The sequence below is a fragment of the Pseudomonas sp. F(2018) genome (genome assembly GCF_005508865.1).
Taxonomy (GTDB): Bacteria; Pseudomonadota; Gammaproteobacteria; order Pseudomonadales; family Pseudomonadaceae; genus Aquipseudomonas.
Genome location: NZ_SCOM01000007.1, coordinates 54890 through 111040, shown reverse-complemented (window position 1 = coordinate 111040; position 56151 = coordinate 54890). Strand labels below are relative to the sequence as shown.

The window sequence follows — 56151 nt, the reverse complement described above, 5'->3', positions numbered from 1 at the left end:
GCAAGTCCCTGGCCGGCCAGTACGACCAGGCGATCCTGCTGCCCAACTCGCTCAAGTCCGCCCTGGTACCCTTCTTCGCCGATATCCCGCTGCGCACCGGCTGGAAGGGCGAGATGCGCTACGGCCTGCTCAACGACATCCGCAAGCTGAATAAAGAACGCCTGCCGCTGATGATCGAGCGTTTCATGGCGCTGGCCTATGAGGACGGTGCGGAGCTGCCCAAGCCCTACCCGCAGCCGCGCCTGGCGATCGACGAAGCCAGTCGCGCCGCTGCCCTGGCCAAGTTCGGCCTGGGCCTGGACCGCCCGGTGCTGGCGCTGTGCCCCGGCGCCGAGTTCGGCGAGGCCAAGCGCTGGCCGGTGGAGCACTACGCCAAGGTCGCCGAGATCAAGATTCGCGCCGGCTGGCAGGTGTGGCTGTTCGGCTCGAAGAACGATCATCCCGGCTGCGAGGACATCCGCAATCGCCTGATTCCCGGCCTGCGCGAGGAGGCGGTCAATCTGGCCGGCGAGACCTCGCTGGCCGAGGCCATCGACCTGATGTCGGCCGCCGGCGCCGTGGTGTCCAACGACTCCGGCCTGATGCACGTGGCCGCCGCGCTCAACCGCCCGCTGGTGGCGGTGTACGGCTCCACCTCGCCGCAGTTCACCCCGCCGCTGGCGGATCAGGTGGAGATCGTGCGCCTGGGCCTGGACTGCAGTCCGTGTTTCGAGCGCACCTGCCGCTTCGGCCACTACAACTGCCTGCGCGAGCTCAAGCCGCGCCCGGTGCTCGAGGCGTTGGATCGCCTGGTCGCCGATCCGGTCGAGGTGCAATAGCTTGCGGGTACTGCTGATCAAGACGTCCTCGCTCGGCGATGTGATTCACACCCTGCCGGCGCTGACCGACGCGGCGCGGGCGATTCCCGGCATCCAGTTCGACTGGGTGGTGGAGGAGGGCTTCGCCGAGATCCCGGCCTGGCACCCGGCCGTGGCCCAGGTGATCCCGGTGGCCATCCGCCGCTGGCGCAAGCACCTGCTGCAGACCTGGAAGAGCGGCGAATGGAAACGCTTCAAGCAGCGCCTGGGCGAGGTCGACTACGACCTGGTGATCGATGCCCAGGGCCTGTTCAAGAGCGCCTTCCTGACCCGCTACGCCAAGGCCCCGGTGGCCGGCCTGGATCGTGACTCGGCGCGCGAGCCGATCGCCTGTCGCTTCTATGACCGCCTGTACGCGGTGGCCAAGGAGCAGCACGCGCTGGAACGCACCCGCCAGCTGTTCGCCCAGGCCCTGGGCTACGAGCTGCCGCAGCAGATCGGCGACTACGGCCTGGATCGCGCCGCCATGGCCGATGCCTCGGCGCAGCCCTACCTGCTGTTCCTGCATGGCACCACCTGGGCCAGCAAGCACTGGCCGGAGGCCGACTGGCGCGCCCTCGCCGAGCGCATGGCCGCGCAGGGTTGGGCGATTCGCCTGCCCTGGGGCAACGAGGTGGAGCGCGAGCGGGCCCAGCGCATCGTCGCCGGCATCGACAACGCCGCCGTGCTGCCCAAGCTGAACCTGGCGGGCGTGGCCAAGGTGATCGCCGGCGCTACCGCCTGCGTCGCCGTGGACACCGGCCTCGGCCACCTGGCCGCGGCGCTGGATGTGCCGAGCATCTCCCTGTACGGCCCTACCCTGCCGGGCAAGGTCGGCGCCTATGGCCGCGGCCAAGTGCACCTGTGCGCCACCGGCCCGGATGCGGGCCTGGGCGACCGGCGCAAGCCATGCTTCGACGGGCTCGACGCCCAGCGCGTGGGCGATGCGCTGAACGCCATGCTGCTGGCGCAGCAGGAGGCGGTGTGATGCAGCTGGCCTTCGTGCTCTACAAGTACTTCCCATTTGGGGGATTACAACGCGACTTTATGCGCATCGCCCTGGAGTGCCAGGCGCGTGGTCACGCCATCCGCGTCTATACGCCGATCTGGGAGGGTGAGGTACCCGCCGGTTTCGATGTGCGGGTGGCGCCGATCAAGGCGCTGTTCAATCACCATCGCAACGAGAAGTTCAGCGCCTGGCTGGCCGCCGACCTGGCGCGCGCGCCGGTGGACCGGGTGGTGGGCTTCAACAAGATGCCCGGCCTCGACGTGTACTACGCCGCCGACGGTTGCTACGAAGACAAGGCGCAGACCCTGCGCGCGCCGATCTACAAGCGCTGGGGTCGCTACAAGCACTTCGCCGACTACGAGCGGGCGGTGTTCGCCCCCGAGTCGAAGACCGAGATCCTGATGATCTCCGAGGTGCAGCAGCCGCTGTTCATCAAGCACTACCGAACCCCGGAGGCGCGCTTCCATCTGCTGCCACCGGGCATCGCCCAGGACCGCCGCGCGCCGGCCAATGCCGCCGAGATTCGCGCCGAGTTTCGCCGCGAGTTCAAGCTGGCCGACGACGACCTGCTGCTGGTGCAGATCGGTTCCGGCTTCAAGACTAAGGGCCTGGACCGCAGCCTCAAGGCGTTGGCCGCCTTGCCGCGCGAGCTGAAGCAGCGCACGCGGCTGATCGCCATCGGCCAGGACGACCCCAAGCCCTTCCTGCTGCAGGTCAAGGCGCTGGGCCTCTCCGACCAGGTGCAGATCCTCAAGGGGCGCAGCGACATTCCGCGCTTCCTGCTCGGTGCCGACCTGCTGGTCCACCCGGCCTACAACGAGAACACCGGCACCGTGCTGCTGGAGGCAGTGGTCTCCGGTTTGCCGGTGCTGGTCAGCGAGGTCTGCGGCTACGCCCATTACATCGCCGAGGCCGATGCCGGGCTCGTGGTGCCTGCGCCTTTCCAACAGGACACCTTCAACCGCCTGCTGGCCGAGATGCTCGGTGATGACGCGGCGCGCGCCAAGTGGGGCGCCAACGGCCTGGCCTTCGCCGCCAGCGCCGACCTGTATTCCATGCCGCAGCGCGCGGCCGATGTGATTCTGGCGGAGCGCGCATGAAGCTGATCCTTGCCGAACCCTTCCAGTCGCTGTGGGCCGGACGCGATGCCTTCGCCGCCGTGGAGGCCTTGCAGGGCAAGGTCTACCGCGAGCTGGAAGGACGCCGCACCCTGCGTACCGAGGTCGACGGGCGCGGCTATTTCGTCAAGATCCACCGCGGCATCGGCTGGGGCGAGATCGTCAAGAACCTGCTCACCGCCAAGCTGCCGGTGCTCGGCGCCGGCCAGGAGTGGGCGGCGATCCAGCGCCTCACCGAGGTCGGCGTGCCGACCATGACCGCCGTGGCCTACGGCGAGCGCGGCAGCAACCCGGCGGCGCAGCATTCCTTCATCGTCACCGAGGAACTGGCGCCGACCACCGATCTGGAGCAGCTGACCCTGAACTGGGTGCAGCAGCCGCCCGAGCCGCGCCTCAAGCGCGCGCTGATCGCCGAGGTGGCGAAGATGACCGGCAGCATGCACCGCGCCGGGGTCAACCACCGCGACTGCTACATCTGCCACTTCCTGCTGCACACCGACAAGCCGGTGAGCGCGGACGACTTCCGCCTGTCGCTGATCGACCTGCATCGCGCCCAGGTGCGCAGCGCCACGCCGACCCGCTGGCGCAACAAGGACCTGGCCGGCCTGTATTTCTCCGCCCTGAATATCGGCCTGACCCGCCGCGACAAGTTGCGTTTCCTCAAGGCCTACTTCCAGCGCCCACTGCGCGACATCCTGCGCGACGAGGCGGCGCTGCTGGCCTGGCTGGAGCGCAAGGCGGACCGTCTGCTGGCGCGCTACGCCCGCAAATACGCGCCGGGGGCCCAGGGATGAGCGAATGGCGGCTGAATGCCGAACTGCCCGCGCCACTGGCGGCCGAGCTGGCCAGCCTGGAGCGAGTGTTTGCCCTGGAGGGCAAGCGCCTGACCCGCGATCCGCTGTCGGAAGTGATCCTGATCGAGCGCGACGGCGTGCGTTACTACGTCAAGCGCTACTGGGGCGCCGGCAAGGGCCTGCGCCGCTACCTAGGCCGGCCGCGGGTCAAGGCCGAGTGGCAGAACCTCAAGCACTTCGCCAGGTGGGGCATTCCCACCGCGCCCATCGTTGCCTACGGCCTAGAGCGCAAGGGCGGCGCCTTCCTGCGCGGCGCGCTGATCACCCGCGAGCTGGAAAATACTCAGGACATGGCGCTGCTGGCCAAGCGCCGCGACGAGCGTCTGCGCGATCCGCAGTGGGTGGACGGCGTCAGCCGCCAGCTGGCGATGGCGACCCGGGCGCTGCATGACCACCACTTCGCCCACAACGACCTGAAGTGGCGCAACCTGCTGGTCAACGACCGAGCCGAGCTGTTCTTCATCGATTGCCCGACCGGCACCTTCTGGTGGGGGCCGTTCCTGCGCTACCGCATCGTCAAGGACCTGGCCTGCCTGGACAAGGTCGCCAGCCAGGTGCTGTCGCGCAGCCAGCGCCTGCGGTTCTTCCTGCAGTACCGCGGCCGCGAGCGCCTGAGCGCAGGGGACAAGCGGCGGGTGAGAGAGATAGTGAAATTCTTCGAGGGCAGGGAATGAGCGACTTTATCGCCGCCGAGGATCGCGCGATCCTCGAACGCCACGGACTGGCCGATTTTGATGCGCTGTGGGCGCTCAAGCTGGAGGCGGTGGACGAACCCAACACCGAGCGCGGTGGCTGGAGCAGCGTCTATCGCCTGGACCTGGGCGAGGCGGCCTACTACCTCAAACGGCAGAGCAATCACCTGACCCGCAGCCTGGCCCGCCCCTTCGGCGAGCCGACCTTCGCCCGCGAGTTTCGCAATATCCAGCGCTACAGCGACCTGGGCATTCCCGCCCTGCAGGCGGCCTTCTTTGGCGAGCGCCGCTTGCCCGGCGAGCGCCGCGCGATCCTGCTGACCCGAGCCCTGGATGGCTGGCAGGATCTCGAGCACTGGCTGCAGCGCTGGCAGCAGCTGTCCGCGGCCCAGCGCGGCGCCATCCTGCAGGCCTGTGGCGAGCTGGCCGGGCGCCTGCATGATGCCGGGCAGGTGCACGGCTGCTTCTATCCCAAGCACATTTTCCTGCGCGAGCAGGGCGCCGGCTTCGCCGCACAGTTGATCGACCTGGAGAAGACCAGCCCGCTGTTGTTCGGCCGTCGCGACCGGATCAAGGACCTGGAGCCGCTGCTGCGCCGCGCCAGCGCCTGGAGCGAGGCCGAGGTGCGTCAGCTGCTGACGGCCTACCTAGGCAGCGAGGCTGAGGTCGAGCGCTGGAGCCAGCACCTCGGCGCGCGCCGGCGGCACAAGGAAACGCGCTGATGCACCTGGCCGAGCTGGCGTCGTCCGGGCGCGCCCCGGTTCTGCCGCTGGCGCTGCAGCTGGCCGGCGAGGAACTGGTCGTCGAGCGCCTGTTGCGGGTGTTGCCGGGGCAGCGCTATGTCGGTCTGGCCCGCTGGCGCGGTCGCGCCGTGCTGGCCAAGTTGCTGGTGGGTGGCAAGGCCGAGCGTCACTTCCAGCGTGAACTGGCCGGCGCGCGCCTGCTCGCCGAGCAGGGCCTGACCACGCCGCAGCTGCTGGCGGAAGGCTTTGCTGCGGAGCAGGGCGGCTGGCTGCTGTTCGACTACCTGGACGGCGCCGAGAGCCTTTGGGATGCCTGGCGCGCGGTGGAGCGCGAGCCGCTGCTGTCCGACGCTCAGCAAAGCGTGCTCGGCGAGGCGCTGACCGCGATCGGACAACTGCATGCCAAGGGGCTATGGCAGTCGGATCTGCACCTGGACAACCTGTTGCGCCAGCAGGGGCGGCTGTATCTGATCGATGGCGGCGGTGTGCAGGCCGGAGCGGCCGGCCAGCCGCTGTCGCGCGCTCGCGTGCTGGCCAACCTCGGGGTGTTCTTCGCCCAGCTGCCGGCGGAGCTGGAGCCCTTCACCGAAGAACTGCTAGTGCACTACCTGCTGGTCAATGCCGAGCACGCCCTGCCGCTGGAGGCATTGCTTGGCGAGGTGGCCAAGGTGCGCCAGTGGCGCCTGCGCGACTACCTGAAGAAGGTCGCCCGCGACTGCAGCCTGTTCGCCGCGCAGATCGGTGCCTTCGGCTTGCGCGTGGTCCGGCGTGAGCGGGCCGAGCAGTTGCAGGGCCTGCTGGCTGACCCGGATGCGGCAATCGCCCGAGGGCAGGCGTTGAAGAACGGCGGTAGCGCCACGGTGGCGCTGGTGCAAAGCGAGAGCGGGCCGCTGGTGATCAAGCGCTACAACATCAAGAACTGGCGGCACTGGCTCAAGCGCTTCTGGCGGCCCAGCCGCGCCTGGCACAGCTGGGTCGAGGGCAATCGTCTGGAGCTGCTGGGCATCGCCACGCCGCGTCCGCTGGCGGTGCTCGAGCGGCGCTGGTGCTGGTTGCGTGCCCAGGCGTTCCTGGTGACCGAGCATTGCGCGGGCGAAGACCTGCTCACGCGCTTCGCCGCTCATGTCGACGGCGTGCCGCCGGAGGCCGAGCTGCAGGCCCTCGACCGGCTGTTCGCCGCGCTGCTGCGCGAGCGCATCAGTCATGGCGACCTCAAGGGCACCAACCTGTTCTGGGACGACGGGTGCTGGAGCCTGATCGACCTGGATGCCATGCAGCAGCACCACGGCCAGGCCGGTTTCGCCCGTGCCTATGCCCGCGACCGTGCGCGTTTCCTGCGCAATTGGCCGCAGGATTCGGCCCTGTACCGCCTGCTCGACCAGCGCCTGCCGCGGCTCTAGAGGCCTCGGCGGGTGGACCGCGTGGTCAGCTTCCCGGCGGAATACCCTAGGCCGGGTGCAGCGGCTATAATCCCCGGCTTTGTTTGGGCGAGCGCATGCTCGCCTTCCACCCTTCCGTGGCGGCTCGTCCGCCCGCAGCTGCAAGAGGCTTTCCCGTGGCATTGACCATTCTCGGCCTGTCCGGCGCGCTCAGCCATGACCCGTCCGCCGCTCTGTACATCGACGGCAAGTTGATCGCGGCGGTCGAGGAAGAGCGCTTCGTGCGCGACAAGCATGCGAAGAATCGCATGCCCTACGAGTCCGCCAAGTTCTGCCTGGAACAGGCCGGGATCAAGCCTGCCGACGTCGACGTGGTGGCCATTCCCTTCGCCCCCATCAGTTTGTTCGGCAAGGCCCGCTGGCACTACGCCAAGCGCTACTGGTACGCGCCGGACCGCTCGCTCGACGCGATCCTGATGGGCAACCGCCGCTACAAGCGCTACCACAAGAAGATTCAGTGGTGCCTGGAGCAGCTGGGCTTCGACCTGAAGAAGGTCAAGATCGAGCCGGTCGAGCATCACCTGGCCCACGCCGCCAGCGCCTACCATTGCTCGGGCTTCAAGGAAAAGACCGCGATCCTCGGCATCGACGGCAAGGGTGAGTACGCCACCACCTTCTTCGGCTACGGCGAGAACGGCAAGATCCACAAGATCAAGGAATTCTACGATCCTGATTCGCTCGGCGGCCTGTACGGCGCAATCACCGAATTCCTCGGCTTCGAGATGCTCGACGGCGAGTTCAAGGTGATGGGCATGGCGCCCTACGGCGACGCGGCCAAGTACGACTTCTCGCGCCTGGCCAAGTTCGAGAATGGCGAGCTGACCATCAACACCGATTACGCCAACGTCATCGGCTTCCGTCGCTACAAGGAAAACGGCAAGGGCTACTACTTCTCGCCCAAGCTGATCGAGTGGCTGGGGCCGAAGCGTCAGGGCGACATCGCCGACGATCCGTACATCCACTACGCCGCCAGCATGCAGGCGCTGTTCGAGAAGCTGGCGCTGGAGATGATGGAGTACTACCTCGGCGACATCCTCAAGGAAACCGGCAAGATCGCCTTCGCCGGTGGCTGCGCGCTGAACGTCAAGCTGAACCAGAAAATCATCGCCCGCGACGACGTGAAGGAGCTGTTCGTGCAGCCGGCCTCCGGCGACGCCGGCACCTCGGTGGGCGCCGCCGCCTACGTCTCGCACCAGCGCGGCGTGCCGGTGGAGAAGATGGAGCACGTCTACCTCGGCCCGTCCTACTCCAACGAGGACGTGATCGCCGCCTGCGCCCGCCATCCGAACAAGCCGGTGTTCAAGCAGATCGACAACGTCGAACAGCGCATCGCCAAGATCATGGTCGACGCCAACCCGGTGGCCTGGTTCCAGGGCCGCATGGAATTCGGTCCGCGCGCCCTCGGCGGCCGTTCGATCATCGGCTGCCCGAGCGTGCCGGGCGTGGCCGACCGGATCAACGAACAGATCAAGTTCCGCGAGCGCTGGAGACCCTTCTGCCCGTCGATGCTCGACACCGTTGCCGCGCAGATGCTCAAGGTCGACCATCCGAGCCCGTTCATGACCTTCACCTTCGAGGTCAACGACGAGTGGAAGAACCGCGTCGGCGAGGTGGTGCACGAGGACGGTACCTCGCGCGCCCAGGTGCTGGAGCGCCAGTACAACCCGCGCTGGTACGACCTGATGCTGGAACTGGAGAAGCTCACGGGCAACGGCGTGTCGCTGAATACCTCGCTCAACCGTCGTGGCGAGCCGATGATCTGCTCGCCGACCGACGCGCTGAACATGTTCTACGGATCCGACCTGCAGTACCTGATCATGCAGGACATCCTGGTGGTCAAGGATGGCAAGGACTGGTATGACAGCATCTGAGGTCGCTGGCCTTCGCGTGGCTGAGCGAGTTAGCGCTGGGCTAGGCGAGGGACGCCGAGGAAGCGGAGTTTACTGTGGTAAATGAGCATGGCTCGCAGAGCTCGCCCCTTCGGGGCCGCACTGAAGTGCGTCAGCAGCAAGCTGCTTCCGAGGCGGCGCTCAACGACGCCCAGCCGACGCGCAGCCAGCCAGAGCAGTGGGTTCTGCAGTTCTGCCATGGTTATGACGGCCCCTTCCTCGATTGCGCGCGGCAGTACGCCGCGCTGTTTGCCGGTACGCCGTACAAGGTCTGCACCGTCTACCTGACCGGTGCGCCGAGCCGCGAGGTGGAGCAGGGCTCCGCCTCCGACGAGGTGATCTTTCTCGACTTCTCCAGTCGTCAGGTGCGCGGCCTCAAGCTCGCGGCCATTCGCGAGTTGCGGCGCATCGCGGCCTCGCGTGACTTCAAGCTGTGCATCGCCCATCGCTTCAAGCCCATCTACGTGGCGCTGCTGGCCACCGCGCTGCCGGTGATCGGCGTGCACCACGCCTTTGGCGTCTATGGCCGGCTCAGTCGCCGACTGTTCGTCAATCGCTTCCGCCACCGCCTGCTCCTGCTCGGCGTGTCCAACGCGGTACGCGACCAGATGCGCGCGCACCTGGGCAACTGGCCGGCCGAGCGCATCGAGACGCTGTACAACCGCATTGACGTCGACGCCACCCGTGCCGGGCTGGTGTCCCGCGAGGCCGCCCGCGAGCATCTTGGCCTGTCGGCGGATGCCTGGGTGGTCGGCAATGTGGGGCGCCTGCATCCGGACAAGGACCAGTCCACCCTGATCCGCGGCTTCGCCCAGGCCCTGCCGCGGCTGCCGCGCGGCAGCCTGCTGGCGATCATGGGCAGCGGCAGGCTGGAGGCATCGTTGAAGGCGCTCGCCGCGGAGCTGGGCGTTGCCGAGTCCGTGCGCTTCCTCGGCCAGGTGGCCAATGGGCGCCGCTATTTCCGGGCCTTCGATGTCTTCGCCCTGAGCTCCGACCACGAGCCGTTCGGCATGGTCCTGCTGGAAGCCATGGCCGCCGGGGTGCCGGTGATCGGCACCGACTGCGGCGGTGGTCGCGAGGTCATCGAGGGGGTGGGTGGACTGTTCCCGCTCGGTGCGCCGGCCGATCTGGCGGAGGCACTGGTGCGCCAGGCCCAAGTCCAGGATCTGCAGACCCTGCGCCAGGAAATGCTGGTGCGGCTGCAGCAGTGCTTCTCCGACCAGGCGGTGCGCCAGCGCTTCTGGGCATTGCCGCTACTTGCCGAGCTGAACTGAGGACGCCATGACGCAGGATGCCGTCGCCAACCCCTGGGCCGCCAAGGCCAGAGCCCTGGATCGCTATCGCTGGCTGCTGCTGCGCGAGCGTCATGGTCTGGCTGGCAGCGCCCTGCGCTTCGCCCGCGAGGCGCTGAGCGACTGGTGGTTCGGCGTGCGGGCGAAGTCGCGGCTGGCCGAGGCGGGGCCCGTAGAACCCTGCGATCTTCTGTTGCTGCAGTCGTCGCCCAAGGTGATCAAGCTGCAGCGCAAGAAGCTGCTGATCGAGGCGTTGCGCGCGCGCGGCCATCGCCTGATCGAGACCGCGCTGCAGGAGCCCAAGGTTCTCCTGCGCGAACGTCAGCTCAAGCGCCCGCCATTCCCGGTACCGACCCGCTACTTCGGTATCGCCGCGCATGCCCAGTGGCTGGTGGAGCACTATCAGCCACGGGTGTTGCTCAACGATCGCAACGGCAGCCTGTATTCCCCCTTCCTGCGTCTGGCCCTGAACGCCAGGCAGAGCGTGCTCGTGCACCTGGCCCACGCCACCACCGGTGAAGGCTCGCGGCGCCTGGGGATGAACGACTACGACTACTACCTGTTGTTTGGTAAGAGTTCTGAACAAGCTCTGCGTAGCAGAGACCTGATCTTCGGCAGTTCCACACTAGTCCTCGGTGGATCGCACATGATCAGCAGTGCGTTCGATATTCCCCAAGCGTTGCCCGCTTGGAAGACTGCACTGGTGTTAGGCGTAGGTCCTGATAAAGAGAAGGAGCGGGCGTATCAGGAGGCATACCGTACAGTGGGTGCGTGGGCTGCCAGCACGCCTGACTACAGGGTGTTGGTGAAGAGTCATCCGCGTAGCAAGGCGGCTCTCTGGCGTGAGATCGCGCTCAGCGCGCCAAACCTATCAGTGATGCCCCTGAATACCCCGCTGGAGCAGGCGCTCGCGGAATCGTCGCTGGTCATCAACTTCATGTCGAACGCGATAGTCGAGGCAGGTCTGGCGCGGCGACCTGTTGTCTGTGTCGGCGCACCGCCGGAAGCGGATATTTTCGATCAGACAAAGTTCTTTGGGGAATCATCAGCAGATGTCGAGGTGTTAAGGCAGCGCGTGTACGCCATCGAGCAGGATTATCAATTACATACTCAGATCGCTGAGAGCTTCGCCGCTTTTCACTTGGCCGGTGGTTTTCAGGGGTTGGATAGAACAGCCAGCGTCATTGAGGCGTTGGCGCACGACGCAGAATTTCCGGGCGACATAGAGCGCTCGATACTACAAGCGACAATCAGTGAGCACTGAGGCTCACGGTGTTTTTTTGAGGGGTATGGGGTTCATGGAGTCTTTGCGGCGGCGCGCATCGATAGTTCTGGCGGCGGTGCATGCCTGGATACCTTTTGGCTTTCTGGCTTACTTAGGCAGCATGTTCTTCCTTGATGGAAGCAAACAAAAAACGATTTTTTACCTCTTGGCCGCACTGCCCTCGCTGGCTCTGCTGGTGAGAATCAAGGACTTGTCTCGCGCCGAGCCATGGACCATGGCATCGTTGCTAATGTTTTTTACATTCTTCTCAGTCAGTGCTTTGTGGTCGGGCGGCGATGGTTCGATGTCCGACGGCCTGCGATTCACCCTCTACATAATTTGCCTGGGGTTGGCCGCAGAGGCTTCCGTTAGGCGCTTCTCTGTCGATTTCATAGCGAGCTTCATTGTTGTCGTCGGCGGTTTTGCGGCTGTGGTCTACTGGATTGCAATCGCACTAGGTGATGTCTCGATAGCCCGTTTGCTGACGGAGCGCTTCACGCTTCGGGCGATGGTTGGCTGGGGTGGAAGCAATCCTATTACCACTGCGGTAATTTTCGGGCTACCAGTTCTTGCGGCGTGGTGGCTGATTGCGCGGCAGCGCTGGCAGCTACAGCTGGTGCTAATAACGTTGATGGTGCTGTGTCTTGGACTGATGTTCTTCACCAAGAGTCGCGGGCCCATCGCTGCACTGTGCTTGACCCTTCTGCTGCTGTCCCTGATCCGGCGTAGCCGCACAGATATCGTGCTGGTCAGTGTGGGAGGATTTTTGGCAGCCTCAACGCTGCTGTTTTCATCCCTCGGAAGTGTTGTGGCAGAGCGGGCAGCTGCGCCCAACTACCGACTCGACATCTGGCTGCAGGCGATGGCGCAATTCCGCGAAAGCTGGTTGTTGGGGGCTGGGTTCGATCACGAGGCGCGCATCTTGATTGATAACGGCCAGTTATTGACCCACTCTCATTCCTTCTTGTTCGAAGTATTTCGACAGGGTGGCCTCGTAGGCGGCGGTCTATTTCTGCTTATGCTAGGCCTGTTGCTGCGGCGCGCGTTTAGCCAGCCGTCGGGGCTCTTCTTCCTGCTGTGGCTAATTTATGGTGCGATCTGCTTGTTGACCAACGGCCGGATGGTGCTGAGCCGCCCCGGGGTGGAATGGTTTGCCTTCTGGGTGCCGCTACTTCTGCTGTATTTCTCGACGTTGGTTGCCACTGAGCGCAAGTTCGCAAGCGAACCGCGCTCCTAGCTCAGCCGATCATACTGGTCTGTCAGCTCGCTCCAGGGGAAATTCTGGATCTTCCGACGTTGCAGGTAGTTTTGTAGATGCCGGAAATTGCGCTTGATAAGCATCCGGCTGAGTGGTCGTTTTTTGAAGCGAATGTCGAGGAAGTCGATCAGTCCGAAGTCGTCATCTGGCGTTAGCAGGATGTTTCCTAGGTGCAGCGAGCGGAAGTAGATACCACTCTGGTGGAGCTGGTGGATATAGGCTGCCAGTCGAGGAAGGAGCGCAGTGAACATCTCGGGTTGCTTAAAGAACAGGTGATCCAGAGAGGTGCCTGGCAGTGGCGCATAAAGGCAAGCGCTGACTGCCTGACGGCGATCCAGCCAGAAGCAGTCGTTGATCAGTGGGGTGCGAATGCCAAGTTTCTGCAAGCGCTCTGCATGATCGGCGAAACGCCGTGCCTCGGGACGCAGTTGCGCCAGCAAAGGACGCCGACTGCGGAATATCTTGAGCAGCGTTCCATTGGGCAGGCTGACCACCTTAGGTCCACGGCTATCCTTTTCCAGGACGTCTCCCTGCGCTAGCCAGTCCTGAAGCAAGTTCGCTGTTACAATCCGCATCTTTATCTCTAGTCAGTCGTATGGGGCCCGCCGAATGGCCAATTCTACCCAGCAATCCAGTCTGAAGGTTTATCTGCGACTGCTGAAATACGTAATGCCCTACTCAGGTTTGTTCGCTATCAGCATCCTGGGCTTTGTGATTTTTGCACTCACTCAACCGATGCAGGTCTACGTTCTCAAATATTTCGTTGATGGCTTGTCCAATCCTGATGCCAGTCTCTTCGCCAGTGTTCCCTACCTCTCCGACTGGCGCTTTCTCGTAGAGCTGAATTTGTTGCATGCCGTGCCACTGTTGATCGTGGTCATCGCACTGATTCAGGGGATCGGTTCGTTTCTCGGCAACTATTTCATCGCGAGGGTATCCCTAGGCCTGGTGCATGACCTGCGTGTGGCGTTATTTGACAACCTGCTTACCCTGCCCAATCGGTATTTCGATAACCACAATTCGGGCCACCTGATTTCGCGCATCACCTACAACGTGACCATGGTCACCGGTGCCGCCACCGACGCTATCAAGGTGGTGATTCGAGAGGGCATGACGGTGGTATTTGTTTTTGCCAGCATGCTCCTGATGAATTGGAAGCTGACGCTAGTCATGCTGGCCATCCTGCCAGTTATTGGTGTGATGGTGACCAGTGCCAGCCGCAAGTTCCGCAAGCAAAGCAAGAAGATCCAGGTGGCCATGGGCGATGTCACTCACGTCGCCTCTGAAACGATCCAGGGTTACCGCGTCGTACGTAGCTTCGGCGGGGAGGCATACGAGCAGGCTCGTTTCTTCGAGGCCAGCCGGAACAACGCTCGCAAGCAGCTAGGTATGACCAGGACCTCTGCGGTTTATACGCCGACGCTGCAGTTGGTGATCTACAGTGCCATGGCTGTTCTGATGTTCTTCGTTCTGTATCTCCGTGGAGATGCCTCAGCAGGTGATCTTGTGGCTTATGTCGGTCTGGCGGCTTTGCTACCCAAGCCAATTCGCCAGTTATCGGAAGTCAGCTCCACCATTCAGAAGGGTGTGGCAGGCGCCGAGAGCATCTTCGAGCAGCTCGACGAGGAGCCCGAGGTCGATCACGGCACTCAGGAGCGCGAGCGGGTCAGCGGCCGCCTGGAAGTACGCAATCTGAGCTTCCAGTATCCGGGTGCGGAAAAGCCGGTGCTGCGCGACATCTCCTTCGTCGCCGAGCCGGGCCAGATGATTGCCCTGGTCGGTCGCTCCGGCAGCGGCAAGTCGACCCTTGCCAGCCTGATCCCGCGCTTCTATCACCATGAGCAGGGGCAGATTCTGATCGATGGTCTGGATGTCGAGGAATATCGCCTGCGCAACCTGCGCCAGCACATCGCCCTGGTCACCCAGCACGTCACCCTGTTCAACGACAGTGTGACCAACAACATCGCCTATGGCGACCTGGCAGGTGCGCCGCTCGAGCAGGTGCGCCAGGCATCCGAAGCGGCCTACGCAGCCGAGTTCATCGACAAACTGCCACAGGGCTTCGATACCCTGGTCGGCGAGAACGGCGTGCTGCTCTCCGGCGGCCAGCGTCAGCGCCTGGCCATCGCCCGCGCGCTGTTGAAGAACGCTCCGCTGCTGATTCTCGACGAGGCCACCTCGGCGCTGGATACCGAGTCCGAGCGCCATATCCAGGCTGCCCTGGATCAGGTGATGAAGGGCCGTACCACGCTGGTGATCGCCCATCGCCTGACCACCATCGAGAAGGCCGACCTGATCCTGGTGATGGACCAGGGCGAGATCGTCGAGCGCGGCAGTCACGCCGAGTTGCTGGCGCAAAACGGCTACTACGCCCGCCTGCATGCCAAGCAGTTCGAAGATGGCGGCGAGCAGCCGCTGGAGCAGGAGCCCGTATAACCCGTGCCGTCCCGCTTGTGGACGGCACCGATGATCGGTATTGCCGTTTCGGCTAGCTGCTGTCCGGGCGGGCGGCGGCCAGCCGGCGGGCCCCGCATGCTATGATCCGCGGCGATTTTGTCGCTCCCCGTCGAGAGTTCTGTGTCCATGAAGCTGTCCATGCCCCGTTACGATCAAGCCCCCGTTCTGGTGGTGGGCGATGTCATGCTCGACCGTTACTGGCATGGCGGTACGTCGCGCATCTCGCCGGAAGCGCCGGTGCCGGTGGTCAAAGTCGAGCAGATCGAGGATCGTCCGGGCGGCGCGGCAAACGTCGCGCTGAACATCGCCGCCCTCGGTGCGCCCGCGCTGCTGGTCGGCGTGACCGGTGAGGATGAGGCCGCCAACAGCCTTGCCGATAGCCTCAACGCCGCCGGCGTACGGGCGCACTTCCAACGTATCGACGACCAGCCGACCATCGTCAAGCTGCGTGTCATGAGCCGTCACCAGCAACTGCTGCGCATGGACTTCGAGGAACCCTTCCGCACCGATGCCGCCGCCCTGGCCAAGGATGTCGACGGGCTGCTCGTCGGGGTCAAGGTGCTGGTGCTGTCCGATTACGGCAAGGGTGCGTTGCAGAACCATCAGGCGCTGATCCAGCTGGCCCGCGCCCGCGGCATCGCCGTGCTGGCCGACCCCAAGGGCAAGGATTTCTCCATCTACCGCGGCGCCAGCCTGATCACACCCAACCTCAACGAGTTCGAGACCATCGTCGGCCACTGCGCCGACGAGGCCGAGCTGGTGGCCAAGGGCGCCAAGCTGATGCGCGAGCTGGAGCTGGGGGCGCTGCTGGTGACCCGTGGCGAGCATGGCATGACCCTGCTGCGCCCGGACCACGCGCCGCTGCACCTGCCGGCCCGTGCCCGCGAGGTGTTCGACGTGACCGGCGCCGGCGACACGGTGATCTCCACCCTGGCGGCCTCCATCGCCGCCGGTGAGGACCTGCCGCAGGCCGTGGCCCTGGCCAACCTGGCTGCGGGTATCGTGGTCGGCAAATTGGGCACCGCCGCCATCAGCGCCCCGGAACTGCGTCGCGCGGTGCAGCGCGAGCAGGGCTCCGAGCGCGGCGTGCTGGGCCTGGAGCAACTGCTGGTGGCCATCGAGGATGCCCGCGCCCATGGCGAGAGGATCGTCTTCACCAACGGCTGCTTCGACATCCTGCACGCCGGTCACGTGACCTACCTGGAGCAGGCCCGCGCCCAGGGCGATCGCCTGGTGCTGGCGGTCAACGACGACGCCTCGGTATCGCGCCTGAAGGGCCCCGGCCGGCCGATCAACTCGGTGGACCGGCGCATGGCGGTGCTCGCCGGCCTCGGTGCGGTGGACTGGGTGGTGAGCTTCAGCGAAGACACCCCGGAGAACCTGCTGCGCGCGGTACAGCCGGATGTGCTGGTGAAGGGCGGCGACTACGGCATCGACCAAGTGGTCGGCGCCGATATCGTGCGCGCCTATGGCGGCGAGGTGCGGGTGCTGGGGCTGGTGGAGAACAGCTCGACCACCGCCATCGTCGAGAAGATCCGCAGCAAGTGACAGTCGCGGCCACCGTCGGTGGCCGCATTCTCTTTACCCGGCCAGGCGGCCGGGTTCCTTCTCCGCCTGGCTCAGGCGCGCCTGCCAGTCCTTCCAGCGGATGCGCTCCTCGCGCACCAGCCAGCCGTCCTGGGCGGCGAAGCTCTCCGAAAGCCAGATGCCGCGCGTGCTGGTCGGCAGCAGTGTGCCCTTGCGCAGAGTGAACAGCTCGGCGCCGGGTTTGCCCTGTTGCAGCGGCAGCAGGTAGATATCCGGACGGCGGCGCTCCAGGCGCGCCACCAGTTCCTCACCCTCCATGCGCTCATCGACGTGGAACAGGCTGGGCTGGCGGCAGTCCTTCGGCAGCTCCAGGCGCAGGTCGTAGACCAGCTGCAGCGAGGCGGTGGGCAGGTGCACATAGGCCCGCGGGCGCTCCATCAGCATCAGGTTGCCGCATTGCACCGGGCGTGCGGCGCCGGACAGCGGGCTGAGACGGAAATGATCGCTCTCGCGGTAGCGCAACGCGCCCTGGTAGGGCGTCGGCAGCCAGGTGTCGGCGTAGCGGCCGGCTAGCCAGGTGCCATCGTTTTCGAGCAGGCATTCCTCGGCGACTTCCTGGATGGCGGTGAGCAGCGGCAGGTTCAGTTCGTGGGCCGGCACGTAGCCGGAGATCAGCTTGAGCACCACGTCGCCGCGATCCGGGCGCTGCTGGCGCACTAGCAGCCAGTAGTCGCGGCCCTGCCAGGCCAGGGTCAGGCGTACCGAGACGCCGAGATTGGCCAGCTCCAGGGCGAAGCACTGGCTGTCCGCGACCTGCACGGGGCGACGCCGTTCGAGCATCTGGGCGAAGTTCAGCGGCAGGCCGAGGCCCCGGTAGCTGAGCGCGTCCGCGCTGGCCTCGACATACAGCGGCAGTGTCTTGAAATGACCGGGGGCTTTGCGGGCCAGCAGTCTCGACATATCGGCTCCTCAGTCGGCAGCCTGTGCGGCTGCGGCGGATGGATGGGGCGTACGGAAGTTCAGACCGCGCCCGGAGCCTTGCAGTTTAGCCGCGGATCACCGCGGCGGCGGTGGCCGCGTTTGCCGCCAGATGTTGCGGGTTGATGGTGCCGACGATGGCGGCGGTGACGCCAGGGTGGCCGAAGACCAGCTCGAAGCTGGCGCGCACCGGGTCTTCGCCGGCGAGTACCGCATGTCCGCTGGCCAGGGCCTTCTTGACCAGGATGCCCTTGTGGTGGCTGGCGGCATGGTCGAGCACGGCGCGTTCGCCCTGTTCGGCCAGGTTATAGGTGACCATGGCGCAGTCGCCCTGCTGCAGGGCCAGCAGGCCGCCGTCCACGGTCTTGCCGGACAGCCCGAAGGCGCGGATCTTGCCCTCGCGCTTGAGCTCGGCCAACGTCTCGTACACACCGCTGTCGCGCAGGATGGCGACATCGTTGCCGTCCGAGTGGACCAGCAGCAGGTCGATGCGGTCGGTGTCCAGGCGTTTGAGGCTGCGCTCCAGGGAATAGCGCGCGTGGCGCGGCGAGAAGTCGAAGCTGGACTGGCCGCCGACGAATTCCTCGCCGACCTTGCTGACGATCACCCAGTCCTCGCGCTGGCCACGCAGCAGCGGGCCGAGGCGCTCCTCGCTGACACCGTAGGCCGGCGCCGTGTCGATCAGGTTGATGCCCAGGCCACGCGCCTGGTCGAGCAGGGCGCGGGCGGCGGCATCATCGGGAATGGTGAAGCCGTTGGGGTACTTCACGCCTTGGTCGCGGCCCAGCTTGACGGTGCCCAGGCCCAGCGGCGAGACGATTAGGCCGCTGTCGCCCAGCGGGCGATGCAGGTCGTGCAGGCTCATGGCAGCAGCTCCTCCCACACAGGCCGGGCCAGTGGCGGGCGTGGCAGCTCGGGCAGCGGCTCGCCGGCCGCGGGCTGGATGCCGTCACGCCGCAGGGCCGCGACGACCCGGTCGCTGAAGTCCGGCGACAGCGCGAGCTTGGTCGGCCAGCCCACCAGCAGGCGGCCCTGCTCGGCGAGGAAGGCGTTGTCCGGGCGTACCAGGCCGGATTGCGCCGGCTCGGCGCGGTCGACGCGCAGGGTCGCCCAGCGGGCGCTGGACAGGTCGATCCAGGGCAGCAGATCGCCCAGTTCCTTCTGTGCGGTGCGAATCTGCGCAGCCTCGTCGCGGGCCACGCCGTCGGCCTCGGCGATGTCGCCGCCGAGGTACCAGACCCACTGGCCGTCGGCGGCCGGGTGGCTGGTCACGGTGATGCGCGGCTTCGGCCCGCCGCCCAGGCAGTGGGCGTACAGCGGCTTCAGGCTCGGGCCCTTGACCAGCACCATATGCAGCGGACGCAGCTGCTGCCTGGGTTGCTCCAGGCCAAGGCTGGCGAGCAGCTCGGCATTGCCGGAGCCGGCGCTGAGCACGATGCGCTGGGCGCGGATCTCGCAGCCGTCGACCTGCAGGCCGGCCAGCTCCCCGTTCTCGCGCAGCGGTGCGATCTCGCGCGCGGCCAGCAGGCTGTCGCCGGCCAGCTCGGCCAGGCGGGTGATCAGGCTGGGCACGTCGAGCACCAGCTCGGCGAGGCGGTAGACCTTGCCCTTGAACTTGGGGTGCTGCAGCGCCGGTGGCAGCTGATCGCCCTTGACCTGGTCGACCCGGCCGCGCACCGCCTTGCTGGCGAAGAAGCTGGCCAGGTTGCCGGCCAGGCTGCCCGGCGACCACAGGTAGTGCGACTCGGACAGCAGACGCACACCGGACAAATCCAGCTCGCCATGGCCGGCCACGGCCTCGCGCCAGCGCCGTGGCATGTCGGCGATGGCTTCCGAGGCGCCGGTCAGCGCGCCATGCAGGGCGTACTTGGCGCCGCCATGGATGATGCCCTGGGACTTCAGGCTCTGTCCGCCGCCGAGGCTGGCGCGCTCCACCAGGAGGGTGGAGTAGCCGAGCCGGCGCAGGCGGGCATTGAGCCAGAGACCGGCGATACCGCCGCCGACGATCAGGATATCGGTGCTGAGGGAGTGGGACATGCCGGGGCTCGCTGTGGAACAGGCGCGCAGTATAACCGCGCCCGTCAGTGCCCGGTGCTGCCGGAGAACAGCTGGATCACCAGCACCCCGGCGATGATCAGGCCGATGCCGGCGAGGGCGGCCAGGTCGAGTTTCTGGCCGTAGATCACCAGGCCGGCGATGCTGATCAGCACGATGCCCAGCCCCGACCAGATGGCGTAGGTGACGCCCACCGGGATGCTCTTCATCACCAGGCTGAGCATCCAGAAGGCGATGCCATAGCCGACCACCACCAGGATCAGCGGCAGCGGCTTGCTGAAGCCCTCCACGGCCTTGAGCGCGGTGGTGGCGATGACTTCGGCGACGATGGCGATGGCCAGGTACAGATAACCGCTCATGGGGCTTCTCCTCGGGGACGGGGCGCATTGTGGCACGCCCCTTTGCTAAGCTGCGCGCCCATGAACAGAACCCTCTATACCCTGATCCTGCATCTGGCCCTGCCGTTCATTTTCCTGCGCTTGTTGTGGCGCGCCTGGCGCGCGCCGGCCTACGGCAAGCGCATCGGCGAGCGTTCTGCCGTCGGCCTGCCGGCCTTCAGGGGCGGCGGCATCTGGATCCACGCCGTGTCGCTGGGCGAGAGCATCGCCGCCGCCCCGCTGATCCGCGAGCTGCTGGCGCGCCACCCCGAGTTGCCGATCACCGTCACCTGCATGACGCCGACCGGCTCCGAGCGCATCCAGGCGCTGTTCGGCGAGCGCATCCAGCACTGCTACCTGCCGTATGACCTGCCCTGGGCCTGTGCGCGCTTCCTCGATCGCCTGCAACCGAAGCTGGCGGTGATCATGGAGACCGAGCTGTGGCCCAACCATATCCACGCCTGCCATGGGCGCGGCATTCCCGTGGTGCTGGCCAATGCGCGCCTGTCCGAGCGCTCGGCGCGCGGCTATGCGCGTTTCGCCGGGCTGACCGCGCCGATGCTGGGCGAGCTGGATCTGATCGCCGCGCAGACCGAAGTCGAGGCCGAACGCTTCCGCCAGCTGGGCGCCCGCCCGATGTGCGTCGAGGTGACCGGTTCGATCAAGTTCGATCTCAGCGTCGATGCCGCACTGCCGCAGCGCGCCGCCGAGCTGCGTGACCGTTGGGGCGCGGCCAGGCGGCCGGCGTGGATTGCCGCCAGCACCCATGCCGGCGAGGACGAGGTAATGCTGCAGGCTCACCGCCAGTTGCTCGGCGAGCACCCCGAGGCGCTGCTGATCCTGGTGCCACGCCATCCCGAGCGTTTCGATCAGGTGTTCGAGCTGTGTCGCCGCGAAGGCTTCGCCACGGTGCGTCGTTCCACCGAAGAGGTGCCGGGCGCCGAGGTTCAGGTGCTGCTCGGCGATACCCTGGGCGAGCTGCTGTTCCTCTATGCCCTGGCCGATCTGGCCTTCGTCGGTGGCAGCCTGATCGCCAATGGCGGGCACAACCTGCTGGAGCCGGCGGCGCTGGGCAAGCCGCTGCTCAGTGGCCCGCATTTGTTCAACTTCCTGGAGATAGCCGCCCAGCTGCGTGGCGCCGGTGATCTGCTGGAGGTGGAGGATGCGGCGCAGCTGCATGCGGCGCTGCGCATGCTGTTCGCCGATCCGGCGCAGGCGCAGCAACGAGCGGCGGCGGGGCTGGCGGTGATGCGAGCCAATCAGGGCGCTCTGGCGCGCCTGCTCGGCGGGCTAGAGCGCCTGCTGGCGCGGGCGTAGCAGCGCGCGCAGGGCGATACCGGTAGCGGCCAGGGCCAGGCAGGGCAGCCACACCCAGCGCGCCTCCGAAATCAGCACTTCCAGCCCACGCTGGCTGAAGAAACCGTGCACGAAGGGCGAGACCTCGATCGGTCGCCAGGGCAGGAAGAAGCGCTGCTCGCTCCAGGGCCACAGCCAGGCCACGCCCAGGCCGCCATCGGTGGCGGCATCCAGCAGGCTGTGCGAGGCGGTGGCCAGGGTGATCCACAGGAAAGCCCTGAGCGGTCCGCAGTCGAGCAGTCGGCAGCACAGGGCGCCGAGCACCCCGGTCAATCCGGCGAACAGCAACGAATGGCTGAAGCCCCGATGGCCGAAGGCGTCGGCATAGGCGATGCCGAACTTGAAGGCCAGCACATCGGCATCCGGCAGCAGGGTGAACAGCAGGCCCGCCAGCAGCAGGCGCGGCGGCACGATGCGCGGGCCGAGGGCGACACCCAGTGCCAGCAGTGGCAGCGGGTGGCTGATCAGGGTGGTCACGAGTGTTCGTGCATGCGCGCCAGCTGGCGCTCCAGCAGCGACGGGTAGGGCTCGAGCAGGCGCTCGACGCAGCTGGCGCCCTCGGGACTGGCGATGGCGCGGATGCGCGCGCGCTGGCGCAGCAAGGGGTCATCGGCGACGCTGCGCTGCACCAGCAGCAGGTTGCGGCTGTGCTGGGCCAGGGCCAGGGCATCCTGGGCCGCCTCGCTGAGCAGCACCTCGGCCTGGCTCGGGCTGATTTCCTCGTCGCTACGGGTCAGGCCCAGCTGCAGTTGCAGGGTGATGCCGCTGTCGGCCACCTCGATCTGCAGGGCGTGCCCAAGGGCGCGCAGCAGCTCGCCGCAGCACAGGGCGTGGGTCAGGTAGTCCTCGCCGCTCTGGGTGCTGTCGAACAGCAGCAGGCTGCTGCCATCGTTGAGGGTGAACAGCTTGCCCTGGTACAGCGCGGCGGCCTGCTCCAGACAGTCGCGATAGCGCTGCAGCAGCTCCATCAGACGTGCGCGCGGCAGGTGACGCAGCTGCTCCTGGGCGCCCAGCTGGATCGCCAGCACGGCGCTGCTGACCTGCTCTTGCGGCTCGAACGCAGCGACCGGTGGTGGCAGCGGCTCGGGCTCCGAGCCTTGGATATCCTGATGCAGATCGCGCAGGTCGGCGAACGGATCGTCCTCGTCGTGGCGTACGATCGGGGCAGGGCGTGGCGCCGGCTCGGCGAAGTCGTCCTGGTAGGCGTCGCTGTCGGCACGCAGATTCGGCATGTCGAAGCCCGGCTCGCGCGGCTCGTCCTCGTGGAAGTCCTGCTCGTCATGCAGGTCGAGGTCGGCGTACTCGTCGTGTTCGTCGAGCGGCGGCTCGGGCTCCGGCTTCTCCGGTACCAGACGGGCCTGCAGCTGGCGGGCGAGGTCGCCGATCTCGTCCTGGCGGCCGGCGCCGGGGGCCGGGTCGTCCGGGTCGCGCAGCCACACGCGCAGCTGCAGCAGCGGCGTGGAGATATGCCGGCCGAGGCGCAGGCTCAGCGACATGGCCAGGGCCAGCAGGATCAGGCTGAGCAGGCCCATGCTCTGCAGGCTGATGGTCATCGGCTGCTGGAACTGCTGCATGTCCAGGCTGATGCGCAGCTGGCCGGCGATCACTTCCTGGAAGGTGATGGGCGTGGAGTAGAGCCCGTCGGCTTCGCCGAGGATGCTCTGGGTCGGGCGCGAGCCGGCCTCGGCGAGGATGCGGTTATCCACGCTGTAGATGGCCGCATGGGCCACCAGAGGGTTCTTCGCCAGGTTGCTGAGCAGCACGTTGAGGCTGAGGATGTCGTTGGACACCAGCAGTTCGGTGGCCGAGGCGGCGGTCTGCACGGTCAGGCTCTGGCCGAGAGCGTCGGCCTGCTGCTGCATGGCCTGCTTGAACTGCATACCCATCACCCAAGCGTAGATCACCAGGGCCAGGGCGACCAGCAGCAGGCTGTGGCTGGCAATGCGCAGGGCGAGCGGCACGCGGCGCTGGCGCAGGGCATTGAACAGCAGCAGGAAGAAATTGTCGGGCTTGACCTGAACGGGCCGGTTCACAGAGCGCGGCTCTTATCGACTGGAATTGCCGCGCAGTATAACCACCACCCCCAGGCGGGCAAAGCGCCGCCCGTGCCATGGGCCGGGCGAAACGGGTTAGAATGTGCGCCTTTTCGCTGACCCATTTGCAAGCTGGAGTGTGCGCCTTGCGCGAAATCGTCCTGATCAACATCACCGGGGAAGATCGCCCGGGCCTGACCGCGGCCATCACCGGCGTGCTGGCGCAGGGCGGGGTGAACATCCTCGATATCGGCCAGGCGGTGATCCACGACACCCTGTCGTTCGGCATCCTGGTCGAGATCCCGGATACCGAGCAGGCCTCCTCGGTGCTCAAGGACGTGCTGTTCACCGGCTACAAGCTGGACCAGCAGGTGCGCTTCACCCCCGTCTCCGAGGCGGACTATCAGCAGTGGGTCGGCGGCCAGGGCAAGACCCGCTACATCGTTACCCTGCTGACCCGCAAAGTCACCGCCGAGCAGCTGCAGCGGGTCAGTTCGATCACCGCCAAGTACGGCCTGAACATCGACCATATCGATCGCCTGTCCGGGCGCATGCCGCTGGACATGCCGGCCGACCAGGGCAAGGGCTGCATCGAGTTCTCCGTGCGTGGCGAGCCGGCCGATGTCGACGCGCTGCGCGCCGAGTTCCTCAGCGTGGCCCAGGAGCTCGATGTCGATATCGCCTTCCAGCGCGACTCGGTGTTCCGCCGCAATCGTCGCCTGGCGGTGTTCGACATGGATTCCACGCTGATCGAGGCGGAAGTCATCGACGAGCTGGCCAAGGCTCATGGCGTCGGCGACAAGGTGTCCGAGATTACCGAGCGCGCCATGCGTGGCGAGCTGGATTTCCGCGCCAGCTTCAAGGAGCGCATGGCGCTGCTGCAGGGCCTGCCGGAAACCGTGCTGGCCGAGATTGGCGCCTCGCTGCGCCTGACCGAGGGCGCCGAGGTGCTGTTCGCCGAGCTCAAGCGTCTGGGCTACAAGACCGCCATCCTCTCGGGCGGCTTCACCTATTTCGCCAAGCAGCTGCAGGCCAAGCTGGGCATCGACTATGTGTTTGCCAACGAGCTGCAGATCGTCGATGGCAAGGTCACCGGCGTGGCGATCGAGCCGATCGTCGATGCCCAGCGCAAGGCTGATCTGCTGCGCGAGCTGGCCGAGAAGGAAGGCCTGCGCCTGGAGCAGACCATCGCCGTGGGCGACGGTGCCAATGACCTGCCGATGCTCGGCCTGGCCGGCCTCGGTGTGGCCTTCCGCGCCAAGCCGCTGGTCAAGCAGTCGGCCAAGCAGGCGATCTCCACCCTGGGCCTGGACGGCATTCTCTACCTGCTCGGTTTCCGTGATCGCGACGGTCAGGACTGAACGAACGGCAATGAAAAAGCCCCGCGATTGCGGGGCTTTTTTGTGGGGCGGGGATCATTCGTCGCCGGCGGAGAAGTCGTAATCCATCGACTGGCTCGGGCCCTGCAGGTAGTGGCCCTGGATGTAGTTGACTCCGGCTTGCCAGAGGGTCGCCAACACGGTGGCGCTCTCCACACAGGGCACGATGGTCAGCTTGGCCTGGGCATGCAGGCTGGCCAGCAGGGTCTTCAGCGCCTCCTGGTTCTCCGCGCTGGACAGATCCTGGGAGAAGGAGCCGTCGACCTTCACGAAGTCCACGCTGAGGTGCTTGAGCGTGTTGAACGGATTGATGGCGCAGCCGAACTGGCCGAGGGCGACCTTGCAATGCAACTCGGCCAGGCCCTGGGTGAGGGCCTTGGCCTGCTTGAGGTAGGCCACGGCGTCCGGTTCGCTGATCTGGAACACCAGCGAGTCTGACGGCAGCCGTGCAGCCTTGAGCGCCACGCTGAGCCAGGGCAGCAGGGTCTGGTCCTGCAGGCTGTTGGCCGACAGGTGCACGAACAGGCGGGTGTTGTGGCCCTTGCTGCGGTGCTCGGACAGCAGCTTGACCGAGTTGAGCACGACCCAGCGGTCGATCTTCTCGGCCAGGCCGGCGTCCTTGGCTGCGGCGAGGAAGTCCGCCGCCGGCACTTCTTCGCCCTGCGGGCTGAGCAGTCGCAGCAGCACCTCGTAATGCTCGTCGCTGTCGCCACGCAGGCTGATGATCGGCTGGAACAGCAGGCGGAAGCTGTTGTTATCCAGCGCCTGCTGCACCATGGCCACCAGGCTGCCACGGCTGGCCGCGGCGGCCAGCTCGTCGGCCGGGTTGTAAATCTTGATGCCGTTGGCTTCGATCTCGTCGGCACAGCGATGGGCGCGGTCGACAACTTCCTGAGCCTTGCTGGTCTGCTCGCTGAGGCCGGCGACGCCGATCGACAGGCTGGTCTGCACGGTGCGTCCGGCGATGTCGAACAGATGGCCTTCGGCCTTCTTCAGCAGGCCGGCCAGCTGCTCTTGGCTCTGCTGGGGGGCGGTGCCTGGTAGCAGGGCGGTGAACACGTCGTCGCCGAAACGCGCCAGCTGGCTGGTCTCGCCGAAATGGTTGCGCAGCATATTGGCCAGGTCGGTCAGCAGCAGATCGATGCCGGCCAGACCGACTTCGCCGATGATTTCGCTGTAGCGGTCGATGCGGATGTAGGCCAGGCTGGCAACCTGGCCCTCGGTCACTGCGCGCTGGGCGGCACCGTCCATCAGTTCGAGGAAGTACGGGCGGTTGAACAGGCCGGTCACCAGGTCCTGGCTGCTGATCTCGCGCAGTTTCTCTTCCAGTTCGGCATTGTCGTTTTCGGCGCGGATGACCACCTGGATGCACGGTTCGCCGTCATAGGTGGCCGGAGAGAACGACATGCGTGCCGCGAAGCGCTGGCCATCGGGCTTGACCCCGCCGCAGCTGAGTTCGGCGCTGCCCTCGCCGCTGGCGTAGCTCTTCAGGAAGTCCTTGAAGCGGGTCTGATCCTCGCCGGCGATCAGGTCGATCATCGGCATGCCTTCCAGCTCGTCCGCGTCTTCGTAGTCGAACAGCTTGAGGTAGGCACGGTTGGCATAGATGTGCATGCCGTCGTGGACGTAGGTGATGGCGTCCACCGAACTGTCCAGCAGCAGCTGACAGCGTTTCTCCGCTTCGCGCAGGGCCACTTCGGCGGCACGACGGGCGCGGCGCTCCTCGAGGTTGGCCAGTTCGCGGTTGGCCACCAGGATCAGGCGTTCGTCATCGCCTTGCGGCAGGGCATCCTGGGCGCCGAGCATCAGGGCTTCGGTGATGGCGTCGGACTCGTTGCCGGCCACCAGCTGGATCACCGGAATGTCCTTGGCCTGACGGCGGATGGCGGTGATCGCTTCGTTGGGGTCGATGTGGTCGCTGGTCGGCGCGCTGATCAGCAGATCCCAGCTCTGCTGCAGGGCTTCCGCCAGATTGTCGCTGGAAGTGACGCGGTGAACGCGGGTGGCTCGTCCGGCATTGCGGAACAGGCTGACCAGGCGCTCGGCCTCGTTCTGCGAATCCTCGAGGATCAGCAGCCGTATGGTTTTTTTTTCGATGGCCATGGGGTTTTGCTTGGCAGGCGCCGAAGAGCGGGCGCAAAAAGGCGACGGATGGTCTGTTCCGGCAATCTACAGCGACTTCCAGAGTGAGTCAAAGTCTTCATCTCCGCCCTTGCCAGGCTCCTTCGCTGCTGTGACGGAGGTCCCGGAAGGGGCCTTGGTCTCGTTCAGTGCGCGATACTCGAACTGACTGAAACTGCCGGTGCTGGTCTGCTTGCGACTGAGTACGGCGCGGGTCTCGTCGCCGTTGTGGTTGATCACCACCTTGTTGCTCTCCTGGAAGGGCAGGCGGGGTGTGATCAGCGTAGCCGGGCGCGAGATCACGCGAATCTCCGGCAGCAGCAGGGCGCGCAGGTACTGGCTGTTCTGTTCGCTCTTGCGCACCAGCTGCACGCCGCAAGGCTGGGCATGGGGCGCAATCAGTTCGATGCCCATCTGGGTGCCGCCGCCGCGTACCTGGCGGATCCAGCGCACCACGGCCACGCTCCAGCCCTGATCGGGAGCGTCCTGGGTGCCCAGCAATTCGCCGGCCTGCAGCTGCACCGGGACTTCCTTGGGCCAGCTCAGGCAATACCCCCCCGGGCTGTGATTGACGATAGGCAATTCGTAGCTGGGGTAGGCGTCCGCCACTTCCTCGGCGGGTTGCTCCCCGGCCTTGGGCGCGGACTTGTACTGGATCTCCTCCATGGGGATGCCGTGCTCCCACTGGCTCTCGCGCTGGGCATCGAAGGCGACTGCCCAGACATCCGGGCCGCCGCCCGAGCCCAGTTTGTTGGCCTTGAACTGAGCGCTGCGCGGCGCCTCCTCGTGCTTCAGTACGTCGGAGAAGCTGCGCTTGCCGGCCAGATTGAAGTGCACGGCCGACATGCCGATGCACAGGGTCAGGCTGCCGCGTCCCGGGTTGCGCTGGAAGGTGCGCTCGGCGATGTCACCCCAGGCCGACGCCAGGTGCTGCAGTAGGTCCGGCGGCATGCCTTCGGGTATCTGCAGGCGGCGTGGCTCGCTGCTGTCCGGCGGCAGCAGGAGATGCTCCTTGAGGGCATCGACCAGCGCATGCGGATCGAGGCCCAGCAGGTTGTGCAGCTCGCCATCGCCGAACAGCGACTTGTAACGGGGCGGGCCATCCAGTTGCGGGGCGATGGCGAACAGGCTGTTCGGATCATCGGCGCGGTGCAGGCTGGCCAGCGAGCTCCAGCTTTCCAGGGCCTCGGCCAGGCGGGCGATGCCACTCTGGCGCATCTGGTTGCAGCGCGCGCAGCCTAGCAATAGAGCGCCGAGGTAGATCTGTTCCTGGCTCAGGCTCTTGCCATTGCGAGCCAGGCTATCGCGCACCTGCACCTGCTGCAGACCATGCAGGCGAGCGATGCGGTACAGCTGGTGCAGCTCGAGCCACAGGCCTTCGGGGACCGGGCAATACAACTGGCTGGCGCGCATCAGCGGGCCGCAGAGGGCGTGGCTTGCGCGCTGCAGAGCGACGGTCAGCAGTTGCGCGCGCTCCTTGGCGAAGCGCGGCAGCTCCTGGGTGATGATCAGCTTGTAGCCGATGGCCATGTGGTTCTGCAGGGCCTGGCACAGGTTGGCCACCTTGCGCGGGCGCTCATCGAGCACGATGGACTGGTTGAGGAAGTGGCGCTCCAGATGGCTGGTGACGAAGTACACCTCGGGGCGCAGCAGTTCGAGCAGTTGCAGGCGGTTGTCGCTGGGCGTGATCAGCTGGTTCAGCTCGATCAGGCTCTGGTACAGCTGGCGCGCGGTCTCGCCGATGTTGGCCTTGGGCAGGGCGGCGATCCAGCGCTTCAGCTCGCGCGGGTTGGCATCACAGAAGGACAGGCCCTGTCTGTCAGGAGTAGGGACGCGAAGGAGCAGGTGAGGGCTCTGTTTATCCATACCAGGGAGAGGTCCGTAACTGGCGGGGCGGCGTCCTGGCCACCGGGTTTTTCGGAACTCTAGCAGCATCGCGGCAGGGCCGCAGCCCTGCTCGGGACAATTGCGGAGTCTTGCCGATTCTGACTCCGAGCTCCTCGGGATGTTCCTTCAGTCGTTTCGCCGAGGCCGCCGCCGATTCCCTGGCAGAAGCCTGGCGAGAAGGCTCAGTTGCGCGGCAGCGCCAGCGCCTGGCCCATGCGTACCGGGCTGCCGGCGACCACGCCTTCGGCCCACTGCACCTGTTGCGGCCCGAACAGCACGATGGCGGTGGAGCCCAGTTTGAAGCGGCCCAGTTCGCCGCCCTTGCTCAGCTCGATGGCCGCGCGGGCGGCCTCGTCGTAACGGGTGGTCTTCAGTTCGCGCTTGGGCGGAGTCACCAGGCCGGCCCAGACCGTCTCGACGCTGGCGACGATCATGGCGCCGACCAGTACCACGGCCATCGGGCCGCGCTCGGTATCGAACAGGCACACCACGCGCTCGTTGCGGGCGAACAGCTCGGGCACGTTCTCCGCGGTGGTCTGGTTGACCGAGAACAGGCGGCCCGGCACGTAGACCATCTCCTTCAGCGTGCCGGCCAGCGGCATGTGCACGCGGTGGTAGTCCTTGGGCGACAGGTAGACGGTGGCGAAGTCACCACCCATGAACGGCGCGGCGCGCTCGGCATCGCCACCGAGTAGTTCCTGCACGCTGAAGCTGTGGCCCTTGGCCTGGAAGCAGCGACCTTGCTCGATCGGACCGAGCTGGCTGACTGCGCCGTCGGCCGGGCAGAGGATGGCGCCGGGCGTTTCGTCCAACGGGCGGGCGCCATCTTTCAGGGCACGGGTGAAGAAGGCGTTGAAGTGTTCGTAGGCGGTCAGCTCCTCGACCTGGGCCTCGGCCATGTTCACCTGGTACTGCTTGGCGAACCAGCCGATCAGGCGATCCTTGAACCAGACGGCGCGGCACTCGGCGGCGAAGCCGATCAGGCGTGACAGCAGGTGGTGCGGCAGCAGGTACTGGCTGAGGATAAACAGGCGCTGTTTCATCGGTATTCCTTGCATCAATGTTCGATCGGGGTGTCGGGCAGGTTGCCCCATTCGGACCAGGAGCCGGCGTAGGCCTTGACTCGCGGATAGCCCAGCGCCTTGGCCACCAGATAGGTGAAGCCGGAGCGGCGATGGGTCTGGCAATGGGTGATCACTTCCTTGTCCTTGGTGATGCCGAGACCTTCCAGAACCTCGGCCATGTCGGCGCGGATACGCAGGCCGCGCTGCGGGTCCATGCCGGCGGTCCACTCGAAGTTGACCGCGCCGGGCACGTGGCCGCCGCGTGCGGCGAGCACCTTTTCTCCGCTGAATTCGGCTGGCGAGCGGGCGTCCCACACCGCCAGATCGGTTGCGCCCAGGCGGCTCTGCAGATAGTCGCGGCTGGCGGTGGGGCCGTCATGCAGGGTCAGGCTGGCAATGCCGATGGCGGCCGGCGGAGTCGTCTGGCTCAGTTCGCGGCCCTCGCCCAGCCAGGCCTGCAGGCCGCCATTGAGGAAGTGGTAGCGACCGTGGCCGATCACGTCGAGCAGCCAGATGAAGCGTCCGGCCCAGCCGCCGCCCTCGTCGTCGTACACCACGTAAAGCGCGTCGGCGTGGTGGCCCAGTTCGCCGAACAGGGCTTCCAGCTGCGCCTGCTCCGGCAGCAGTCCGGGCGCCGGCGGCTGGCCCAGCTGGGTGCGCTTGCTGTCGACCCAGCGGGCGCCGGGTATGTGCCCCTCGGCATAGCGGGCGGCCGGGCTCAGGTCGACCAGGATCAGCTCGGGTGCCTGCAGGCGGGTAGCCAGGTCGGCCGGCTCGATCACCAGCGGCAGGCCGGAGAAGGCGGACATGCGGAGCCTCCGGAAATGGGAAAGGGCGAATTGTAGCGGAAAGGCTAGGTGCCGCGGCGGGCAAAGGTGGCCAGGGCGCGCTCGATGCATTGCACGGTTTTGCCGAACACCTGCAGGGGCGTGGCGCCGATCTCGCCGCCGCCCTGGTCCGCCACCAGCAGCATCACCACCCGGCCATTGCTGGCCAGCGAGCGCAGCAGCAGGTGCTCGCCATCGAACAGGGCCTTGAGCGTCCCCGGCAGCAGGGCGGAGACCTGGGCCAGGTTGGCCGGGCTCAGGCGCAGCTGGCCGGGTTCGGTCAGCAGGCGGCGCAGCACCTGGCTCTGCGCCGGATCGAGGCGTAGCTGCGCCGCCGCGTCCGGCAAGCCGGCGACCTGCTGGGCCTGCAGGCGGCTGTGGGTGCGGTCGGCCAGCAGGATCAGCACCCGCTGCATGCCGCTGGCCTGCAGGGCCTGGCAGGCGCTGTCAGTCAGTTGCAGCACGTTGGCGAATGGCGAGGGTTGGGCCAGGAGCTTGGCGCAGTGCTGTTTCCACAAATCCAGTTGCGGGTTGACCGCCGGGGCTGGGGCCTGCAGGTCCTTCAGACGGCAGGCATCCCAGGGCCATAGCAGTGCCTCTGCCGGGTGCCATAGGTCAGGCGTTTCGTACTGGCGGGCGCTCTGTGCGGCCTGCTGGTGAACCAGTTGCTGCATCTCCGGCAGGGCGACCTGCAGGTACAGCCCGGTCAGGCGCTGCCAGCGCAGGTGATGCTCGCACGCCCAGTTGTGGTGGCTGGAGACGGCCAGGCCGTTGGCCAGCAGGATGCTGTTGGCTGGCTGGGTCAGCCAGCGGCGCAGGTTGGTGTCTTCGTCGAGCAGCTGCTGCTGGTGCAGCGGATGCTCGTTGTCGCGGGCGATGTGCAGGGCCTTGACCAGCAGGCGGCGGTCTTCCACCAGCAGGCGATAGCCCTGGACGATCCACTCCGGCATGCGCCAGTGCCGGGCCAGGGTCAGGCACAGGGCCGGCAGCGACACGCCGAGCAGCTCGCGTTCGACCTTGCAGGGCGGCTCGCCGCGGCCGAGCACGCGGCGCTCCCAGGCCTCGAACAGCTGCGGGTGGGTGGCCACCAGCGGCCACAGCGGTGCGAGAAACAGCAGGCTGCCCCAGTGGATTTCCTGCCACAGGCGAGCCAGGCGCCCGGCGAACAGGCCGTTGGCCTGCTGCGCGGCGTGCAGGCTGATCAGCTGCAACTGGCGCAGGGGCAGAGGGATCTGCGCCTCGTCCAGCACCGGCATCTGCTCGAGAAGCGTTTCAGCGCGTTTCAGCCCGAGGCGGTTGAGCGCCATCTCCAGGCTCTCGGCCGGTTCGCCGAGGCTGCCGGTATGGCGGTTGGTCTCGCGCAGTACCGCCAGGGCGATCGCCGGGCTGTCCTGCATCTGCTCGGCGATCTCGCGCAGGGACTTGCGGCTGTCCTGCAGGGCGCGGCGCACCGCCTCGTGGTGGTGGGCGGCGATGGGCAGGCGCACCTCGTCCAGCTGTTTGAGCCAGGCGTCGAGGCTGCGCGGTATGGGCTTGTCTGTGGGCATGCGGGTTGAGCCAAACTGGCTTTTCGCCTTTACTGCCTATAGTCTGGCGCAATACTTCCGATAATTAGAAGGGTTGTTTTACAGAACCCTTTCGACTGACTCTTCAAGCTTAAATTCCCATGGTCAAGATCATCGGCATCCTGGTTGTTTTCGGCTGCGTTTTCGGCGGCTTCATTCTGTCCGGCGGCAAGTTCATGGCGCTGGTGCACCCCTTCGAGGTGATGATCATCGGCGGCGCCGCCCTGGGGGCCTTCCTTCAGGCCAACCCCGGCAGCGCCTTCATGACCGTGTTCAAAAAGTCGCTGGCGATGTTCAGCAGCCGCTTCACCCATGCCTTCTACCTGGAGGTGCTGAAGCTGCTCTACGAGATCCTCAACAAGAGTCGCCGCGAGGGCATGATGGCCATCGAGGCCGACGTCGAGGACCCCAACGCCAGTCCGATCTTCAGCAAGTATCCGGCCATCCTCAAGGATGCGCAGATGACCGCGTTCATCTGCGATTACCTGCGCATCATGTCCTCCGGCAACATGGCTCCCCACGAGCTGGAAAACCTCTTCGACATGGAGATCTCCAGTCTGAAGGAAGAGCTGGAGCACCCGGCCCACGCGGTATCCAAGGTGGCCGACGGCATGCCGGCCATGGGTATCGTGGCAGCGGTGCTGGGTATCGTGATCACCATGTCCATCCTCGCCACCGCCGACAACGCGCAGATCGGCGAGAAGGTCGGTACGGCGCTGGTCGGTACCTTCCTCGGTATTCTCGCCTCCTACGGTTTCTTCGCCCCGCTGGCCGACGCCCTGACGCATGACGCCAAGGAAGAGCTGAACCTGTACGAGTCGATCAAGGCCACCCTGGTGGCATCCGCCTCCGGCATGCCGCCGACGCTGGCCGTGGAATTCGGCCGCAAGGTGCTGTTGCCGGCGCATCGGCCGAGCTTCAGCGAGCTCGAACAGGCCATGCGTGGCAACTGAGTTGGGTTGCTGAGCCATGGAGAACAACCAGCCGATACTGGTCAAGCGGGTCAAGAAGGTTGCCGGCGGCCACCACGGTGGTGCCTGGAAGATCGCCTTCGCCGACTTCGCCACGGCCATGATGGCGTTCTTCATGGTGATGTGGCTGATGTCCTCGGCCACGCCTGAACAGAAGAAGGCCATTTCCGGCTACTTCCAGGACCCCATCGGCTTTACCGAAAGCGCCAGCCCCTATGTCATCGACCTGGGCGGCACGCCGACCCCCGCGCCCGACCGCACCCTCAATCCCGAACTGAAGGATGCGCCGGACGCCGCCGAGGCGGCGGTCGATGCCAAGAGTGACCAGGCCGAGATGGACGCCAGCCAGGCCGAGACGCTGGCCGAGCAGGTCGAACGCGAGCGCCTGGAGCTGTTGCTGCAGGAGCTGCAGACCAAGGTCGACGAAGATCCGCAGCTGCAGAAATTCAAGGACCAGATCCTCTTCGAGATCACCCAGGACGGTCTGCGCATCCAGATCATGGATGCCGAGAACCGGCCGATGTTCGACATCGGCAGTGCTCGCCTGCAGCCCTATTTCGAAGACATCCTGCTGATCCTCGCCGAGACCATCAAGGCGGTGCCGAACAAGATCAGCGTCAGCGGCCATACCGACGCCAAGCCCTTCGCCGGCCAGGCCGAGTTCGGTAACTGGGAACTGTCCGCCAACCGCGCCAACGCCGCGCGGCGTACGCTGGTCGCCGGCGGCTATCCGGAGCCGCGGGTGGCGCGGGTGGTGGGGTATGCCTCGTCGGCGCTGTTCGATCGCAAGGACCCGTTCAACCCGGTCAACCGCCGCATCGACATCATCGTCCTGACCAAGAAGGCCCAGCGCGCCATCGAGGGCGAGCAGGATGGCGACGGTGCCGCCGAGTCCGCCGAGCCGCCGGCGCCCACCGAGGCGGTGGCGCCTGGCTCGGAGCCGGCGGCGCCGGGCGAGCCGGCCCAGGCGGACGAGCTGCGCCAGCGCCTGAACATCTTCGAGGACGGCGCGCTGCAGTTCGACCAACCCCAGGAATGAAAGAGGCCGCGATCATCGCGGCCTCTTCGTTTTACGTCTCTATCAATATCAATAGTCGGGTTCGGGCAGGCTGGCCAGGATGTGCCGGTAGCTGGCCATGCGCTGTGGCTGGATGCGACCGTCTTCCAGCGCCTTGAGCAGCGCGCAGCCCGGCTCGCGGTCGTGCTTGCAGTCGCGGAAGCGACAGGTGCCGAGCAGGTCGCGGAACTCGATGAAGCCGGCTTCCACGTCGTCGCGGCTGACGTGACCGAGGCCGAACTCGCGGATGCCGGGCGAGTCGATCAGCTCGCCGCCGCCGGGGAAATGGAACAGTCGGGCGGTGGTGGTGGTGTGGGTGCCCTTGCCGGTGACTTCCGACAGCGGCCCGACGCGGGTGTCGACGCCCGGCAGCAGGCTGTTGACCAGCGACGACTTGCCTACCCCGGACTGGCCGACGAACACGCTGACATGCCCGTCCAGGCGTGCCCGCAGCTGATCCATGCCGTCGCCTTCGTGGGCCGAAACCTCCAGCAGCGGATAGCCCAGCTGACGGTAGGTGGTGAGCAGGCCGTTGAGGTGTTCGGCGTTGTCCTCATCGACCAGGTCGGCCTTGTTCAGCAGCAGCTGCGGCTGGATGCCGGCGTGCTCGGCGGCGATCAGGTAGCGGTCGATCAGGTTGGCGTGGGCGTGCGGCAGTGGGGCGAAGACGATGACGATCAGGTCGACGTTGCCGGCCACCGGCTTGAGCACGCCGCGCATGTCCGGGCGACACAGCTCGGAAGTGCGCGGCAGCTGGGCGACGATCACCCCGTTGCCCTGGTTGCCGGGGCGCCAGACCACGCGGTCGCCGGTGACCAGCGCCGGCAGGTTGGCGCGCAGGTGGCAGCGTTGTACCTGGCCGGCCAGCTCGCCTTCCAGCGCCTCGACCTCGACCTGCACGCCGAAGTGGGCGATTACCAGGCCGGTCTGTTCCGGGCCCAGGTCGCCACCCTCCAGCTCTTCGAGCAGGCGTGACTCGCGCTTGGCGGCGCGCGCGGCGCGTTCTTCCTGGACCTTGTCGATGCGCCAGTTCTGCCGGCGGGTGAGTTGGCGTTTGGCCATGGCCTTTCCGATCAATAAGAAAACGGCGGCGAGTTTAGCACGGGCCCCGGCTGGCCCTGGCTTCGGCCTGCTGGTACAACAGGCGCCATGCTCGAACTCCTGCGCTCCCGCTATCCCGCCGCCCTCGCCCTGCTGGCTCAGCTCCTGGCCGTGCTCGGCGTGGCGCTGGCGCTGTTTGTCCTGGCGCAACTGGGTGGCTGGCGCCCGACCCTATGGCAGGCGGCCCTGGGGCAGGGCGTGCTGGCGGCCGCCCTGGGTCACTGGCTGGGGCTGCGTCGCTGGTGGCTGCCACTGAACCTGGCCTTCGTTTCCGGCTTGCTGGCGCTGCAGAGCCGCGAGTGGCCGGCCTGGTGGTTCCTGGTCGCCTTCGTCCTGCTGCTGCTGATCAACTGGAACAGCTTCCGCGAGCGGGTGCCGCTCTACCTGAGTGGCGCGCGCACCCGTCAGCGTCTGAGCGAGCGGCTTGCTGGGTTGCCGGCGGATTTCCGTTTCGTCGACCTGGGTTGCGGTCTGGGTGGCACCCTGGCGCAGCTGGCGCGCGACTACCCGCAGGCACGTCTGATGGGCGTGGAGACGGCGCCGCTGGTGTTTCTGCTGGCCTGGCTGCGCTGCCTGCCCTATCGCAACTGCCGGGTGCGCTACCGCAGCCTGTGGCAGGAAGACCTCTCCGCCTACGACGCCGTGTACTGCTTCCTCTCGCCCGCGCCCATGGCCGAGCTATGGGCCAAGGCGCGCAGCGAGATGCGCCCGGGCAGCCTGCTTGTGAGCAACAGCTTCGATATTCCGGGGGTAGCGCCCGGCGAGATCATCGAGCTGAACGACTGGCGCAGTTCGCGACTGCTGCTCTGGCATCTGTGAGAGGCTGTTTCTGATCCTCTGGCTGTCGGCCATACGGCGTTAAAAGCGGCCTCGGATGCTCATGTACTACTTGTACACTCTGCTTCCTCGGCCGCTTTTGCCTTGTCTGGCTCTAATCCAGAAGATCATAAACAGCTTCTAAGCGGCTAAACTGGCGCCAATCTAGAAGGAGCCGAACTCATGCCGCAGAACCCCAACAACCTGATCTGGATCGACCTGGAAATGACCGGGCTGGAGCCGGAGCGGGACGTGATCATCGAGATGGCCACCATCGTCACCGACAGCGAGCTGAATATCCTTGCCGAGGGCCCGGTGATCGCCGTGCACCAGAGCGACGAGCTACTGGCCGGCATGGACGAGTGGAACACCCGCACTCATGGCGAGAGCGGTCTGACCAAGCGCGTACGCGAGAGCAAGATCGGCCCGGCCGAGGCCGAGGCGCAGACCATCGCCTTCCTCGAGCAGTGGGTGCCGAAGGGCAAGTCGCCGATCTGTGGCAACAGCATCGGTCAGGACCGCCGCTTCCTCTACAAGTACATGCAGAACCTGGAAGCCTACTTCCATTACCGCTACCTGGATGTGTCGACCCTGAAGATCCTTGCCGGCATGTGGGCGCCGCACGTCAAGGACTCGTTCCAGAAGCAGGGCACCCACCAGGCGCTGGACGATATCCGCGAGTCCATTGCCGAGCTGAAGCACTATCGTCAGCACTTCCTCAAGGTCTGACCGCAAACGAAAAGGCCCGCTTAATGCGGGCCTTTTTCATGGTGCCGGGCCAGCGCCCATTCGACATGTTCACGTACCAGCGCCGAGGGGTGTTCACTCCGGGTCTTGAGCGCTTCCAGCACCGGGATGCTCGACGGCGCATTGCCCAGCCCCACGGCCAGGTTGCGCAGCCAGCGCTCGTAGCCGGCGCGACGCAGCGGCGAGCCTTCGGTGCGGCTGAGAAACTCCTCTTCGCTCCACAGGAACAGCTCGGCCAGCGCGCTGTTGTCCAGGCCATGGCGCGGCTGGAAGTCGCCCTGCTCGGTGGGGCGGGCGAAGCGGTTCCATGGGCAGACGATCTGGCAGTCGTCGCAGCCGAATACCCGGTTGCCGATCGGCGCGCGCAGTTCCTCGGGAATCGGGCCCTTCAGCTCGATGGTCAGGTAGGAAATGCAGCGCCGCGCGTCCAGCACATAAGGCCCGACGAAGGCGTTGGTCGGGCACACATCCAGACAGGCGCTGCAGCGGCCGCAATGCTCGCTGGCGTGCGGTACATCCACCGGTAGCGGCAGATCGACGAACAGTTCGCCGAGGAAGAACCAGCTACCAGCCTTGCGGTTGAGTACCAGGGTGTTCTTGCCGATCCAGCCGAGCCCGGCCTTTTCGGCGATGGCCTTTTCCAGCACCGGCGCGCTGTCGACGAAGGCGCGGTGGCCGAACGGCCCGACGGCGCCCTGGATGCGCTCGGCCAGCTGCTGCAGGCGCTTGCGGATCAGCTTGTGGTAGTCGCGGCCCAGGGCGTAGCGCGAGACATAGGCACTCTCCGGCTCCGCCAGGCGCTGGGTCATCTGTGTGTCGCCCGGTAGGTAGTCCATGCGCAGCGACACCACGCGCAGGGTGCCGGGTACCAGTTCGTCCGGGTGGGAGCGCTTGCTGCCATGGGCGGCCATGTAGTCCATCTCGCCCTGGTAGCCAGCGTCCAGCCAGCGTTGCAGATGCTGCTCGTGCTCGCCCAGCTCGACATCGGCGATGCCGACCTGCTGAAAGCCCAGCTCGCGTCCCCAGTCCTTGATGGACTGCGCTAGTTGAGCAAGGTCGAGGGTCGAATCGGGCATGACGGGACGGCAGGGCAGGGGAGATGGGTATAATTCTGCCAGACCTCGCCCGAATCGCCGAACCATGCCTGTCAGTCACGACCTGCCCCTTCCTCTCTATAGCGCCGCTCAGGTGCGCGAACTGGATGCCCGTCTGATCTCCGCCGGCACGCCCGGCTTCGAGCTGATGCAGCGCGCCGCCCATGCCGCCTGGCGCGCGTTGCGCCAGCGCTGGCCGCAGGCTGGGGAAATCACCGTGCTGGCCGGTGCCGGCAACAATGCCGGCGACGGCTATTTGGTAGCCGAGCTGGCACAGAAGTCCGGCTGGGCCGTGCGCGTGCTGGCCGTCGCTGATCCTGAGAAGCTGAGCGGCGATGCCGCTGCGGCTCGTGATGCGGCGCGAGCGGCCGGTGTCGCCGTGGAAGGCTGGAGCGACGACAGCGAGCTGCGCGGCGTGCTGGTCGATGGGCTGCTGGGCACCGGCTTCAAGGGTGACCTGCGTCCGCCCTATGACGCCGCCATCGAGGCGATCAATGCCTCAGGCCTGCTGGTGCTGGCGCTGGACCTGCCTTCCGGCCTGTGTGCCGATACCGGGCGAGTGGCCGAGCAGGCGGTGCGCGCCGATCTGACCGTCAGCTTTATCGGCCTGAAGCTCGGCCTGCTCACTGGCGATGCGCCGGACTGGGTGGGCGAGTTGCTGTTCGACGATCTGCAGGCCGATCCGCAGCTGGTTGCCCGGCAGTCCTGCATGGCGCTGCGTCTGGCCGGCGCTGCGCTGCCGCAACCGGCGCCGCGCGCCCGTACCGCGCACAAGGGCCAGTTCGGCCACGTGCTGGTCATCGGTGGCGACCGTGGTTTCGGTGGCGCCGCCCTGCTGAGTGCCGAGAGCGCGCTGCGCGCCGGTGCCGGCCTGGTGTCCCTGGCGACCCGTCCGGAGCATGTGGCGGCCAGCCTGGCGCGCCTGCCGGAAGTGATGTGCCAGGCCAGCGAATCCACCTATCAGTTGCCCGGCCTTTGCGAGCGCGCCGATGTGCTGGTGGTCGGCCCCGGTCTCGGTCAGCGCGCCTGGGGGCGCAGCCTGCTCAGCGCGGCGGCGGCCAGCCCGCGGCCGCAGGTGTGGGATGCCGATGCGCTGAATCTGCTGGTGGATGGCGGCGTGACGTTGCCGGCCGACAGCGTGATCACCCCGCATCCGGGTGAGGCCGGCCGGCTGCTGGGGCGTTCGACCGCCGAGGTGCAGCTCGATCGTCCCGCCGCGGCGCTGGCGCTGGCGCAGAAGTATCAGGCGGTGGTGGTGCTCAAGGGCGCCGGCAGCCTGGTGGCCGTGCCAGACGGCCGCCTGCGCCTGTGCGATCGCGGCCATCCGGCCATGGCTACCGCCGGCCTGGGCGATGTGCTGGCCGGGCTGATCGGCGCGTTGCGCGGCCAGGGCCTGGACGCCTTCGACGCCGCCTGCCTGGGCGTCTGGCTGCACGCCTGTGCCGGCCAGCAGCTCGGCGAGCTGGGTCGCGGCCTGGCGGCCAGCGATCTGATTCCGACCATTCGTCAGTTGTTGCAGGAGCATGCACCGTGTCTAAGGTGACCCCGTCGAAGGCGATCCCGCCAGAAGTGACCCTCTATGCCGAGGGCGAAGACGCCATGCACGAGCTGGGTGCGCGCATCGCCCAGGCGACCGGCGGTCGCGGCGTGATCTACCTGCACGGCGATCTCGGCGCCGGCAAGACCACCCTGTCGCGCGGCATCCTGCGTGGCCTGGGCCACGGCGGGGCGGTGAAGAGCCCGACCTTCACCCTGGTCGAGCCCTACGAGCTGGGCGAGCTGCGGGTGTTCCACTTCGACCTCTATCGCCTGGCCGACCCGGAGGAGCTGGAGTTTCTCGGCATCCGCGACTACTTCGAGGGTGACGCGCTGTGCCTGATCGAGTGGCCGCAGCGCGGCGCCGGCGTTTTGCCAAAGGCGGACCTGGACATTACCATTAGCCCGCAAGGAGTCGGCCGCGCGCTGCAGTTGCAGCCACATAGCGCGAGGGCCGAGGCGTGGTGTGCTGCCTTATAAGAGTTTGTAAATAAAAATGGGGAAGGCTATGCGCATGCGTGCGCTGTTTGGCGGGATCGGGGTAATGCTGGCCGCGCTGGCTGCCGATGTACTGGCCGCCACGGAAATCCGCAGCGTGCGGCTGTGGCGTGCCCCGGATAACACGCGCCTGGTCTTCGACCTGTCCGGCCCGGTGCAGCACAGCGTGTTCACCCTGGCCGCACCCAATCGCATCGTCATCGACGTCAACGGCGCCCTGCTCTCCACCAAGCTGGAGCAGCTGTCGCTGAGCAATACCCCGATCACCGGTATCCGCTCGGCCCAGCGCTCGCCCACCGATCTGCGCCTGGTCCTCGACCTGTCCGCCACCGTGACGCCGAAGAGCTTCAGCCTGGCGCCCAACCAGCAGTATGGCCATCGCCTGGTGGTCGACCTGTTCGATCAGGAAGCCGGCGCCGCGCCCAGCGTGCCCCAGGCTCCGCAGGTCAACTCGCCGAACGTCGCCAGCAATCCGCCGCCGGTGGTCGCCGCACCTGGCGCCGCTCCGGCCAAACTGCCGCCGGTGCCGGGCGGCAAGCGCGATATCGTCATCGCCATCGACGCCGGCCATGGCGGCGAGGACCCCGGCGCCCTCGGCCCGGGGCGCAAGATATACGAGAAGAGCGTGACCCTGGCCATCGCCAAGGAGCTGCAGCGTCAGATCAACGCCGAGAAGGGCTTCCGTGGCGAGCTGGTGCGCACCGGCGACTACTTCATTCCGCTGCGCAAGCGCACCGAGATCGCCCGCAAGAAGGGTGCCGACCTGTTCGTCTCCATCCACGCCGACGCCGCGCCGCGTGCCGCCGCCTTCGGCGCCTCGGTGTACGCGCTGTCCGACCGTGGTGCGACTTCCGAGACTGCGCGCTGGCTGGCCGACAGCGAGAACCAGTCCGACCTGATCGGCGGCGCCGGCAGCGTCAGCCTGGACGACAAGGACCGCGTGCTGGCCGGCGTGCTGCTCGATCTGTCGATGACCGCCTCGCTGTCGTCCAGTCTCAACGTGGGGCAGAAGGTGCTGAGCAACATGGGCAGCATCACCTCGCTGCACAAGCGCCGGGTCGAGCAGGCGGGGTTCATGGTGCTGAAGTCGCCGGATATTCCGTCGATCCTGGTGGAGACCGGTTTCATCTCCAACCCCAACGAGGCCAAGAAGCTGTCCACGGTGGCCCATCAGCAGGCCCTGGCGCGCTCGATCACCGCGGGCGTGCGGCAGTTCTTCCAGCAGAACCCGCCGCCGGGCACCTACATCGCCATGCTGCGCGACTCCGGCAAGATCGCCGCCGGCCCGCGCGAGCATGTGGTCAGCTCCGGCGAGAGCCTGGCGCTGATCGCCCAGCGCTATCAGGTCAGCCTGGCGTCGCTGCGCAGCGCCAATTCGCTGAAGAATGACACCATCAAGGTCGGTCAGACCCTGAGCATCCCGGCCACCGCCCTGGCGGCCCAGCCATGAGCGAGCTGCGTCGCATCCAGCTGCTGAGTCCGCGGCTGGCGAACCAGATTGCCGCCGGTGAGGTGGTCGAGCGCCCGGCCTCGGTGATCAAGGAGCTGCTCGAGAACAGCCTGGACGCCGGTGCGCGCCGCATCGACGTGGAAATCGAGCAGGGCGGCATCAAGCTGCTGCGCGTGCGCGACGACGGCGGTGGCATTCCCGCCGACGACCTGCCGCTGGCCCTGGCGCGCCACGCCACCAGCAAGATCCGCGAGCTGGAGGATCTGGAGGCGGTGTGTAGTCTCGGCTTCCGCGGCGAAGCCCTGGCCTCGATCAGCTCCGTCGCCCGCCTGACCATGACTTCGCGCACCGCCGACGCCGAGCAGGCCTGGCAGGTGGAGACCGAAGGCCGCGACATGGAGGCGCGGGTGCAGCCCGCGGCCCACCCGGTCGGTACCTCGGTGGAAGTGCGCGACCTGTTCTTCAATACCCCCGCGCGGCGCAAGTTCCTGCGGGCGGAAAAGACCGAATTCGATCACCTGCAGGAGGTCATCAAGCGCCTGGCCCTGGCCCGCTTCGACGTGGCCTTCCACCTGCGCCACAACGGCAAGACGGTGTTCGCCCTGCACGAGGCGCCGGACGCCATCAGTCGCGCGCGCCGCGTGGCCAGCGTCTGTGGTCCGGCCTTCCTCGAACAGGCGCTGCCGATCGAGGTCGAGCGCAGTGGCCTGCGCCTGTGGGGCTGGGTCGGTCTGCCGACCTTCTCGCGCAGCCAGGCGGACCTGCAGTATTTCTACGTCAACGGCCGCATGGTGCGCGACAAGCTGGTCGCTCACGCCGTGCGCCAGGCCTACCGCGACGTGCTGTTCAACGGCCGTCACCCGACCTTCGTGCTGTTCCTCGAGATCGATCCGGGCGTGGTCGACGTCAACGTGCACCCGACCAAGCACGAGGTACGCTTCCGCGACAGCCGCATGGTGCACGACTTCCTCTACGGCACCCTGCACCGGGCGCTGGGCGAAGTGCGCCCGGAAGATCAGCTGGCGGCGCCTGCTGCCGTGCAGCAGATCGTCCGCCCCAGCGGCCTGGCCGCCGGCGAGTTCGGCCCCCAGGGCGAGATGGGCCTGGCGGCCCAGGTGCTGGAGCAGCCGGTGGCGCAGGTGTCGGTCTGGCGCTCGCCGGGCGCCGGTTACCAGGCGCCGCGTAGTGAGCCGGCGTTGCCGGCGGCCGAGGCTCAGGGCGCTTATCGTGAGTACTTCGCGCCGTTGCCCGAGTCGCAGGCGCCGGTTGGCCTGCCGCAGAGCCAGGGCGATATCCCGCCGCTGGGCTATGCGCTGGCGCAGCTCAAGGGCGTGTACATCCTCGCCGAGAGCGCCATCGGCCTGGTGCTGGTGGACATGCATGCGGCCCACGAGCGCATCACCTACGAGCGGCTGAAGACCGCCATGGCCAGTGAAGGCCTGCGCGGTCAGCCGTTGCTGGTGCCGGAGACCATTGCCCTGAGTCAGCGCGAAGCCGATTGCGCCGAGGAGCATGGCCAGTGGTTCCAGCGCCTGGGCTTCGAGCTGCAGCGCCTGGGCGAGGAAAGCCTGGCGATCCGCCAGATTCCGGCGCTGCTCAAACAGGCCGAGGCCACCCAACTGGTGCGCGATGTGCTCGCCGATCTGCTGGAATACGGCACCAGTGACCGCATCCAGGCTCATCTCAACGAGTTGCTGGCGACCATGGCCTGCCATGGCGCCGTGCGCGCCAACCGGCGTTTGACCCTGCCGGAGATGAACGCCCTGCTGCGCGACATGGAGCACACCGAGCGCAGCGGCCAGTGCAACCACGGTCGCCCGACCTGGACGCAGCTGGGCATGGACGATCTCGACAAGCTGTTCCTGCGCGGCCGCTGAGGTCGCGACTCCGTCATGACCGAGCGCCTGCCTCCCGCCATCTTTCTGATGGGGCCGACTGCTTCCGGCAAGACCGATCTGGCCCTGGCGCTCGCCGACGAGCTGCCCTGCGAGCTGATCAGCGTCGATTCGGCGCTGATCTATCGCGACATGGATATCGGCACGGCCAAGCCGGACAAGGCCACGCTGGAGCGCTACCCGCACCGCCTGGTGGATATCCGCGATCCGGCCGAGAGCTACTCCGCAGCCGAATTCCGTGCCGACGCCCTGGTCGCCATGGCGCAAGCCACCGCGCGCGGCCGTATTCCGCTGCTGGTCGGCGGCACCATGCTGTATTACAAGGCGTTGCTGGAGGGGTTGGCAGATATGCCCAGCGCCGATCCGGCGGTGCGTGCCGAGCTGGAGGCCTGGGCCGCCGCCGAGGGTTGGGAGGCGCTGCATCAGGAGCTGGCGCGGGTCGATCCGCAGTCCGCGGCGCGCATTCATCCCAATGACCCGCAGCGCCTCACCCGGGCCCTGGAGGTATATCGGGTCAGCGGCCTCAGCATGAGCGCGCACCGTGAGCGCCAAACGGCTCAAAATAGCGGTCCAGAGGCGCCTGGCGCAGGGCAATTGCCTTATACTGTCGCGCAACTCGCCATTGCTCCCGAGCAGCGCCAGGTACTGCACGAGCGGATCGCCCGCCGATTTCACCTGATGCTGGAACAGGGCTTTGTCGAAGAGGTCGAAGCGTTGCGCCAGCGGGGCGACCTGCACGCGGGGCTGCCATCGATCCGTGCGGTGGGCTATCGACAGGTATGGGATTACCTGGAAGGTGGCCTGAGCCGCGAGGAAATGACGGAGCGGGGGATCATCGCCACGCGTCAGCTGGCCAAGCGCCAGTTCACCTGGCTACGCGGCTGGGAAAACCTGCATTGGCTGGACAGCCTGGCCAGTGACAATCTGATGCGTACCTTGAAATACCTGAGGGCGGTCTCCATATTGTGATGAGACCCGTCTATTCGCCGTCTATCCTTGGCTTTTGAGGCTTATACGGCATAAGCCATCTTTGCTTTACTACATTTGACCCTTAAGGAGTGCGGCACATGTCAAAAGGGCATTCGCTACAAGACCCTTACCTGAATACCCTGCGTAAGGAACGCGTACCGGTTTCTATCTATCTGGTGAACGGCATCAAGCTGCAGGGCCAGATCGAATCCTTCGACCAGTTCGTGATTTTGCTGAAGAACACTGTCAGCCAGATGGTCTACAAGCACGCTATTTCCACCGTGGTGCCGAGCCGTCCGGTGCGCCTGCCTAGTGCCACTGAAGGCGAGCAGGTCGAGCCGGGCAACGCCTGATAGGAGCCTGACTTGTTCTTCGAGCGTCACGGCGGTGGTGAACGGGCCATCCTTGTCCATCTGGAAGGCAGCAACCCCGAGGCGGCCGAAGACCCGCAGGAGTTTCAGGATCTGGCGTTGTCGGCGGGTGCCGACATGGTGGCTCTGGTCACCGTGTCGCGGCACATGCCTACCGCCAAGTTCCTGATCGGCAGCGGCAAGGTCGAGGAGCTGCGTGACCTGGTCAAGGCCGAAGAGGCCGAGCTGGTCATCTTCAACCACACCCTCACGCCCAGTCAGGAGCGCAACCTCGAGCGCGTGTTCGAGTGTCGCGTGCTCGACCGTACCGGGCTGATTCTCGACATCTTCGCCCAGCGCGCCCGTACCCACGAGGGCAAGCTGCAGGTCGAACTGGCGCAGCTCGATCACATGAGCACGCGCCTGGTGCGCGGCTGGACCCACCTCGAGCGGCAGAAGGGCGGTATCGGTCTGCGCGGTCCGGGTGAGACCCAGCTGGAAACCGACCGCCGCCTGCTGCGCGTGCGTATTCGCCAGATCAAGCAGAAGCTGGAGAAGGTGCGCAGCCAGCGCGAGCAGGCTCGCCGTGGCCGTCGGCGTGCGGACATTCCTTCCGTTTCCCTGGTCGGCTACACCAACGCCGGCAAGTCCACCCTGTTCAATGCGCTGACCACTTCCGAGGTCTACGCCGCCGACCAGTTGTTCGCCACTCTCGACCCGACCCTGCGCCGGCTGGAGCTGGACGATCTGGGCCCGGTGGTGCTGGCCGACACGGTGGGCTTCATTCGCCACCTGCCGCACAAGCTGGTGGAGGCGTTCCGCGCCACGCTGGAAGAGTCGAGCAACTCCGACCTGCTGCTACACGTGATCGACTCCCACGAGCCGGAGCGTGACCAGCAGATCGAGCAGGTCATGGCGGTACTCGGCGAGATCGGCGCCAACGAGCTGCCGATGCTCGAGGTGTACAACAAGATCGATCTGGTCGAAGGCGTCGAGCCGCAGATTCAGCGCGATGGCGACGGCAAGCCCGAGCGGGTATGGCTGTCGGCGCGCGATGGCAAGGGTCTGGAGCTGCTGCGCCAGGCGGTCGCCGAGTTGCTCGGCGAGGACCTGTTTGTCGGCACCCTGCGCCTGCCGCAGCGCCTGGGGCGCCTGCGTGCGCAGTTCTTCGCGCTGAACGCAGTACAGAGCGAGGCGCATGACGAGGCGGGCGACACCCTGCTGGCGATCCGTCTGCCGCGTGCCGAGCTCAATCGCCTGGTCAGTCGCGAGGGATTGAAGCCGCAGGATTTCCTCGCGCAACACACTTTGCAATAAAGCCCGCGCCGTCGTTTTTGCGGCGGCTCGGGGGCTTTCGGTAGCATGGGCCGGCGCGCCGTGGGCGCGTCTTCGCTTTATTTGATGGAGAGCGCTATGGCTTGGAATGAGCCGGGTGGCAACTCGAACAACCAGGACCCCTGGGGCGGCCGCAAAGGCGGTGGACGCCAGGGCCCGCCTGACCTCGACGAAGCCTTCCGCAAGCTGCAGGAGAGCCTCAACGGCATCTTCGGCGGTAAAAAACGTGACAGTGATGGCCAAGGTGGCGGTTGGGGCATTCTCCTGATCGGCGCGGCGCTGCTGTTCGCGGTCTGGCTGTGGAATGCCATCTACATCGTCGATGCCCAGGAGCAGGCCGTCATCCTGCGTCTCGGCAAGTATCACGAGACGGTCGGTCAGGGTCTGAACATCTACTTCCCGCCGATCGACAAGAAATTCCAGGAGAACGTGACCCGCGAGCGTTCCTTCTCCAAGGAAGGGCAGATGCTCACCGAGGACGAGAACATCGTCGAGGTGCCACTGACCGTCCAGTACAAGATCAGCAACCTCAAGGACTTCGTGCTCAACGTCGATGCGCCTGAGGTCAGCCTGCAGCACGCCACCGAGAGCGCCCTGCGCCATGTCGCCGGCTCCACCTCGATGGACGAGGTGATCACCCTCGGTCGCGAGCAGATGGGCCAGGACGTCAGCAAGCGCCTGCAGGACTTCCTCGACAACTACGGCACCGGCATCACCGTCACCCAGGTCAACATCCAGCGCGCCACGGCTCCGGCCGAGGTCAAGGATGCCTTCGACGACGTGATCCGCGCCCGTGAAGACGAGCAGCGCGAGAAGAACCAGGCCGAGACCTACGCCAACGGCGTGGTGCCCGAGGCTCGTGGTCAGGCCCAGCGCATCATCGAGGATGCCAACGGTTACCGCGACGAGGTGGTGGCGCGTTCCCGGGGTGAGGCCGATCGCTTCACCAAGCTGGTGGCCGAGTACCGCAAGGCGCCTGAGGTGACTCGTCAGCGCCTGTATCTGGACACCATGCAGCAGGTCTTCAGCAGCACCAGCAAGGTGCTGGTGACCGGCAAGGAAGGGCAGAACAACCTGCTCTATCTGCCGCTGGACAAGATGATCGACAGCCGTGGCAGCGCCGGCACCAATGCCTCGGGCGCGCCGAACGCCAGTGGCGACGCCGGTGCCCGCATCATCAATAACGTCGAGCGTGGCGATCTGCGCACCAGGGAGAGCCGCTGATGAGCAACAAATCGCTGTTTGCCCTGATTGCCGGGGTGGTGGTCGTCGTTCTGGCATGGAACAGCCTGTACATCGTCACCCAGACCGAGAAGGCCGTGCTCCTGCAGTTCGGTAAGATCCAGGTGGCCGACGTGCCGCCGGGTCTGCACGTCAAAGTCCCGGTGATGAACCAGGTGCGCAAGTTCGATGCGCGTCTGCTGACCCTGGAATCGCCGATCCAGCGCGTGCTGACCCTGGAGAAGAAGGCGGTGATGGTCGACGCCTACGCCAAGTGGCGTGTCGCCGATGCCCAGCGCTACTACACCGCGACCTCCGGCATCCGCCAGATCGCCGATGATCGCCTGTCCCAGCGCCTGATCACCGCCCTGGCCAACCAGTTCGGTACCCGCACCCTGCACGAAGTGGTCTCCGGTGAGCGTGACGCGCTGATGGCGGCCATCACCAAGTCGCTCAACGGCATGGCGCAGAAGGAACTGGGCATCGAGGTAGTGGACGTTCGCGTCAAGGCCATCGATCTGCCGAAAGAGGTCTATCGCAGCGTGTTCGACCGCATGAGCTCGGAGCGTGAGCGCGAGGCCCGCGAGCACCGTGCCAAGGGTCGCGAGTTGGCCGAAGGCATCCGTGCCGACGCCGACCGGCAGAAGCGTGTGATCCTCGCCGAAGCCTATCGCGAAGCCGAGGAAATCCGCGGTGATGGCGACGCCAAGTCCGCAGCCATCTACGCCGGAGCCTACGGCCAGGACGCCGAGTTCTATGCGTTCTACCGCAGCCTGGGTGCCTATCGTGACAGCTTCTCGAGCAAGAGCGATGTGCTGGTGCTGGATCCGGATAGCGAGTTCTTCCGCTATCTGCAGCAGCCAAAACCCTGATCGAAGGCACCCCGAGGCGGCCGTTCGGCCGTGTCGGGGTGACCTCCGTGGAAAACGTGTTATCATGGGTCAGCCGGGAAAAAGCCCGGCTTTTTTGCGTCTGCGGGAATCATGTGGCAGGAACTGGGCATCGCGTTTTGTCTGATGTTGGTGCTGGAAGGCATCCTGCCCTTCCTCTATCCGCGGCGTTGGCGCGGAACGATCGCGCAACTGGCACAACTGCCCGACCGGCAGCTGCGTCTCATGGGGCTGGCCAGCATGCTGCTGGGGACCACCCTCCTGTATCTGCTTCACTGAAGGCTGCCGCCCGTACCGAGAGGGGAATGGCGAAATGGCAACGGTAGACCGCTGGCTGCTGCCAGATGGCATCGAAGAAGTACTGCCGCCGGAAGCGGCACTGATCGAGGCGGCGCGCCGCCAGGTGCTGGATCTGTTCCAGCGCTGGGGCTACGAGTTCGTCGTCACTCCGCACATCGAATATCTTGAGTCCCTGCTCACCGGTGCCGGCCAGGACCTGGATCTGCGCACCTTCAAGGTGACCGATCCGCTGTCCGGCCGGCAGATGGGCTTCCGTGCCGACATCACGCCGCAGGTGGCGCGGATGGATGCGCACACCCTGCGTCGCGAAGGCCCGAGCCGCCTGTGCTATGCCGGCAGCGTGCTGCATGCCAAACCGCGTGCGCTGGCCACCTCGCGTAGCCCGATCCAGCTGGGCGCCGAGCTGTACGGCGACGCCAGCCCGGCCAGCGACGTGGAAGTCATCAGCCTGATGCTCGACACCCTGGCCCTGGCCGGTGTGCCGGATGTGCACATGGACCTCGGTCATGTCGGCATCTATCGCGGCCTGGCCCGCGCCGCCGGCCTGTCCGGCGAGGCCGAGCAGCAGTTGTTCGACGCTCTGCAGCGCAAGGCCGTCGATGAAGTCGACGCGCTCACCGAATCCCTGCAGCCGCATCTGGCCAGCATGCTGCGCGCGCTGGTCGAGCTGTGTGGCGGCCGCGAAGTGCTGGACCTGGCCCAGGCCTGCCTGGTCGAGGCGCCGGCCGAAGTGCATGCCGCGCTGGATCAGCTGGTGGCCATCGCCGACCAGCTGGAGCTGCGCTACCCGGAGCTGCCGCTGTATTTCGACCTCGGCGAGCTGCGTGGCTACCACTACCACACCGGTGTGGTGTTCGCCGCGTTCGTTCCGGGCGTCGGCCAATCGATCGCCCAGGGCGGTCGCTATGACGACGTCGGCGGCAATTTCGGTCGGGCGCGCCCGGCCACCGGTTTCTCCACCGATCTGAAGACCCTGGTCACCCTCGGCGACATGCGTGTTGACGAGCCGGCTGCCGGGGTCTGGGCGCCGGATCATCATGATCTGTACCTGTGGCAGGCCGTACAGCGCCTGCGCAGCGAAGGCGTGCGCGTGGTCCAGGCTCTGCCTGGGCAGGATGTAAGCGCGGCGGGCGAGGCGGGCTGTGACCGCCAGCTGCAGCTGCGCGATGGACGTTGGCAGTTGGCGCCGCTGGCGTCCTGATGGTTTTCCGCCGGCTGTGGCCGGCATCGAGCTTCCAAAGAGGACAAGTGTTATGGGTAAGAATGTCGTGGTCCTGGGCACCCAGTGGGGTGATGAGGGCAAGGGCAAGATCGTCGATCTGCTGACCGAGCAGGCTGCCGCGGTAGTGCGCTACCAGGGCGGTCACAACGCCGGCCACACGCTGGTGATCGACGGCGAGAAGACCGTGCTGCACCTGATCCCGTCCGGCATCCTGCGCGAAGGCGTGCAATGCCTGATCGGCAACGGCGTGGTAGTCGCCCCCGACGCCCTGATGCGTGAGATCACCAAGCTGGAAGAGAAGGGCGTACCGGTGCGCGAGCGCCTGCGCATCAGCCCGTCCTGCCCGCTGATCCTGTCCTACCACGTGGCCCTCGACCAGGCCCGCGAGAAGGCCCGTGGCGACGCCAAGATCGGCACCACCGGTCGCGGCATCGGCCCGGCGTACGAAGACAAGGTGGCCCGTCGCGGCCTGCGCATCGGTGACCTGTTCCACCGCGAACGCTTCGCCTCCAAGCTGGGCGAGCTGCTGGACTACCACAACTTCGTGCTGGTCAATTACTACAAAGAGCCGGCCATCGACTTCCAGGCCACCCTGGACGAGTGCATGGCGTTCGCCGAGCTGCTGCGCCCGATGATGACCGACGTCACCGCTGACCTGCACGAGCTGCGTCGTGCCGGCAAAGACATCATGTTCGAAGGTGCCCAGGGTTCGCTGCTGGACATCGACCATGGCACCTACCCGTACGTCACCAGCTCCAACACCACCGCCGGCGGCACCGCCACCGGCTCCGGTTTCGGCCCGCTGTATCTGGACTACATCCTCGGTATCACCAAGGCCTACACCACCCGTGTCGGCTCCGGCCCGTTCCCCACCGAGCTGTTCGACGAGACCGGCGCCTTCCTGGCCAAGCGTGGCCACGAGTTCGGTTCGACAACCGGCCGTGCCCGCCGCTGTGGCTGGTTCGATGCCGTGATCCTGCGTCGCGCCATCGAGATCAACAGCATCTCCGGTCTATGCCTGACCAAGCTGGACGTGCTCGACGGTCTGGAAAGCATCAGCATCTGCACCGGTTACAAGGACGCCCAGGGCAATCTGCTGGTGGACGCGCCGACCGACGCCGACAGCTATATCGGTCTGCAGCCGGTGTACGAGGAAATGCCGGGCTGGAGCGAGTCGACTCTGGGTGCCAAGAGCTTGGAAGAGCTGCCCGCGGCCGCTCGTGCCTACATCAAGCGGGTGGAAGAGCTGGTCGGCGCGCCGATCGACATCATCTCCACCGGCCCGGACCGCAACGAGACCATCGTTCTGCGTCACCCGTTCGCCTGATACCACTGTCACGAAAAAGGCCGCTCTGAGCGGCCTTTTTTGTGGGCGCGATTCCAGCGGAGCAAATCGCGGGCAATAAAAAGGCCGGCTTGTGGCCGGCCTTCAGGGGGTGGTACTGGCTTATTTTTGGTAAGCCGCTACCGCCTTCAGAATTGCTTGGCGGGCTTCGTCGGCGTTGCCCCAGCCTTCGACCTTGACCCACTTGCCCTTCTCGAGATCCTTGTAGTTCTCGAAGAAGTGCTTGATCTGCTCCAGCAGCAGAGCCGGCAGATCGGTGTATTCCTGCACGTCCTTGTAGATCACGCTCAGCTTGTCGTGCGGGACGGCGATCAGCTTGGCGTCACCGCCGGCTTCGTCGGTCATGTTCAGCACGCCGACCGGACGGCAGCGGATGACCGAACCCGGGGCTACCGGATACGGGGTCACGACCAGCACGTCGAGGGGGTCGCCGTCGTCGGCCAGGGTGTGCGGGATGAAACCGTAGTTGGCCGGGTAGAACATCGGGGTGGCCATGAAGCGGTCGACGAACAGGCAATCGGTGTCGTGATCGATTTCGTATTTGATCGGCGCGTGGTTGGCCGGAATCTCGATGGCGACGTAGATGTCGTTCGGCACGTCTTTGCCGGCCGGGACTTTGCTGTAGCTCATGGTGGATACCCCAGGGTTGGGCCAAAAAAGTGGGCGGATTATAGGCACATTCCGGTGACGTTACTACGCCCGCGTGCTCATCCGTTGGTCGTGTCGCGATAGTCCGGATGGCTTTCCTGCAAGGTGCGCAGGCGCGTCAGCGGGTCTTGGCGGTAGAAGGCGGCGAGCTGGCCGTAGACGGCCGGGAAGGCCTCCTGCAGCAGGTCGGGCGCGGTGAAGAAGTACTCGCTGGTGACGGCGAAGAACTCGGCCGGGTTCTCCGCCGCGTAGGGATCGATGGCGGTTTCCGCCTCAGGGTCGGCATCGAGCTGGGCATTCATGCCGTCATAGGCGGGCTGCATGGCCTGCGCCCAGGCCTGGATGCGCATGTCGCGGTGCAGCGGCGGCAGGCCGTTGGCGTCGCCGTTGAGCATGTCCAGCTTGTGCGACAGCTCGTGGATCACCAGGTTGTAGGCATCCCAACCGCCGCCGGCTTGCACCCCGGGCCAGGCGAGGATCACCGGGCCCTGTAGCCAGGCCTCGCCGCTGCGCTCATCGTCCCACTCGTGTTCGATACCGCTGGCATCGCGATGGCTCTGCGGGCTGACGAAGTCGTCCGGGTACAGGACGATCTCGTGGAAGCCCTGGTACCAGTCCAGGTCGGCCAGGTGCAGCAGCGGCAGTTCGGCCTGGGCGGCCAGGGTCAGGCGGTCGACCTCGTCCAGTTCGACGCCGGGCAGTGCGGTCAGGCGCTTGTGATGGAGAAACAGGATGGCGCGCTGGAACAGACGCTGTTCCTCGGCCTCGCTCAGGCCGTCGAGAATTGGCAGGCGTGCGCGTGCCTCATGCCAGTGGCGGGTGGTGTAAGGCGAGCGGGAGAGGATGCGCTGGCGGCGCCAGGCGCGGAACGACCACATGGGATGTCTCGAGGATGCGGCGGACGGGACGGTCCCGTCCGCCGGCCGGTCAGTCGCCCAGTTCCAGGGTGTAGTTCTTGAAGCGGGTGTCTTCGCGGAAGCCGATGGACTCGTAGGTCTTCTGCGCTACCTCGTTGCTCACGCTGGTGGCCACGCGCATGCGCACGGCGTTGGTTTCCTTGGCCATCTGCTTGGCGGTCTGCAGCAGACGGTCGGCGACCAGCATGCGGCGGGCGTCCTCGGCAACAAAGATGTCGTTGAGGATCCACACGCGCTTGAGCGACAGCGAGGAGTAGCTGGGGAACAGCTGGCAGTAGCCGAGCAGCTTGTCCTCGTCGTCGGCCAGGGCCAGGTAGATGATCGATTCCTTGCGCTTGAGGCGGGTCTCGAGGAACTTGCGCGAGGAGTCCGGGAACGGCAGCTCGCCATAGAACTCACGGTACTTGATGAACAGCGGGGTCAGCAGGTCCAGGTGCTCCAGGGTGGCTTGGACAATGCGCATGGCGGGCCTCTGCGTTATGGAGTGGTGAAATTGGCACTGTGCCAATGGTCGGGTCGATGCTGCCGAAAGCGGATGGAAAGCGCAATCCAAGCAAGCGTTTGATTATGCCCAGGGCTCGGGCCGGCGGCGCCGTCCGCTCTGCGACGGTACTCGCCGGCCCGCCCGAGATTATTCATAGGCGACCATGCAGGGCCTCGGTGAACAGTTTGGTGACGTTCTCCTCGGTCAGTGGCAGCGGATTTCCTCCCGCGGAAGGGTCGACCACCGCCATCTGCGCGATCAGCGCGGTCTTGCTGTCGTCGACGCCGAGCTCGGCCAGGCTGTGCGGCACGCCGGTGTCGGCACGCAGTTGCAGGACCAGGTTGAGGAAGCTGTCGAAGCCCGGGTTGGCCAGTTGCAGGTAGGCGGCCAGGCGGGTGATGCGCTCCTCGATGGCGCTGCGGTTGAACTTCAGCACGTAGGGCATCAGCGTGGCGTTGGTCATGCCGTGGTGGGTGTCGTACAGCGCGCCGATCGGATGGGCCAGGGCGTGCATGCCGCCGAGGCCCTTCTGGAAAGCGGTGGCGCCCATGGCTGCGGCGGCGAGCATGTCGGCGCGGGCGTCGAGGTCGTCCGGCTGCTTGACCGCACGCACCAGCGCACCCTTGACCAGGCGCATGCCCTCCACGGCGATGCCGTCGGCCAGCGGGTGGAAGCCCGGCGCGCAGTAGGCTTCCAGGCAGTGGGAGAAGGCGTCCATGCCGGTGCCGGCGGTGATGAACGCCGGCATGCCGACGGACAGCGCCGGGTCGCTGATGACGATGCGTGGCATCATCTGCGGATGGAAGATGATGCGCTTGGTGTGGCTGCGCTCGTCGGTGAGGATACCGGCGCGGCCGACCTCCGAGCCGGTGCCGGCGGTGGTCGGCACGGCGATCACCGGGGCAATGCCGCGCGGATCGGCGCGGGTCCACCAGTCACCGATGTCCTCGAAGTCCCACACGGGTCTGGCCTGGCCGCTCATGAAGGCGATCAGCTTGCCCATGTCCAGACCGCTGCCGCCGCCGAAGGCGACCACGCCGTCGTGCTTGCCGGCGCGGTAGGCGGCCAGGCCGGCGTCGAGGTTGCTCTCCACCGGGTTGGGTTTGAGGTCGCTGAACAGCGCGGCGCCGAGGCCGGCTTGCTTGAGCGAGTCGAGGGCGGCGGTGGTGATCGGCGCGCTGCCCAGTCCGCGGTCGGTGACCAGCAGCGGGCGCAGCATGCCGATGCTCTTGCACAGCTCCGGCAGCTCCTGGATGCGGCCGGCACCGAAGCGCACCGAGGTCGGGTAGTTCCAGTTGGCGGTCTTGCTCATGGCGAACTCCTGGTCAGAGCTGGTGGCGCAGGTGGAAGGACTTGGGCCGGGTCAGGTGCTCGTAGCCCAGGCGCGACAGCGTGGCGCCGCGCCCGGTGTGCTTGACGCCGGTCCAGGCCAGGGCCGGGTCCAGGTAGTCGCAGCGGTTCATGAACACGGTGCCGGTTTCCAGTTGCTGGCCGATGCGTTCGGCGGCGTCCAGGTCCTCGGTCCAGATCGCCGCGCTGAGGCCGTAGGGGCTGTCGTTCATCAGCGCGATGGCCTCGGCCTCGCTGGCCACCGGCATGATGCCGACCACCGGGCCGAAGCTCTCGTCGCGCATCACCGCCATCCCGTGGTTGACCCCGGTCAGCACCTGCGGCGCCAGATAGGCGGTGCCGGGCGCGTCGTTGGCGAAGCTGGCAGGGTCGATCAGTGCCTTGGCGCCCTTGGATTTGGCCTCGGCTATCTGGCCGCGCACGAATTCGGCGGCGCTGCTGCGCACCAGGGGGCCGAGGGTGGTGGCCTCGTCCAGCGGGCTGCCCAGCACGTACTGCCTGGTCAGCTCGACGAAGCCGTCGACGAAGGCCGGATACAGGGCCTTGTCCACATAGATGCGTTCGATGCCGCAGCAGCTCTGCCCGGAGTTGAAGAAGCTGCCGTCCACCAGGTTCTCCACCGCGTGGGCCAGGTCGGCGTCGCCGCGCACGTAGGCCGGGTCCTTGCCGCCCAGCTCCAGGCCGACGCCGATGAAGTGGCCGGCGGCGGCGCTCTCCATCAGACGGCCACCTTCCACCGAACCGGTGAAATTGACCTGCTGCACCTGGCCGGAGGCGATCAGGGTGGCGGTCTGGCCATGGTCCAGCACCAGGTTGTGGAACAGCCCGGCCGGCAGCCCGGCGCGCTTGAAGGCCTCGGCGAAGCGTTCGCCGACCAGCAGGGTCTGGCTGGCGTGCTTGAGCAGCACGGCGTTGCCGGCCATCAGCGCCGGGATGATCGCGTTCACCGCGGTCAGGTAGGGGTAGTTCCACGGCGCCACCACCAGCACGGTGCCCAGCGGCTCGCGACGGATATAGCGGCGGAAGCCCTCCTTGGCATCGGGCACCACGTCGGCCAGGGCGCTTTCGGCGATGCCGATCATGTAGCGGGCGCGTTCCTCGAAGCCGCGCAGCTCGCCGGCGCCGAAGCGGATCGGGCGGCCCATCTGCCAGGCCAGCTCGGGGACTATCTCGTCCTTCATCGCCAGCATGGCGTCCACCGCCTTCAGGCAGTAGGCGGCGCGCTGGCCGATGACGAGCTCGCGCCAGGCGCGCTGGGCCTGGGTCGCGGCGGTCAGGGTCTGTTCCAGGGCGCTGCTGCTGGCGATGGCGCGTTCGGCGTAGAGGCTACCGTCCACCGGTGAAATCAGGCGAATGCTGTTCATCTGCTGCTCTCCCTGTCAGTAGCGCTCGAAGCCGCGGCGCAATTCCCAGTCGGTCACCCGACGGTCGTATTCCAGCTGCTCCCAGCGCGCGGTATGCAGGTAGTGCTCGACCACGTCGTCGCCCAGGGCCTGGCGCAGCAGTTCCGAGCGGTCGAGGGCGTCGGTGGCACCGCGCAGGGTCTTGGCCACTTCCGGCAGTTCGTCGTTCTCGTAGGCGTCGCCGGAGAAGGGCGCCGGCAGCTCCAGCTGTTCGTCGATGCCGGCCAGGCCGGCGGCGATCAGTGCGGCATAGGCCAGGTAGGGATTCAGATCGGCGCCGCCGATGCGGCACTCGATGCGGATGCCCTTGCTGTCCGCGCCACACAGGCGGAAGCCGGCGGTGCGGTTGTCGCAGCTCCACACCGCGCGGGTCGGGGCGAAGGTGCCGGCCTGGAAGCGCTTGTAGGAGTTGACGTAGGGCGCGAGGAAATAGGTGATGTCGCTGGCGTACTTGAGCTGGCCGGCCACCCACTGGCGCATCAGCTTGGACATGCCGTACTCGCCGGCCGGGTCATGGAACAGCGCCTGTTCG

The 56151-nt window shown here is 66.4% G+C and carries 51 protein-coding genes (2 of these 51 only partly in view); 31 read left to right on the top strand and 20 right to left on the bottom strand.

Translation table 11 applies throughout. The features are described 5' to 3' along the window. The 11 genes from waaF to FFS62_RS22530 all read left to right on the top strand — a co-directional run. Positions 1-818: the 3' portion of a lipopolysaccharide heptosyltransferase II gene (waaF, locus tag FFS62_RS22580; protein WP_137975111.1), read on the top strand. The gene continues 217 nt to the left of window position 1, outside the view; 818 of the gene's 1035 nt are visible here — the last part of the coding sequence; its start codon lies off the left edge, out of view; the stop codon is at positions 816-818. 1 nt (position 819) lies between these two features. Then, the gene (gene waaC / locus FFS62_RS22575; RefSeq protein WP_137975110.1) at positions 820-1824 is read left to right on the top strand and encodes a lipopolysaccharide heptosyltransferase I; all 1005 of its coding nucleotides are present in this window, start codon (positions 820-822) and stop codon (positions 1822-1824) included. Next, complete coding sequence (locus FFS62_RS22570; protein ID WP_137975109.1) at positions 1824-2945, top strand: glycosyltransferase family 4 protein; 1122 nt, start codon at positions 1824-1826, stop codon at positions 2943-2945. The genes waaC and FFS62_RS22570 overlap by 1 nt, the downstream gene beginning before the upstream one ends. Next, positions 2942-3757 (top strand): lipopolysaccharide core heptose(I) kinase RfaP, encoded by an 816-nt coding sequence (rfaP, locus tag FFS62_RS22565; RefSeq protein WP_137975108.1) that lies wholly within the window; start codon positions 2942-2944, stop codon positions 3755-3757. The genes FFS62_RS22570 and rfaP overlap by 4 nt, the downstream gene beginning before the upstream one ends. Continuing rightward, positions 3754-4491 (top strand): lipopolysaccharide kinase InaA family protein, encoded by a 738-nt coding sequence (locus FFS62_RS22560; RefSeq protein WP_137975107.1) that lies wholly within the window; start codon positions 3754-3756, stop codon positions 4489-4491. The genes rfaP and FFS62_RS22560 overlap by 4 nt, the downstream gene beginning before the upstream one ends. Then, positions 4488-5231 carry a lipopolysaccharide kinase InaA family protein gene (locus FFS62_RS22555; protein WP_137975106.1) on the top strand — a complete coding sequence of 248 codons (744 nt, stop codon included), beginning with the start codon at positions 4488-4490 and terminating at the stop codon, positions 5229-5231. Before FFS62_RS22560 ends, FFS62_RS22555 begins: the two co-directional genes overlap by 4 nt. Continuing rightward, positions 5231-6652: a lipopolysaccharide kinase InaA family protein gene (locus FFS62_RS22550; RefSeq protein ID WP_137975105.1), complete on the top strand. Its 1422-nt coding sequence runs from the start codon at positions 5231-5233 to the stop codon at positions 6650-6652. Before FFS62_RS22555 ends, FFS62_RS22550 begins: the two co-directional genes overlap by 1 nt. A 155-nt stretch (positions 6653-6807) precedes the next feature. Next, on the top strand, positions 6808-8562 hold the full coding sequence (locus tag FFS62_RS22545; protein WP_137975104.1) for a carbamoyltransferase: 1755 nt from the start codon (positions 6808-6810) through the stop codon (positions 8560-8562). A 125-nt stretch (positions 8563-8687) separates the two neighbouring features. Next, complete coding sequence (locus FFS62_RS22540; protein WP_137975103.1) at positions 8688-9854, top strand: glycosyltransferase; 1167 nt, start codon at positions 8688-8690, stop codon at positions 9852-9854. 7 nt (positions 9855-9861) lie between these two features. After that, positions 9862-11136, top strand: coding sequence for a capsule biosynthesis protein (locus FFS62_RS22535; protein WP_256662351.1), 1275 nt, complete (start codon positions 9862-9864; stop codon positions 11134-11136). A gap of 34 nt (positions 11137-11170) precedes the next feature. Next, positions 11171-12373, top strand: a complete 1203-nt coding sequence (locus FFS62_RS22530) for an O-antigen ligase family protein (RefSeq protein WP_171016392.1) — start codon at positions 11171-11173, stop codon at positions 12371-12373. Here FFS62_RS22530 and FFS62_RS22525 read toward each other — a convergent pair. Beyond that, on the bottom strand, positions 12370-12969 hold the full coding sequence (locus FFS62_RS22525) for a lipopolysaccharide kinase InaA family protein (RefSeq protein ID WP_137975101.1): 600 nt from the start codon (positions 12967-12969) through the stop codon (positions 12370-12372). The two genes, FFS62_RS22530 and FFS62_RS22525, sit on opposite strands and share 4 nt — an antisense overlap. 34 nt (positions 12970-13003) lie before the next feature. On the opposite strand from FFS62_RS22525, the gene msbA reads away from it, so the two are divergent. Then, entirely contained in the window at positions 13004-14830 is a 1827-nt protein-coding gene (gene msbA / locus FFS62_RS22520; RefSeq protein WP_137975100.1) for a lipid A export permease/ATP-binding protein MsbA, read from the top strand. A 147-nt stretch (positions 14831-14977) separates the two neighbouring features. Then, positions 14978-16399 carry a bifunctional D-glycero-beta-D-manno-heptose-7-phosphate kinase/D-glycero-beta-D-manno-heptose 1-phosphate adenylyltransferase HldE gene (gene hldE / locus FFS62_RS22515; protein WP_137975099.1) on the top strand — a complete coding sequence of 474 codons (1422 nt, stop codon included), beginning with the start codon at positions 14978-14980 and terminating at the stop codon, positions 16397-16399. Between the two features lie 33 nt (positions 16400-16432). Here the strand turns inward: hldE and FFS62_RS22510 are convergent, their stop codons facing one another. The 4 genes from FFS62_RS22510 to FFS62_RS22495 form a co-directional block, all read right to left on the bottom strand. Beyond that, positions 16433-17338 carry a metal ABC transporter ATPase gene (locus tag FFS62_RS22510; protein WP_137975098.1) on the bottom strand — a complete coding sequence of 302 codons (906 nt, stop codon included), beginning with the start codon at positions 17336-17338 and terminating at the stop codon, positions 16433-16435. An 85-nt stretch (positions 17339-17423) separates the two neighbouring features. Next, positions 17424-18221 carry an aldo/keto reductase gene (locus tag FFS62_RS22505; RefSeq protein WP_137975097.1) on the bottom strand — a complete coding sequence of 266 codons (798 nt, stop codon included), beginning with the start codon at positions 18219-18221 and terminating at the stop codon, positions 17424-17426. Further along, positions 18218-19393 (bottom strand): FAD-binding oxidoreductase, encoded by a 1176-nt coding sequence (locus FFS62_RS22500; RefSeq protein ID WP_137975096.1) that lies wholly within the window; start codon positions 19391-19393, stop codon positions 18218-18220. Before FFS62_RS22500 ends, FFS62_RS22505 begins: the two co-directional genes overlap by 4 nt. Positions 19394-19437: 44 nt before the next feature. Beyond that, on the bottom strand, positions 19438-19770 hold the full coding sequence (locus FFS62_RS22495; RefSeq protein WP_137975095.1) for a multidrug efflux SMR transporter: 333 nt from the start codon (positions 19768-19770) through the stop codon (positions 19438-19440). A 60-nt stretch (positions 19771-19830) separates the two neighbouring features. Between FFS62_RS22495 and waaA the strand changes: the two genes are divergently transcribed. Next, the gene (waaA, locus tag FFS62_RS22490) at positions 19831-21105 is read left to right on the top strand and encodes a lipid IV(A) 3-deoxy-D-manno-octulosonic acid transferase (RefSeq protein ID WP_137975094.1); all 1275 of its coding nucleotides are present in this window, start codon (positions 19831-19833) and stop codon (positions 21103-21105) included. Here the strand turns inward: waaA and FFS62_RS22485 are convergent. Further along, positions 21079-21621 (bottom strand): metal-dependent hydrolase, encoded by a 543-nt coding sequence (locus FFS62_RS22485; RefSeq protein WP_137975093.1) that lies wholly within the window; start codon positions 21619-21621, stop codon positions 21079-21081. The genes waaA and FFS62_RS22485 overlap by 27 nt on opposite strands. Next, positions 21618-23177: a histidine kinase gene (locus FFS62_RS22480; protein ID WP_137975092.1), complete on the bottom strand. Its 1560-nt coding sequence runs from the start codon at positions 23175-23177 to the stop codon at positions 21618-21620. The genes FFS62_RS22485 and FFS62_RS22480 overlap by 4 nt, the downstream gene beginning before the upstream one ends. 146 nt (positions 23178-23323) lie before the next feature. Here FFS62_RS22480 and serB point away from each other — a divergent pair, with 146 nt between their 5' ends. Further along, the gene (gene serB / locus FFS62_RS22475) at positions 23324-24538 is read left to right on the top strand and encodes a phosphoserine phosphatase SerB (RefSeq protein WP_137975091.1); all 1215 of its coding nucleotides are present in this window, start codon (positions 23324-23326) and stop codon (positions 24536-24538) included. Between the two features lie 54 nt (positions 24539-24592). Here serB and FFS62_RS22470 read toward each other — a convergent pair whose 3' ends face one another. From FFS62_RS22470 to FFS62_RS22450, 5 genes are all read right to left on the bottom strand, one after another. Beyond that, positions 24593-26659: an EAL domain-containing protein gene (locus FFS62_RS22470; protein ID WP_137975090.1), complete on the bottom strand. Its 2067-nt coding sequence runs from the start codon at positions 26657-26659 to the stop codon at positions 24593-24595. A 66-nt stretch (positions 26660-26725) separates the two neighbouring features. After that, positions 26726-28543, bottom strand: a complete 1818-nt coding sequence (locus FFS62_RS22465) for a molecular chaperone (RefSeq protein WP_137975089.1) — start codon at positions 28541-28543, stop codon at positions 26726-26728. 203 nt (positions 28544-28746) lie between these two features. Beyond that, a complete protein-coding gene (gene asd, locus FFS62_RS22460) occupies positions 28747-29613 on the bottom strand; it encodes an archaetidylserine decarboxylase (protein WP_137975132.1) in 867 nt (288 codons plus the stop codon). 8 nt (positions 29614-29621) lie between these two features. Then, positions 29622-30437, bottom strand: a complete 816-nt coding sequence (locus tag FFS62_RS22455) for a rhodanese-like domain-containing protein (RefSeq protein WP_137975088.1) — start codon at positions 30435-30437, stop codon at positions 29622-29624. Positions 30438-30481: 44 nt separating this feature from the next. Further along, positions 30482-32002 carry an HDOD domain-containing protein gene (locus FFS62_RS22450; RefSeq protein ID WP_137975087.1) on the bottom strand — a complete coding sequence of 507 codons (1521 nt, stop codon included), beginning with the start codon at positions 32000-32002 and terminating at the stop codon, positions 30482-30484. A gap of 119 nt (positions 32003-32121) precedes the next feature. Between FFS62_RS22450 and motA the strand changes: the two genes are divergently transcribed. Further along, positions 32122-32973, top strand: a complete 852-nt coding sequence (gene motA, locus FFS62_RS22445; RefSeq protein ID WP_137975086.1) for a flagellar motor stator protein MotA — start codon at positions 32122-32124, stop codon at positions 32971-32973. 16 nt (positions 32974-32989) lie between these two features. Further along, a complete protein-coding gene (gene motB / locus FFS62_RS22440; protein WP_137975085.1) occupies positions 32990-34030 on the top strand; it encodes a flagellar motor protein MotB in 1041 nt (346 codons plus the stop codon). Positions 34031-34078: 48 nt separating this feature from the next. On the opposite strand, the gene rsgA is transcribed toward motB, so the two are convergent. Then, positions 34079-35110, bottom strand: coding sequence for a small ribosomal subunit biogenesis GTPase RsgA (gene rsgA / locus FFS62_RS22435; RefSeq protein WP_137975084.1), 1032 nt, complete (start codon positions 35108-35110; stop codon positions 34079-34081). A gap of 87 nt (positions 35111-35197) precedes the next feature. On the opposite strand from rsgA, the gene FFS62_RS22430 reads away from it, so the two are divergent. Both FFS62_RS22430 and orn read left to right on the top strand, forming a co-directional pair. Continuing rightward, positions 35198-35968 carry a class I SAM-dependent methyltransferase gene (locus FFS62_RS22430; RefSeq protein WP_137975083.1) on the top strand — a complete coding sequence of 257 codons (771 nt, stop codon included), beginning with the start codon at positions 35198-35200 and terminating at the stop codon, positions 35966-35968. Between the two features lie 180 nt (positions 35969-36148). Continuing rightward, the gene (gene orn / locus FFS62_RS22425) at positions 36149-36694 is read left to right on the top strand and encodes an oligoribonuclease (protein WP_137975082.1); all 546 of its coding nucleotides are present in this window, start codon (positions 36149-36151) and stop codon (positions 36692-36694) included. Between the two features lie 20 nt (positions 36695-36714). Here orn and queG read toward each other — a convergent pair whose 3' ends face one another. Further along, complete coding sequence (queG, locus tag FFS62_RS22420; RefSeq protein WP_137975081.1) at positions 36715-37788, bottom strand: tRNA epoxyqueuosine(34) reductase QueG; 1074 nt, start codon at positions 37786-37788, stop codon at positions 36715-36717. 64 nt (positions 37789-37852) lie between these two features. On the opposite strand from queG, the gene FFS62_RS22415 reads away from it, so the two are divergent. The 12 genes from FFS62_RS22415 (at position 37853) to FFS62_RS22360 (ending at position 50799) form a co-directional block, all read left to right on the top strand. Then, complete coding sequence (locus FFS62_RS22415; RefSeq protein ID WP_137975080.1) at positions 37853-39349, top strand: NAD(P)H-hydrate dehydratase; 1497 nt, start codon at positions 37853-37855, stop codon at positions 39347-39349. Between the two features lie 56 nt (positions 39350-39405). Continuing rightward, positions 39406-39822, top strand: coding sequence for a tRNA (adenosine(37)-N6)-threonylcarbamoyltransferase complex ATPase subunit type 1 TsaE (gene tsaE / locus FFS62_RS22410; protein ID WP_137975131.1), 417 nt, complete (start codon positions 39406-39408; stop codon positions 39820-39822). Between the two features lie 16 nt (positions 39823-39838). Continuing rightward, entirely contained in the window at positions 39839-41290 is a 1452-nt protein-coding gene (locus FFS62_RS22405) for an N-acetylmuramoyl-L-alanine amidase (protein WP_218569311.1), read from the top strand. Continuing rightward, positions 41287-43167: a DNA mismatch repair endonuclease MutL gene (gene mutL, locus FFS62_RS22400; protein ID WP_137975078.1), complete on the top strand. Its 1881-nt coding sequence runs from the start codon at positions 41287-41289 to the stop codon at positions 43165-43167. Before FFS62_RS22405 ends, mutL begins: the two co-directional genes overlap by 4 nt. A 15-nt stretch (positions 43168-43182) precedes the next feature. Further along, on the top strand, positions 43183-44154 hold the full coding sequence (miaA, locus tag FFS62_RS22395; protein WP_137975077.1) for a tRNA (adenosine(37)-N6)-dimethylallyltransferase MiaA: 972 nt from the start codon (positions 43183-43185) through the stop codon (positions 44152-44154). A 98-nt stretch (positions 44155-44252) separates the two neighbouring features. Next, complete coding sequence (hfq, locus tag FFS62_RS22390; protein WP_021701802.1) at positions 44253-44507, top strand: RNA chaperone Hfq; 255 nt, start codon at positions 44253-44255, stop codon at positions 44505-44507. A gap of 12 nt (positions 44508-44519) precedes the next feature. After that, the gene (gene hflX, locus FFS62_RS22385; protein WP_137975076.1) at positions 44520-45821 is read left to right on the top strand and encodes a ribosome rescue GTPase HflX; all 1302 of its coding nucleotides are present in this window, start codon (positions 44520-44522) and stop codon (positions 45819-45821) included. 96 nt (positions 45822-45917) lie between these two features. Continuing rightward, complete coding sequence (gene hflK, locus FFS62_RS22380; RefSeq protein ID WP_137975075.1) at positions 45918-47063, top strand: FtsH protease activity modulator HflK; 1146 nt, start codon at positions 45918-45920, stop codon at positions 47061-47063. After that, entirely contained in the window at positions 47063-47932 is an 870-nt protein-coding gene (hflC, locus tag FFS62_RS22375; RefSeq protein WP_137975074.1) for a protease modulator HflC, read from the top strand. Before hflK ends, hflC begins: the two co-directional genes overlap by 1 nt. A gap of 111 nt (positions 47933-48043) precedes the next feature. After that, positions 48044-48229 (top strand): DUF2065 family protein, encoded by a 186-nt coding sequence (locus FFS62_RS22370; protein ID WP_137975073.1) that lies wholly within the window; start codon positions 48044-48046, stop codon positions 48227-48229. A gap of 34 nt (positions 48230-48263) precedes the next feature. Beyond that, on the top strand, positions 48264-49451 hold the full coding sequence (locus FFS62_RS22365; RefSeq protein ID WP_137975072.1) for an ATP phosphoribosyltransferase regulatory subunit: 1188 nt from the start codon (positions 48264-48266) through the stop codon (positions 49449-49451). 52 nt (positions 49452-49503) lie between these two features. Further along, positions 49504-50799: an adenylosuccinate synthase gene (locus FFS62_RS22360; RefSeq protein WP_137975071.1), complete on the top strand. Its 1296-nt coding sequence runs from the start codon at positions 49504-49506 to the stop codon at positions 50797-50799. Between the two features lie 120 nt (positions 50800-50919). On the opposite strand, the gene ppa is transcribed toward FFS62_RS22360, so the two are convergent. The 6 genes from ppa to FFS62_RS22330 all read right to left on the bottom strand — a co-directional run. Then, positions 50920-51447 carry an inorganic diphosphatase gene (ppa, locus tag FFS62_RS22355; protein WP_021701809.1) on the bottom strand — a complete coding sequence of 176 codons (528 nt, stop codon included), beginning with the start codon at positions 51445-51447 and terminating at the stop codon, positions 50920-50922. Between the two features lie 77 nt (positions 51448-51524). After that, positions 51525-52343: a zinc-dependent peptidase gene (locus FFS62_RS22350; RefSeq protein ID WP_137975070.1), complete on the bottom strand. Its 819-nt coding sequence runs from the start codon at positions 52341-52343 to the stop codon at positions 51525-51527. Between the two features lie 49 nt (positions 52344-52392). Continuing rightward, positions 52393-52845 carry a GNAT family N-acetyltransferase gene (locus tag FFS62_RS22345; protein ID WP_137975069.1) on the bottom strand — a complete coding sequence of 151 codons (453 nt, stop codon included), beginning with the start codon at positions 52843-52845 and terminating at the stop codon, positions 52393-52395. 172 nt (positions 52846-53017) lie between these two features. Then, positions 53018-54178 (bottom strand): iron-containing alcohol dehydrogenase, encoded by a 1161-nt coding sequence (locus FFS62_RS22340; RefSeq protein ID WP_137975068.1) that lies wholly within the window; start codon positions 54176-54178, stop codon positions 53018-53020. Between the two features lie 13 nt (positions 54179-54191). After that, a complete protein-coding gene (locus tag FFS62_RS22335) occupies positions 54192-55580 on the bottom strand; it encodes an aldehyde dehydrogenase family protein (protein ID WP_137975067.1) in 1389 nt (462 codons plus the stop codon). Positions 55581-55595: 15 nt separating this feature from the next. Further along, positions 55596-56151, bottom strand: partial view of a glutamine synthetase family protein gene (locus tag FFS62_RS22330; protein WP_137975066.1) — the final stretch only. Its footprint extends 812 nt past the window's final position; 556 of the gene's 1368 nt are visible here — the last part of the coding sequence; its start codon lies off the right edge, out of view; it ends in the stop codon at positions 55596-55598.

Bases quoted from the DNA above. Each gene is read 5' to 3' on its own strand.
- FFS62_RS22430 (WP_137975083.1), top strand. From the start codon at position 35,198: ATGCTCGAACTCCTGCGCTCCCGCTATCCCGCCGCCCTCGCCCTGCTG.
- FFS62_RS22560 (WP_137975107.1), top strand. From the start codon at position 3,754: ATGAGCGAATGGCGGCTGAATGCCGAACTGCCCGCGCCACTGGCGGCC.
- motB (WP_137975085.1), top strand. From the start codon at position 32,990: ATGGAGAACAACCAGCCGATACTGGTCAAGCGGGTCAAGAAGGTTGCC.
- queG (WP_137975081.1), bottom strand. From the start codon at position 37,788: ATGCCCGATTCGACCCTCGACCTTGCTCAACTAGCGCAGTCCATCAAG.
- FFS62_RS22365 (WP_137975072.1), top strand. From the start codon at position 48,264: ATGGCAACGGTAGACCGCTGGCTGCTGCCAGATGGCATCGAAGAAGTA.
- FFS62_RS22340 (WP_137975068.1), bottom strand. From the start codon at position 54,178: ATGAGCAAGACCGCCAACTGGAACTACCCGACCTCGGTGCGCTTCGGT.
- FFS62_RS22505 (WP_137975097.1), bottom strand. From the start codon at position 18,221: ATGAGCCTGCACGACCTGCATCGCCCGCTGGGCGACAGCGGCCTAATC.
- msbA (WP_137975100.1), top strand. From the start codon at position 13,004: ATGGCCAATTCTACCCAGCAATCCAGTCTGAAGGTTTATCTGCGACTG.
- rfaP (WP_137975108.1), top strand. From the start codon at position 2,942: ATGAAGCTGATCCTTGCCGAACCCTTCCAGTCGCTGTGGGCCGGACGC.
- rsgA (WP_137975084.1), bottom strand. From the start codon at position 35,110: ATGGCCAAACGCCAACTCACCCGCCGGCAGAACTGGCGCATCGACAAG.
- FFS62_RS22500 (WP_137975096.1), bottom strand. From the start codon at position 19,393: ATGTCCCACTCCCTCAGCACCGATATCCTGATCGTCGGCGGCGGTATC.
- FFS62_RS22555 (WP_137975106.1), top strand. From the start codon at position 4,488: ATGAGCGACTTTATCGCCGCCGAGGATCGCGCGATCCTCGAACGCCAC.
- waaA (WP_137975094.1), top strand. From the start codon at position 19,831: ATGAACAGAACCCTCTATACCCTGATCCTGCATCTGGCCCTGCCGTTC.
- ppa (WP_021701809.1), bottom strand. From the start codon at position 51,447: ATGAGCTACAGCAAAGTCCCGGCCGGCAAAGACGTGCCGAACGACATC.
- FFS62_RS22525 (WP_137975101.1), bottom strand. From the start codon at position 12,969: ATGCGGATTGTAACAGCGAACTTGCTTCAGGACTGGCTAGCGCAGGGA.
- miaA (WP_137975077.1), top strand. From the start codon at position 43,183: ATGACCGAGCGCCTGCCTCCCGCCATCTTTCTGATGGGGCCGACTGCT.
- FFS62_RS22495 (WP_137975095.1), bottom strand. From the start codon at position 19,770: ATGAGCGGTTATCTGTACCTGGCCATCGCCATCGTCGCCGAAGTCATC.
- hflK (WP_137975075.1), top strand. From the start codon at position 45,918: ATGGCTTGGAATGAGCCGGGTGGCAACTCGAACAACCAGGACCCCTGG.
- orn (WP_137975082.1), top strand. From the start codon at position 36,149: ATGCCGCAGAACCCCAACAACCTGATCTGGATCGACCTGGAAATGACC.
- tsaE (WP_137975131.1), top strand. From the start codon at position 39,406: ATGCACGAGCTGGGTGCGCGCATCGCCCAGGCGACCGGCGGTCGCGGC.
- FFS62_RS22370 (WP_137975073.1), top strand. From the start codon at position 48,044: ATGTGGCAGGAACTGGGCATCGCGTTTTGTCTGATGTTGGTGCTGGAA.
- hldE (WP_137975099.1), top strand. From the start codon at position 14,978: ATGAAGCTGTCCATGCCCCGTTACGATCAAGCCCCCGTTCTGGTGGTG.
- FFS62_RS22350 (WP_137975070.1), bottom strand. From the start codon at position 52,343: ATGTGGTCGTTCCGCGCCTGGCGCCGCCAGCGCATCCTCTCCCGCTCG.
- hfq (WP_021701802.1), top strand. From the start codon at position 44,253: ATGTCAAAAGGGCATTCGCTACAAGACCCTTACCTGAATACCCTGCGT.
- FFS62_RS22415 (WP_137975080.1), top strand. From the start codon at position 37,853: ATGCCTGTCAGTCACGACCTGCCCCTTCCTCTCTATAGCGCCGCTCAG.
- hflC (WP_137975074.1), top strand. From the start codon at position 47,063: ATGAGCAACAAATCGCTGTTTGCCCTGATTGCCGGGGTGGTGGTCGTC.
- FFS62_RS22360 (WP_137975071.1), top strand. From the start codon at position 49,504: ATGGGTAAGAATGTCGTGGTCCTGGGCACCCAGTGGGGTGATGAGGGC.
- FFS62_RS22465 (WP_137975089.1), bottom strand. From the start codon at position 28,543: ATGGATAAACAGAGCCCTCACCTGCTCCTTCGCGTCCCTACTCCTGAC.
- FFS62_RS22530 (WP_171016392.1), top strand. From the start codon at position 11,171: ATGGAGTCTTTGCGGCGGCGCGCATCGATAGTTCTGGCGGCGGTGCAT.
- FFS62_RS22335 (WP_137975067.1), bottom strand. From the start codon at position 55,580: ATGAACAGCATTCGCCTGATTTCACCGGTGGACGGTAGCCTCTACGCC.
- FFS62_RS22570 (WP_137975109.1), top strand. From the start codon at position 1,824: ATGCAGCTGGCCTTCGTGCTCTACAAGTACTTCCCATTTGGGGGATTA.
- FFS62_RS22405 (WP_218569311.1), top strand. From the start codon at position 39,839: ATGGGGAAGGCTATGCGCATGCGTGCGCTGTTTGGCGGGATCGGGGTA.
- FFS62_RS22470 (WP_137975090.1), bottom strand. From the start codon at position 26,659: ATGGCCATCGAAAAAAAAACCATACGGCTGCTGATCCTCGAGGATTCG.
- FFS62_RS22450 (WP_137975087.1), bottom strand. From the start codon at position 32,002: ATGCCCACAGACAAGCCCATACCGCGCAGCCTCGACGCCTGGCTCAAA.
- motA (WP_137975086.1), top strand. From the start codon at position 32,122: ATGGTCAAGATCATCGGCATCCTGGTTGTTTTCGGCTGCGTTTTCGGC.
- FFS62_RS22535 (WP_256662351.1), top strand. From the start codon at position 9,862: ATGACGCAGGATGCCGTCGCCAACCCCTGGGCCGCCAAGGCCAGAGCC.
- FFS62_RS22345 (WP_137975069.1), bottom strand. From the start codon at position 52,845: ATGCGCATTGTCCAAGCCACCCTGGAGCACCTGGACCTGCTGACCCCG.
- FFS62_RS22455 (WP_137975088.1), bottom strand. From the start codon at position 30,437: ATGTCCGCCTTCTCCGGCCTGCCGCTGGTGATCGAGCCGGCCGACCTG.
- FFS62_RS22510 (WP_137975098.1), bottom strand. From the start codon at position 17,338: ATGTCGAGACTGCTGGCCCGCAAAGCCCCCGGTCATTTCAAGACACTG.
- FFS62_RS22550 (WP_137975105.1), top strand. From the start codon at position 5,231: ATGCACCTGGCCGAGCTGGCGTCGTCCGGGCGCGCCCCGGTTCTGCCG.
- mutL (WP_137975078.1), top strand. From the start codon at position 41,287: ATGAGCGAGCTGCGTCGCATCCAGCTGCTGAGTCCGCGGCTGGCGAAC.